This is a genomic window from Desulfohalovibrio reitneri (assembly GCF_000711295.1).
GTDB lineage: Bacteria > Desulfobacterota > Desulfovibrionia > Desulfovibrionales > Desulfovibrionaceae > Desulfohalovibrio > Desulfohalovibrio reitneri.
Map to the genome: position 1 here is coordinate 674,272 of NZ_JOMJ01000004.1, position 57,294 is coordinate 731,565.

Genomic DNA, 57,294 nt, shown 5'->3' on the forward strand with positions numbered 1-57,294 from the left:
CCCTTGGGGCCGGTGATGCTGGAGGGAACAACCCCTTCGGACGTCAGGCCCAGCTCGTCCCGTGCGAAAGCCAGCACCTTGTCCACCGCCTTTTGCCGAAGGGCTTCGTCCCGCACCACGCCCTTGCCCACTTCGCTCCGCTCCAGTTCGAACTGGGGCTTGATGAGGACAACCATGCGGCCCTCCGGCCGGAGCATGGGCAGCAGGGCGGGCAGGACCCGTGTCAGGGAGATGAAGGACAAGTCGGCGGCGATGAGGTCCACTGGCCCGGGCAGCAAATCCGGCGGGGCCAGCCGCAGGTTGATTCCCTCCATGCTCACCACGCGTTCGTCCGCCAGCAGCTTTTCGTGCAGCTGGTCACGCCCCACGTCCACGGCGTAGACCCTGGCCGCTCCGTGCTGCAGCAGGCAGTCGGTGAAGCCGCCGGTGGAAGCCCCGGCGTCCAGGCAGACCAGTCCCGTTACATCCAGGTGAAACGCCTCGATGGCTGTGAGAAGTTTCTCCGCCCCGCGCGAGACATAGGGGCAGGGGGCTTCAATTTCCAGAACCGCGTCGGGGGGGAGCTGCTGGCCGGGCTTATCCACCCGCTCCCGCCGTCCGTCGCCCAGCAGAAAAACGCGCCCGGCCATGATCAGCCGTTTGGCGCGTTCCCTGCTTTCGGCCAGCCCCTGTTCAAAGGCCAGCTGGTCCGCCCGCTTTCTGGCGGCCATGCTACCCCTTGGCCTTGAGCCCCAGTTTGGCCACCACGTTCTCGGCGGCCTGGCGGGCGTAGGCGGCGCGGTCCAAACGCTGCAACTCGGCGGCGTCGATGACGGGCTCGGGGCGGTTGACCAGTTCCGCCTTGGGCTGAATGCCATACTCGGGTGGGAAGGAGTCGTTGAAGTACATTTCCTGGAAGCCGATGAACTTGAGCATGTGGGCGGTGGCGTCCAGCACGGCCAGCTCGTCGGGGTCGATGAGACCCTGCTCGCGGGCGGCCAGCAGCCCGGCCAGACATTCGCCGCCCTGTGTGCAGGAGATGTGGCCGTGGCGGTTGGCCAGAAGCATGCCTTCGATGATGGCCTGCTCCTCCACCTGCACAACCTGGAAGGCCCCCGGTCCGGCGGCCTTTTCCAGCTTGTCCGCGAAGTGGGCCACGCGAGGAAAGGAGACGGGGTCGCCGATCATGGCCGCCTGGGCCACCGAGGCGGAGACGTTCACCGGCTGGTAGATCCGCTCGGGCGGCTCCTGGCGGTAATAGCGGTAGACCGGGTCGGCGTGGTGCGACTGCACCCCGAAAACGCGGGGCAGGCCGGTGAGGATGCCCAGTTCGTACATTTTCAGCAGGCCGGACATGATGGCCGTGATGTTGCCCGCGTTGCCGATGGGCACGAAGATGCATTTGCCGGAGAGGTCCCAGTCGAACCACTGGGCGGTCTCGAAGGCGTAGGATTCCTGGCCAAGGATGCGCCAGGCGTTCTTGGAGTTGAGCAGGGCCACGTCGTAGTTGTCCGCCAAGTGCTCCACAACCTTCATGCAGTCGTCGAACACCCCGGGGACTTCCAGCACCGTGGCCCCTGAGCCCAGCGGCTGGGCCAGCTGCTGCGGTGTGACCTTGCCTTCGGGCAGGATGACAACGGAGGTGATGCCCGAGCCCACGTAGGCGGCGTACAGCGCGGCCGCGGCCGAGGTGTCGCCGGTGGAGGCGCAGACCGCCAGCAGCTCGTCCATCTTCCGCGCCCGCATGAGGTGACCCAGAAAGGAGAAGGCGCAGGCCATGCCCCGGTCCTTGAAGGAGGCGGAGGGGTTCTGGCCGTCGTTCTTGAAGGCCAGCCGCTGGCCGCCCAGCTTGGCGGACAGGGCGGGAGAGGACTCGATGATGGGGGTCTGTCCCTCGCCCAGATAAACGATGTCCCGCTCCTCCATGACCGGGGCCATGAGTTCGTAGAAGCGGAAGATGCCGCGAAGGGCGGGGTTCTTGGTCATGGCCCGGGCGTCGAACAACTCCCGCCAGGCTTTGCCCGGCGTGTCGCGCAAAGCGTCGAACTCCGTGTCCTCCAGCAGAAAGACGCCGGAACATTCTGGGCAGGTGTAGTGCAGTTCGGTGGTGTCGAAACGGCCGCCGCAGCCCAGGCAGACGTATTCCATGCTGCCGCGTCGGGTGGGAAACTGGTCGGGGGGAGCCATGCGAATCCTCGGAAGTTTGGTTGGGGCGGTGAGTGTCCGGTGGCCGGGGTTGTAGCCCGGAGGACGGTCGAGGTCTAGCCGGGCCAGACCGCCGGGACAGACAGCCAGAACATGAACACCCCGATGCCGAACTTGGCCACGATGCCCAGCACGTTGCCGAAGAGCGCGCCCATGGCCGAACGGTGTGCCTCCTTCCAGGGGCGGTTCAGGGTGCGTTCGGCTGCCAGACCGCCCGCGTAGGCCCCCAGGAAGGCACCCGGAATGGCCCCCAGGCCGAAGCCGATGGGCGCGCCCAGCACCGCCCCGATAATGGAGCCGAAGATGGACCACCAGTTGCCCCGCCTGGAGCCGCCGTAACGTTTGACCCCGACGGCCTGGGTCAGGAACTGGATGACTTCGCCCACTGCTGCCAGTCCGCCCAGGAGCAGAAAGAAGCCCCACCCTTGCGACATTTCCGGATGGAACCACTTCCAGACCAGCATGAAGGCCAGCAGGAGCCAGTTGCCCGGCAAGGAGAACGGATGCAGGAGAAGCGTCAAGAAAAGCAGGAAGATGAACAGTCCGGCCCAGAGTTCGGCCATGCTCTTCTCCACAAGGCTTGTCACCCGTCCGGCGACCGGGCGGGCGGAGCGTTGGTTTCGCGGCGGCCCTGTGGGCGGTTAGCGCAGGTCGCGGACGCGCTGCGCCTTGCCTTCCCCGGCCGGCAGATGTCCCCGCTGGACCAGCTCCACGCGGGGGGTGATGAGAATCTCGTCCCGCAGGCGGGAGGCGATGCGTTTCTGCAGCCCGGTCAGGGCGCGCATGTCCTCCACGAAATAGTCGTCGGTGATCTCCACCTTGACGGTGAAGTCCTCCCGCGTTCCCTGCCGGGTCAGCTCGATGAGGTAGTTGCCGCCCACTTCGCTCATGCCCATGAGCACCTGCTCCACCTGCATGGGGTAAATGTTCACGCCCTTGATGATGAGCATGTCGTCGGAGCGGCCGGCGATGCGGTCCAGGCGGCGGTGGACCCGGCCGCAGGCGCATTCGCCAGGCAGAAAGCGGGTCAGGTCGCGGGTGCGGTAGCGGATGAGGGGCATGCCATCACGGGAGAGGGTGGTCATGACCAGCTCTCCGATTTCCCCCTCGGACACGGGTTCCAGGGTCTCCGGGTTGAGGATCTCGGCGATGTAAGCGTCTTCCCAGAGGTGCATGCCGCATTGCTCCTCGCATTCGAAGGCCACGCCGGGGCCGTTCATTTCCGAGAGGCCGTAGGAGTTGTACGCCTTGCAGGCGAAAAGATCTTCGATGCGGCGGCGGATTTCCTCGGTGTGGGGCTCCGCGCCGATAAGGGCGATGCGCAGGGGCAGGGAGGCGGGATCGATGCCTTCGGCCTGGAGGAATTCGGCGAAGTACAGGGCGTAGGAGGGGATGATGTGGGCGCAGGTGACATTGAAGTCGCGCAGCAGCTTGACCTGGCGGCGGGAGTTGCCCGCCCCGGCGGGAATGGTCAGGCAGCCCAGCTTTTCCGCGCCGTAGTGGATGCCCAGGCCGCCGGTGAAGAGGCCGTAGCCGCTCATGTTCTGGAAAATGTCAGAAGGCCGGACTCCGGCCATGTGCAGGCAGCGGGCCATGAGCGAGGCCCAGGTGTCCAGGTCCTTGTGGGTGTAGAGGACCGCCGTGGGCGAGCCCGTGGTGCCGGATGAAGCGTGCAGGCGGACCAGCTCGTCCACTTCCACGGTAAGCATGCCGTAGGGGTAGCACTCGCGCAGGTCCTGCTTGGTGGTCAGGGGCAGACGGGCGATGTCGTTGGGCGAGGAGATGTCGTCCGCCGAGATTCCGGCCTCGTCCAGAACCTTGCCGTAGAAGGGGGAGCGGGCGGCCCGGGCCACGGTTTCGCGCAGTCGCTGTGTCTGGAGGCTACGGATTTCGTCGCGGGAAAGGCCTTCCTCGGCGTGCAAGAACACGGTGGCGGACTCCTGCTTTTTGCTGTGGTCAGCCGCCGGTGGGCATGAATTCCGACGGCTCGGGAATGAGGGACAGGTCGCCGAAGCTGGTGCTCGGCCCGTGGAAATGCAGCTCCAGCTCGCCCACGGGGCCGTTGCGCTGCTTGCCGATGATGATTTCGGCGATGCCCTTTTTTGGCGACTCCTTATTGTACACCTCGTCGCGGTAGATGAACATGATCATGTCCGCGTCCTGCTCAATGGCGCCCGACTCGCGCAGGTCGGAAAGCATGGGCTTGCGGTTGGAGCGCTCCTCCACCTTGCGGTTGAGCTGCGAGAGGGCGATGACCGGGATGTCCAGTTCCTTGGCCAGGGCCTTGAGGTTGCGGGAAATGTCGGAAATCTCCTGCTCGCGGGAGTCGATGCGGCGGGAGGCGCGCATAAGTTGCAGGTAGTCCACGATGACCATCCCCAATCCCTTCTCCTTCTTCATGCGGCGGCAGCGAGCTCGCAGCTCCAGCACGGACAGGGCAGGGGTGTCGTCGATGTAAATGGGCGCGGGGGAGACGATTTCGGCCGCGTCGTACAGCCTGGACCAGTCGTCGTCGCCAAGGTGCCCCCGACGCATGTGGGAGAGGTCCACCCGGCCCTGGATGCAGAGCAGGCGGGAAACGAGCTGTTCCTTGCTCATTTCCAGGGAGAAGAGGAGCGTGGGGACCTCGTCCACGCTGCGGGCGGCGTTGAGGGCCAGATTCAGGGCGAAGGCCGTCTTGCCCATGGACGGGCGGGCGGCGATGATGACCAGGTCTGACTTCTGGAAGCCGGCGGTGTACTCGTTGAGCTTGGTGTAGCCGGTGTCCACGCCGGTGATGAGTTCGGTGCGTTCGGAGCGGGCGGTAAGGTCCTCGAAAACCGAAGTGACGATGTCCCGCGACGAGGCGATGATCTCGGAGGAGCGTTTCTCCGCGATGGAGAAGATGGTCTGTTCGCTCTCGTCGATTAGGGCGTCGATGTCCACCCGCTTCTCGAAGCTCTCCGAGACGATCTTCAGACCGGCCTCGATGAGCTGGCGCTGGGAGGAGGTGTCGCGGACTAGGGCGGCGTAGTGCACCGCGTGGGCCGCGCTGACAATGGAGGAGACCAGTTCGGCCAGGTACGGCTTTCCCCCGGCCTGGTCCAGCGACTCCATGCGCTCCAGTTCGGCCGAGGCCGTGACCAGGTCCATGGCCACGCCCTTGCGGTCAAGCTCCTTGAGCGCGCGGAAGATCAGTCGATGGGCGGGGGAGTAGAAGTCGTCCTCGTTGATGACCTCGAGGACCTGGGAAAAGATGGAGTTTTTATGGAAAACCCCCCCCAGAACCCCTTGCTCGGCTTCGAGGTTATGGGGGGGGACTTTGCGCAGCAGATCGGAGGAGGCCCCGGAGGCCTCCCCCGGCTGGGAACCAAGTCCCTGAAAGGAACCGCTATTCGGGCTGCTCGGTTTCGGGCTCAGAGGACACCTCGGCTTCCTCGCCCTCCACGGGCTCGGGAGTGGCGGGCTCGCGGGCTTCCACCGGGGCTTCTTCCAGGGAGGCGATCTCTTCCTCGAAGGAACCGCCCTCGCGCAGGACCTTGACCGTGACGGTGGGAGAGACCTCGGGGTGCAGCTTGACCGGAACCTCGTATTCGCCCAGGGCGCGGATGGGGGAGTCGAGCTGGATTTTGCGCTTGTCCAGATCGACCCCCTGCTCGGCCAAGGCGTCGCCGATCATGGCGGAGGTGACGGAGCCGTAGAGCTTGTCGTTCTCGCCGACACGCACCCGGATTTCCACCTCGGTCTCGTCGAGCTTTTCGGCTTGGCTCTTGGCCTCCTGACGGATCTGCTCCATCTTGGCCTCGAGCTTCTTGCGCTCCACCTCGAACGCCCTGGTGTTGGCGCGGGTGGCGCGCATGGCCAGTCCCTGGGGTATGAGGTAGTTGCGGGCGTAGCCGTCCTTGACGGTGACGTGGTCGCCCACGCGTCCCAGGGTGTCCACGTCGGCGCGGAGAATGATGTCCATGACGCTCCTCCTAGATGGTCCGCTTGCGCACGTGGGTGGCGTGCACAGTGGTGTAATACAGCAGGGCCATCTGCCGGGAGCGCTTGACTTCGCGGGTCAGCTTGCGCTGGTGCTTGGCGCAGGTGCCGGTGATGCGGCGGGCGATGAGCTTGCCACGATCGGTGATGAAATCGCGCAGCACGTCGGGGCGCTTGTAGTCGAGTTGGATTTCCTTGTCGGCGCAGAACCGGCAGAACTTCTTGCGGGGGGTGAAACGCTTCTTGAACGCCATGGCTAAGCCTCCTGGGGCACGAACGTATCGGCCAGCTTGACGGTCATGAACTTGAGGACGCCATCGGTGATGCGGATGTTGCGTTCCAACTCGGTCACGGTGTCGCCGGCGGCGGCGTATTCCAGCCGGATGTAGTAGCCTCGGGTCTGCTTGCGCACGGCGTAGGCCAGATCGCGCATGCCCCACTCGTCGGCCACCAGCAGGCTGCCGTCCTCGCGGGAAAGGATCCCGGTCAGGTTGTCCAGAATGCCCTTGCGGTCGTCCGAGTTCAGTTCCGGACTGAGCAAGAGAAGGGTTTCGTACTGACGCATGCTCTTCCTCCTTATGGTCTGTACGGCCCGGCGCCGGGGGCGGCGTCGAGCAAGGAATTGAGCCTTTTAGGAGCTTTGCGTTCCCTTGTCAAGCTAGCTCGATTTCCCGTCTTTCCGGTCGGTTGCCTTGTCCTTGGGCCGCGTACCGCAGCCCTTGTCGGAAGGCGCTCAACCGATTCCCATGCGCGGGAAGACGATCCGGTTGAGCACGATCCAGAGTACGACCACGGCCACGAGGCCGATTACGTCCCAGGTCATGTCAGACTCCGTAGTGCTCCCGCACCGCGGCGCAGACTTCCTCGACCCGCTCGTCCGCCAGCCCCGGGTAGAGGGGGAGGGAGAGCAGTTCGTCCACGACCGTCTCGGTGAAGGAGAGGTCCAGGGCGCCTTCGCACGGCGCCCGGTTGAGGGTGAACATGGGCTGGCGGTGGCCGGGCACGGGGTAGTGGACGCCCGTGCCGATCTCCCGCTCGGCCAGGTGGCGCTGCAGGGGCTCCCTCTTGGGAACTCGCACGGCGTAGAGATGGGCCACGTGCCCCTCGTCCACTTTGGGCAGGGTCAGCGGGGTGCCGGCAAGCCCTTCGGCGTAGAGTCCCGCCAGGCGGCGGCGTTCGGCGTTGTCCGCGGCTAGGCGCGGCAGGCGGGTGCGCAGCGCGGCGGCCTGGGTCTCGTCAATGCGGGAGTTGTAGCCCGGCCGGGTGGAGACGTAGCGGGGGTGCTCGCCGTACTGCCGCAACAGGCGCAGCGTCTCCAGCCTGTCGGCGGACTGCGAGCAGATCGCCCCGGCGTCGCCCAGGGCTCCCAGGTTCTTGGTGGGATAGAAGCTGAAACAGGCCGCGTCGCCCGTTTCCCCGGCTCGCAGACCGTCGCGGCTTGCCCCATGGGCCTGGGCGCAATCCTCGATGAGATAGAGCCCCTGCTCCCGGCAGAGGGCGTCCAGGCCGCGCATGTCGGCCATGGAGCCGTAGAGGTGAACGGCCAGCACCGCGCGGGTGCGGTCGCTCGTGGCCGCTTCCACCGTCTTCGGAGTGATTGTCAGGGTCTCGGGATCCACCTCGCAGAAGGCGGGGATGGCTCCCACGGCCAGCACGGCGTGGTAGCAGGGCGGGGCTGTCAGGGCGGGCAGGATGACCTCTTCCCCGGGCGAGACGCCCACGGCCTCCAGGGCCAGGGTCAGGGCGTCGGTGCCCGAGGCGCAGGCCACGGTTCCGGCCAGCCCGGACCAGTCGGCGAACTCGCGCTCAAAGGCCTCGGTCTCGCGGCCGCCCAAAAACCAGCCGGAGTCCAGCACGCGCGCCAGGGCGGCGTTGATTTCCGCCCGCTGGGGGGCGAGTTGCGCGGCCAGGTCGTTGAAGGGGACGGCCATCTACATGCCCAGGATGTTGTAGCCCGAGTCCACGAAGACCACCTCGCCGGTGACGCCGGAGGAGAGGTCGGAGGCCAGGTAGACCGCGGTCTTGCCCACGTCCTCGGTGGTCACGTTGCGCTTCATGGGGGCGCGTTCCTCAATGGTCTTGAGGATGGAGCGGAAGCCGGAGATGCCGCTGGCGGCCAGGGTCTTGATGGGGCCGGCGCTGATGGCGTTGATGCGCACGCCCTTCTCGCCCAGGTCCACCGCCAGGTAGCGCAGGCTGGACTCCAGGGCGGCCTTGGCCACGCCCATGACGTTGTAGTTGGCCACCACCTTGTCGGAGCCGTAGTAGGTCATGGTCAGCACCGAGGAGTCTGCCGCCAGCAGGGGCTCGAAGGTGCGGCACATGGCCACCAGGGAGTAGGCTGAGACGTCCATGGCCAGCTTGAAGCCGTCGCGGGAGGTGTCGATGAAGCGGCCTTGCAGGTCGTCGCGGTTGGCGAAGGCGATGGAGTGGACCAGGATGTCGAACTCGCCCCAATGTTCCTTCACCGAGGCCGCGGCCTGTTCCAGGCTGGCGTCGTCGGTGACGTCGCACTGCAGGGTGAACTCGCCGCCAAGCTCTTCGGAAATGGGGTCGATGCGCTTTTTGATGGCTTCCGAGGCGTAGCTGAAGCCCAGCCGCGCGCCGTTCTCCTTGAACTGCTTGGCGATGCCGTAGGCGATGGAGCGCTCGTTGGCCACGCCGAAGATGAGGGCCTTCTTTCCGTCCAGCAGCATGTCGTTCTCCTAGGTTGCGAGCTTGGAGCCGGTCAGCAGCTCATAGATTTGCATGTAGGTGCGGCTCATGCGGTCGATGAGCTCGGCGGGAAGGGGCGGTCCCGGAGGGGTCTTGTCGAAGCCGATCTCCTCCAGGTAGTCGCGCAGGATCTGCTTGTCGTAGCTCTTCTGCCCCCTGCCGGGCTGGTAGTCGGCCAGATCCCAGAAGCGGGAGGAGTCCGGGGTCAGGGCCTCGTCGATCCACAGCAGTTCGCCCCCGGCCACGCCGAATTCGAACTTGGTGTCGGCGATGATGATGCCGCAGTTGCGGGCGTAGTTGCGGGCCTTCTTGTAAATGTCCAGGGAGAGCTTTTCCACCTCGCCCAGGACATCGCCGCCCATGAGCTTTCCGGCCTCCTCCACGGTGATGTTCTCATCGTGTTCCCCCGCCTCCGCCTTGGTGGAGGGAGTGAAGAGGGGCTCGGGCAGCTCCTGGGATTCCACCAGCCCTTGCGGCAGGTCGTGGCCGGAGACCTTGCCGGTGCGCTGGTAGTCCTTCCAGCCGGAGCCGGTGATGTAGCCGCGAATGATGCACTCCACGGGCAGGGGCTTGGCCTTCTTGACGATGACCGATCGGCCGCGCAGGTCCTCGGCGTAGGGTTGCAGGTAGTCCGGGTATTCCTCCACGTCGCGCAGGCGCACGTGGTTGTGCACCAGGTCGCGGAAGCGGTCCATCCAGAACAGGGTGATCTGGTTGAGCACCGCGCCCTTGTAGGGGATGGGATCGGGCAGGATGACGTCGAAGGCGGAGACCCGGTCCGTGGTCACGATGAGCAGCTCGTCGTCGGGCAGCTCGTAGATGTCGCGGACCTTGCCCCGGGAGACCAGGGGGATGCCGGGAATGTCTGTGCGGCTGACGATGTTCATTGCTTTCCGTCCTTGCTGCGGATTTCCACCGCGCGGGCATGCGCCTCCAGCCCCTCCAGCCGGGCCAGCCGGGCGATGTCCTCGCCGAAGCGCTCCAGATACTCGCGCGGGGTGCGGATGAGGCTGGACTTCTTGAGAAAGGTTTCCACGGATAGGGCCTGGTCGAAGCGCGGGGTGCCCATGGTGGGCAGGATGTGGTTGGGTCCGGCGAAGTAGTCGCCAACCGGCTCCGGCGTATCGTGCCCCAGGAAGATGGCCCCGGCGTGGCGTATGAGGCCAAGCCAGGCGAAGGGGTCGCGCACCGCGATTTCCAGGTGCTCCGGGGCCATGGCGTTGACCACCCGGCAGCCTTGCTCCAGGTCGTCCACCAGCACCACCGCGCCCCAGTCATCCAGGGCTTGCCGGGCGATGTCCGCCCGGGGCAGGGCGTCCCGCTGCCGCAGGAGTTCGGGCATGAGCTGTTCGGCCAGTTCCGGGCTGTCCGTGACCGCCACCGAAGCGGCCAGCGGGTCGTGCTCGGCCTGGGAGAGCATGTCCGCGGCCAGGTGGGCCGGGTCGGCGGAGTCGTCTGCCAGGATGGCGATCTCAGAGGGACCGGCCAGCATGTCGATGCCGATGGTGCCGATGAGCAGCCGCTTGGCCGTGGTGACGAAGATGTTGCCCGGCCCGGTGACCACGTCCACGCGGGGGATGGTCTCGGTGCCGTAGGCCAGGGCGGCCACGGCCCAGGCGGAGCCCAGGGCGTAGACCTCCTCGATGCCCAGCAGGTGCGCGGTGGCCAGGATGTACGGGTTAACTCCGCCGTCCCGCAGGGGCGGGGTGGTCACGGCGATGCCTTCGACCCCCGCCACCTGGGCGGGCACGGCGTTCATGAGCAGGGAGGATACCAGCGGTGTGTCGCCGCCAGCGCCGCCGGGCACGTAGAGCCCGGCGCGGTCCACCGGCCGGACGATCTGCCCCATTATGGAGCCGTCGTCCTCCAGCGACCACCAGGAGTTCTGGGTCTGGCGCTGGTGAAAGGCGCGGATGTTCTCAGCCGCCCGGGCGATGATCTCCATGTCCCCGGCGGGAACCTGTTGGGCGGCCTCGGCCATGCGGACCGGGTCCACGCGGATATGGTCCGGGTCGAAGCCCGGGCAGTCGAAGCGGCGGCAGTAATCCACAAGAGCGGCGTCGCCCTTCTGGCGAACCTCGCTGAGGATATCGCGGACTTTGGTCTCGATGGACTGGTCGGCGGAGGCGGAGCGGCCCGCCAGCCAGGCGGTGAAGTCGGTGATGTCGTCCAGTGTGCGGACCGTGAATTGTCGGCAGGGCATGGTGAAACGTCCTGTTTTGAAAAAAAGCGGGCCGAAGCGAACAGCCCGACCCCGCGCGGCAGGATAGCCAAGGACCGGGGTCTTGTCGAGATGGAAGTGAAAAGGGCCGGAACCCGAAGGTTCCGGCCCTTGTGGCGTCGGTTGGTGGCGAATCAGGCTTCTAGAACTTGTACTTGAAGCCGGTGGTGAAGCGCCAGGCGGTCTCGGTGTCGTCGGCGTAGGTCGGGGCAGCGGCCTGCCAGGTGTCCTCGTCGACGTCCAGGCTGGCGATACCGAAGTTGGCGAACATGGCGAGGGACTCGTACACTTGGTAGGTGTTGTTGAAGTCCAGCTCCCACATGGAGTCCTCGTCGGTCATCACGGCGCCCAAGTACTGGCCGGAGCCCAGGTTATTGATGTTCGCGGCGTTGCGGCCCTTGACGGCGTCCTCATCGGAGGTGCCCTGGGCGTAGAAGACCACGAACTGGTGGGTCAGGTCGGGGATGAACTGGATCTGGTCCAGGTTCAGGCCGACGGCCCACTTGGACAGCCAGGACATGGTGGAGTCGGCGGAACGGCCCATGGGATCGCCCAGGGTGAAGGAGCCGGGCACGTTGAAGCCGTTCTCGTCGTTGACCCACTGCACGCCGAAGTAGCGCTCGTCGCCGTTGTCGGCGTCGTCATCCAGGCCGGAGGCGTAGAAGCCGAACAGGCTGGGCACCATGAAGTCCAGGCCGGTGTACTCAACGGCCAGGTCGGCGATGTAGCCGTTACGGTCGTTCTGGCTCTCGCCGTACTCGGAGGCGGAGTAGTGGAAGTCACCGTAGAAGTTGAAGTCCTCGACAACGTCCACCTTGATGCCGATGCCGGCCCACCAGGCGGAGTTCTGGACGTCGTCCTCGGCGGTGGAGTTGTAGGAGTTCCACAGGCCGTTCAGGCCGGAGTCGTTGCCCACGGTGGCGATGGCGCCGTAGGGGGACAGGCTCACGCCCTCGAAGGTGAGGGGCAGGGCCAGGTAGAACACGTCGGAGGTGTTGTTGTTGTTGTCGGCAACGCGGCCGCCGTTGGCGCCGTTGGAGCCGGGGCGGAACCAGCCACCGGTGGCGGCGACCATGTCGTTGAAGCGGTAGCTCAGCAGGGCGCCGGCCACGTCAGCGTCCAGGCCGGGGTTGCCGAAGTAGCCGGCATCGGGCAGGCCCAGGGGGTAGAAGCCGACCTGGGTCAGCAGCTCGGTGCCGGGCCAGTTCCACTCCACGTAGGCGCGGTCGAGCTCCACGGCGAAGTTGTCACCAACGGTCTTTTCGTCACCGAAGTCATCGCTGCCGGTGGTGAAGCGGGTGAACATGGACACGTTCTCGTTGGCGGTGAAGCGGAAGTCCATGCGGGCGCGCTGGCGGATGCCGACGTGCTCCTCGTCATTGAGGGTGTTGTCGTCGTCCGCAGAGCGGAAATCCTTGTGGTTCCAGTAGTTGAAGCTCATCTCGTAGTCACCGCTCGCGTACACCTGCACCTCGGCGGAGGCCATGGCCACCGAACCGAGGACGAGGGCGGAAGCGAGGGCGAGCAACAGAAGTTTTTTCATTTCCTTCTCTCCCTTTTCTTGCCTTGTTTTGCCATGTGGGGCCACCAAACAAACGCCGCGGGCTTGAGCCCACGGCCATTGCCTACCCGCATCGAAAGGCGTTGACAAGACCTTTGCGTCACTTTTTTTGACGCGGGTGCAATTTTTTTTACCGTGCAAATTTCTTGACCCGGTCCACGAACCCTGGACAGCCCGCGCGGCGGGATTACACTCCCCGTCCCATGGACCCGGCCGACATCCTTCCAGACCTGCCCCAGGACCCCGGCGTCTACCTCATGCACGACGCCTCGGGACGTATCATCTACGTGGGCAAGGCCAAGAACCTGCGCCGCCGCGTGTCGTCCTACTTCGGGCCGCCCGAGCGGCTGACCGCCAAGACCAGGGCCATGGTGTCGCGCATCAACAACATCCGCACCCTGGTCACCTCCACGGAGAAGGAGGCGCTGCTTCTGGAGGACAGCCTCATCAAGAAGCACCGTCCGCGCTATAATATCCTTCTGCGCGATGATAAGCAGTACGTCCTCTTCCGCCTGGACAAGCGGTCCGACTTTCCCCGGCTGTCCATTACCCGCAACGTCAAGAAGGACGGCTCTGTCCATTTCGGTCCCTTCACCTCCGCTGCCCACGCCAAGCGCACCTGGCGGACCATCGGCCGCGTCTTTCCCCTGCGCAAGTGTTCCGACAGGGCCATGCGCAACCGCACGCGCCCCTGCATCTACCATCATATGAACCAGTGCTTGGCTCCGTGCTGCCTGGGCGTCCCGCCAGAGGAGTACCGTCGCGTGGTGGCCGACGTGGAGATGCTGCTGAGCGGCCGCTCCAGCGAGCTGGCCGAGCGGCTGCAACGTGAGATGGAGTCCGCCTCCGATGCGCTGGATTTCGAGCGGGCGGCGCTCATGCGCGACAGGTTGCATTCGGTGGAGGCCACCCTGGAAAAGCAGTCTGTGGTGCTGCCGGACGGCGGCGACCTGGACGTCATGGCCCCGGTGGACCTGGGCGAGGGCGGCGCGGCCCTGGGGCTGCTGTTCGTGCGGCAGGGCAGGCTGCTTGGTGGCAAGGGTGTGCTGCTGCCGGGGGTCGCTTTCGAGGACGCGCGCGAATGCGCGGCCAGCTTCCTTACGCAGTACTACGGGCCTGGCCGTTTCATGCCGCCCTCGATCATCATGCCCTGGCCGCCGGACGACCCAGCGGTGGTGGAGGCGCTGGCCGAGCGGCGCGGCGGCCCGGTCACGGTTCGCCCGGCACGCACCAGCCAGGAGAAGAGCCTGCTGGCCATGGCCCGGCGCAACGCGGCGGAGGAGGCGGCCAAGCGGCCGAGCGTACAGCTCAGCCTGTCCCGCGCCCTGCGGCTGGAAACCGAGCCGGAGCGCATCGAGTGCGTGGACGTCTCCCACCTGGGCGGCACCGGCACCAGGGTGGGCATGGTGGTCTTGGAGGACGGCGAGCCGCGCAAGAACGCCTACCGGATCTACTCCATCGACGACGCCTCCGGCGACGACTACCGCGCCCTGGCCGCCTGGGCGGAGAGGCGGGTGGAATCCGGGGAGCCGTGGCCGGACCTGGTGGTCATCGACGGAGGCAAAGGGCAGCTCGAGGCCGTGGGGCGCGCGTTGCGGGAGAATGGGATGGAATGGGAGCTGGCCGCCATCGCCAAGGGGGAGAGCCGCCGCGCAGGCGAGTTGGAGGACCGGATTTTCCGCCCGGGACGCAAGAATCCCATGCCGCTGAAACCCGGTTCGCCGGAGTTGCTGCTTTTGCAGAGGTTGCGGGACGAGGCGCACCGCTTTGTGCTGGGGCGGCAGCGAAGGAGCCGCTCGGGCGAGGCGCTTTCCAGCGAATTGCTCAGCCTGGACGGGGTGGGGCCCAAGACGGCCCGCATCCTGTGGGAGCATTTCGACAGCCTGGAGGCCATGACGGCCGCCGCGCCGGAGGACCTGGCCGCCCTGCCGGGCATTGGAGCCAAGAAGGCGGAACGGCTGCACAAGGCCCTGCGGGGCCTGCGGGCCTGACAAGCCGCGCTTTACCTCTTGCCGTGGAGGCTGATAATGTGCCATTTCCCGCCGGACACACCTCAAGGAGATCGACCAGCATGAAACGCATTGTGCAGCTCGCCGCGCTGCTGCTCGTATTCGTTGCGGCCAGCCCGGCCCTGGCCCAGCAGGGAAAGACTTTCAGCGTGCTTCCCTTCGAGATCAACGGTCCCGAGAAGTACGCCTACCTGTCCAAGGGCATCCAGAACATGCTCTCCTCGCGCCTGTCCTGGCAGGACAGGCTGCGCTCCATTCCGCCCGAGGAAGTGGCGGAGAACCCCCAGGGCAAGGCCGAAGCGCTGCGCGACATCAAGTCCCTGGGCGTGGACTACCTTGTTTGGGGCAGCGCCAACATCATGGGCGAGAACGTCAGCCTGGACATGATGGTGCAGGACCGAGACGGCAGGCAGTGGCCCAAGAGCGACTCCGTTCCCCTGGCCGACCTCATTCCGCGCATGGAGGAGATGGCCCGGCAGGTGAACGCCGAGGTGTTCGCCAAGCCGTCGGCCCGGGTGGCGGAAAAGAAGAACGCCGAAGGGGAGACCCAGGGCGCGCGCGTGCTCAACCCCGAGCTTGTGCAGAACAAGACCCAGGGCGGCGCGGTGCAGGAGGGCGAGGAATTCACCCTTAACCCCGCCTTCCGCTACCAGAACGTGCCGCAGGGGCAGGGCAAGTGGCGCAGCCAGGGGCTGCCCTTCGCCTCCGTGAACATGCAGGTGCGTGATCTTGACGGCGACGGCCGCACCGAAGTGGTGGTTGTCAATGAGGAACAGCTTATCGTCTTTCGACGGGAGGCGGGCAAGCTGCGCCGGCTGGCCGCGGCCGACCTGCCCAAGCGTTTCACCCTGTTCCGCATGAGCCTGCTGGACACCGACCGCGACGGCCAAGTGGAGATATTCGCCTCCGGCTACACCGGAGGCATCTACATGGTGAACCAGTTCAGCGAGGGCAAGGCCCTGACCTTGATCTACACCTTCGACCAGGGCTCGCTGACCATGCAGAACGACGGCGTCGAACTCTTCATGGCCGCCCAGAAGCTGCCCCCTTCCTACACCTACGTCCTGGTCGGACAGCGCATGGGTGCCGACGCCCTGTTCAGCGAACCGGTGCACGAGGTGATGCGCCGCGACGGGGAATATGTCCTGGGTCCGCGCATAAATCTTCCCAAGAACGCGTCTCCGTTCAACTTCGCCTTCCTGCCCGCGGACGGGAATATCAACAAGATCCTTGGCGACGAGGACCACCTCAGCGTCTACAACAACCAGAATGAACAGTTGGCCAAAACCGGTGAGGAATACGCCAACTCCATCATCGCCTTCGACATGCCCAGGCGCGTGGGCGGATTGGGCGTGGCGCACGGAGGCAGCGGCATGGAGGAGATCACCATGGTCATCCCCACCCGGCTGGTGCTGCACAGCGTCAACCAGCAGGGCAGGCGCGAGTTGCTGGTGGCCCGCAACATCTCCACCGCGGCATCCTTCTTCCAGCGCTACCGCAACTTCCCCTACGGCGAACTGCACTCCCTGTACTGGGACGGTGTGGGGCTGTCCGTGGACTGGAAAACCAGGCGGCAGAACGGCGCCGTGGTGGACTATGACCTGGCCGACATCGACAACGACGGCGACGAGGAATTGTGCCTGGCCGTGAACACGCACACCGGAGCTGCGGGCATCGGCAGCCAGCGCACGGTGGTGCTGGCCTTCGACCTGAACACCGGGAATTTCGCCTCCGGTTCGGGAAACTGAACCGCGCGAATACGCGTTGTCCCGCATGAGAAAAGCCCCGCGCCGGATTCCGGCGCGGGGCTTTTCTCATTTGCGCGCGGGCGCGGGGTTTAGTCGCAGCCGCAGGGCTCTCCGGCGTTCTCCGGCGGGGTAAGTGTAACGCTTTCGCCGGGCTGCATGGGCACCAGTCCACAGCGGGGGGCCAGCCGCTCCAGTTGGCCCTGGAAGCGGTCGGTGTTCTGTTCCAGTATGGGGAAGGTGCCCCAGTGCATGGCCACGGTGCGGCGGCAGCCCAGCAGCCGTGCGGCGTAGGCCGCCTGTTCCGGATCCATGTTGAAGTGGCCGTCTATGGGCAGCAGGGCCAGATGGATGTCGTGGAACTTGCCGAACAGCTCCATGGACGAGAACAGGCCTGTGTCCCCGGCGTGGTAGAGGCAGAAGCCGTCCGGCAGGGTGAGGATGAAGCCCGCGGCCACGCCCGTGGCAGAGGAGTGCATGGCCTGCACCATCTTGGCCTTGAGCCCGGCCGCGTCCACGGTGCCGCCGATGTTCATGCCCAGGCACTGCTCCTGCGGCAGCCCCAGGTCCTTGAGCTTGCCGCAGACGTCGAACATGGCCACGGCCGTGGCCCCGGTGCGCTGGCAAATCTCCAGAGCCTGCCCCATGTGGTCGTCGTGGTCGTGGGTGATGAACACGGCGTCCACGCTCTCGATGCTTTCCGCGCCGGTTCCGGCCGAAGGGTTGCCCTCGAAGAAGGGGTCGATGAGGACGGTCTTGCCGTCAGCGGTGCGCAGTTGGAAATTCGAGTGTCCGTGCCAGGTGAGGGTGTGCGGCATGGTTCGCTCCTTCAGCTTCCCCAGGGTTTGATGAGGTCGTGCTCCACGCCTAGATGGTCCAGCACCCGCGCGGCCATAAAGTCAACCAGGTCGTCAACGGTCTCCGCGCGGCCGTAGAAGGCCGGGGCCGCGGGCATGATGGTCGCCCCGGCGCGGTCCGCTGCCAGCATGTTGGACAGGTGCGTGGCGTGCAGCGGGGTTTCCCGCACCATGAGCACCAGTGGCCGCCGCTCCTTGAGGGTGACGTCGGCTGCGCGGTGGACAAGGTTGCTGCCCAGGCCGGAGGCGATGGCCGCAAGACTGCTCATGGAGCAGGGAACCACCGCCATGCCGTGATGGGACCAGGAGCCGGAAGCGGGCGGCGCCGCGATGTCGTCCTGCCCGTACACGGCCCAGGCGGCCCGCTCCAGGCGGCCCATGCCGCCGTCGGTCTCCAGGGCCAGAACCCGCTGGGCGGCGTCGGAGAGAAGCAGGTGCAGCTGGACGCCGTCGCGGCCGCCCAGGAACTCGGCTAGGCGGATGGCGTAGGGCATGCCGCTGGCCCCGGTGACGGCCAGGAGAATGCGTCTGGTTTCGGGCATGGAGTCTCCTTTGGCCCGGAATGCTAGCCCATTTGGGACGTGGAGGAAAGCGGGCGGCGGAAAACCGTGGTCTCCCATACGCCGTTGGCGAAGCGGGTGTATTCCCAGCCCCGCAGCATGGCGAAGATGGGCGCGTATTTGGGCCACTCGGAGTTGTCCAGGACAAGCAACCCGCCGGGTTTGACCCGCTCGCGGGCGTTGGCGGCGCAGGCCACGCGGGCTCGGCCGTCCACCAGAATCATGTCGAAGGACTCCTCCGGGAACTCCAGCACGGAATCGGCGTAAGCGGCGAATTCCGGCTTGCGGAAGCACAGGTCCTGCTCGTCCCAGGCCGGGGGGCGGGAGTCCGGTTCCGCGTACGGAGTGTTGGGCTCGATGAAGCGCAAGTCCACGTTGTCGATGCCTTCGCGGGCCAGCCAGCGGGTCAGTTTGAGGTTCCACTTGGCCTTGTGCTCCAGGGTGGTCACTCGGTCTACGCGGCGGGCGAAGAAAAGAGTGGAGCGGCCGCCGCCCCACTCGAACACATTGGACCCGGGGGTGAGATGCTCCCGAAGCATGCGTACCGCGCCGGAGTTGAGCCAGGGGTACTCCGGGCGCAGGCGCATGCGCGCCTTGACCGGCATGTGCAGGAATTCGCGCAAAACGGTCTTGATCAGGCGCGTGGAGAGCGGCTCGGCGGAGTCGGGGCGGACGACGGGCAGATACATGGCCGCGGCACCATAGCCGGACCTTCCCCCGCTGGCAACGCTCCACTTGACAACCAATGCCCTGGACCCTACAACCACCTTCCTCGCAAGCGGGCAATTAGCTCAGTTGGATAGAGCGCCAGCCTCCGGAGCTGGAGGCCGCAGGTTCGAATCCTGCATTGCCCACCACGAGATTTTCGCCAAAGGGGCCGCAAGCAACGCTTGCGGCCCTTTTTTTGTGCCGCCGCCCTCTCCTGGCGTGGCGCTCCATCGGAATCCCATCCCGTTCAATGCCTTATGAAGGAACTGTCGCGTAGGCCGGCGAACTTGACAGAGAGCGATTCCTTACGTAAAAACTACACAAATAGAAAGTTAACTACGCAAATGAGTAGTAGCGAGTGAGCCAATCGACGTTAGCCAGAGCCCTGTTCGTCATGGACGAGGTGAGCAAGAGCCCCCAGGGGCTGCGCTTTTCCGAAGTGCAGACCGCGCTTGGCAATCCCAGTCCCACCACGGTGAACAAGATTCTCAAGGAATTGACCGCGGCGGACGCTCTGAACAAGTCCGCCGACGGCCGCTACGTAGTGGGCATGAAGGCCTACTTCTGGGGCAAGGCCGTGACCGCCCGCCAGGGACCCATGCGGACCGTACGCGAGCGCATGGCCGACCTGCACCAGCGGTTCGAGGCCTCGGTGAACCTCTTCACCTGCTCCGGGGATCACATGTTCTGCCTGGAGAGCATCATGTCCCCGCAGTCGCCCACCCTGTGGCCCGCGGGCAAGGGACTGCCGCTACGGCTGCCGGTCATCGGCTCCATATTTTTCTTTACCAGGGAACAGCTGGACGACGACGCGTTCCTGCGATCCGAGCTGGAACGCCATCGCCCCCGGCTGGACCTGGAGGACGTTCGCGCCATGATCAACGACGCCCGCGAGTCCGGCATGCAGCACGACGCCGGGCTTTTCTACCCCGGGGTGTATCGCATGGCCGTGCCGCTCATGGATCAGGGCAGCGTGTCCATGGTCATGGGGCTGGGCGTGCTTGAGGCGCATCAGGAACAAGACGGTGTGATGTCCCGCATCGCCTCCGCCATGCGCGAGGCCAAGGTGCACATCGAACAGGAAATGAATACGTAGAAACGACGGAAAGGAGTTATTGGATGGCTGAACAACGCCCCAACATACTTGTAATCCAGTGCGACCAGATGGCCGCTTCGGCGCTGTCCTGCTACGGCAACCGGGTCAGCAAGACGCCGCACATCGACTCGCTGTCCGAAGACGGCGTGGTATTCACAAGCGCCTACTGCAACAGCCCGCTGTGCGCACCCTCGCGATTCTCCATGATGGCCGGGCAGTACCCCTCCCGCATCGGCGCCTACGACAACGGCGCGGAGTTCCCGGCGGACATCCCCACTTTCGCCCACTACCTGCGCGCCAACGGCTACCGCACCACCCTGTGCGGCAAGATGCACTTCGTGGGCGGCGACCAGATGCACGGTTTCGAGGAGCGGCTGACCACCGACGTCTACCCCGCGGACCATGGCTGGACACCCGACTGGTCCCGGCCGGAGCACCGCTTCGACTGGTGGTACCACAACATGGACAGCGTGGTGGACGCCGGACACAACGAACGCGCCAACCAGATCGACTTTGACGACGAGGTGGGCTTCCAGGCCGAGCGGCACGTCTACGACATCGCCCGCGACAAGGATGACCGGCCCTTCTGCATGACCGTTTCCTTCACCAACCCGCACGATCCGTACATCTGCCCCAAGGAACACTGGGACAGGTACGACCACGACGAGATCGACATGCCTCGCGTCGGACACATTCCCTACGACCAGTGCGACCCGCACAGCCAGCGGCTTCGCCACGCCTACAAGATGGGCGAGGGAGAAATGGACCCCGAGGACATCCGCAACGCCCGCCACGCCTATTATGGCCAGATCAGCTACCTCGACGACAAGATCGGCCGCATCCTCAAGGCGCTGGACGACACCGGCATGCGCGAGAACACGGTCATCATCCTCACGGCCGACCACGGCGACATGCTGGGCGAGCACGGCCTGTGGTTCAAGATGTCCCTGCTGGAGGACTCCGCGCGGGTGCCCTTCGTCATGAACGGCCCCGGCCTGAAGAGCGGCCGGGTGGCCAAGCCGGTTTCCCTGGTGGACCTCATGCCCACCATGATGGACCTGGCCGGAGCCCCGCAGCTCCAGGACCCGTCCGACAACATGGACGGCACCAGCCTGCTGCCCCTGGCCAAGGGCGGGGACGACCCGGACCGCCCGGCGGTGATCACCGAATACCTGGGCGAAGGCGCGGTGTCCCCCATGATCATGATCCGCGACGACCGCTACAAGTACATCCACTGTCCGGTGGACCCGCCGCAGCTCTTTGATCTGCAAGAGGACCCGGAAGAGCTGGACAATCTGGCCTGCAAGGCGGAGTACGCCAGCATGGTGGAAGAGTATCGGGCCAGAGTGCGCGAACACGTGGACCTGGAGGAGCTCGACCGCAGCGTGCACGCCAGCCAGAAGCGCCGCCGCATCGTTTTCGAGGCGCACATGACCGGCAAGCACACCCCCTGGGACTACCATCCGCCCTGCAAGGCGGCCAACCAGTACATGCGCAACCATCTCGACCTCAACGACGTCGAGGCCTGCTCGCGCATTTGCGGGAGATAAGGCCGACTACCCGGCCGTCCCGCTTCGGCGGGGCGGCCGGACCAGCTGAGATCATGCGACCCTTTTCCCTGCTCATAAAACCGGCGGCTGCCGACTGCAACCTGCGCTGCGACTACTGCTTCTACCTGGACAAGGGGAAGCTGTACCCCGGCGCGCGGAAGCACCGCATGTCAAACGAAACGCTGCGGGCGCTTCTTTCCAGCTATCTGGAGACACCGCAACCGGTGCACTCCCTGGTTTGGCAGGGCGGCGAGCCAACCCTCATGGGCGAGGCCTTTTTCCGCAGCGTCACAGAGGAGCAGAAGCGGCTCGCCCCGCGTGGCGCCCGCATCGCCAACAGCCTGCAGACCAACGCCACCCTGGTGAAGGAAGGGCTGGCCGCCCACCTGGGCAAATACAAGTTTCTTGTCGGCTGCAGCATAGACGGCCCCGCCGACCTGCACGACGCCTTCCGCCGGACCACCTCCGGCCGTCCCACCCATGCCAGGGCGGTGCGGGGAGCTCGCACCCTGGTCAAACACGGCGTGCCGGTCAACGCGGTGGCCCTGGTTTCCGCAGCCAACGTGGACTCGCCCCGACGGGTGTACCGCCACCTGCTGGAGCTGGGGTTCGGGCATGTGCAGTTCGTGCCCTGCGTGGAGTTCGACGAGTCCGGAGAGCCCCTGCCCTTCACCATCACCGGGGAACAGTGGGGGGAGTTCCTGCGGGGCGTGTTCGAGGAGTGGCATGGCCGGGGGCACTGGAACGTCTCCGTGCGCAACTTCGAGTCCGTACTGGCCAAAATGGCCGGTGCTTCCGCCGGTGAGTGCCGCCTGTGCGAGCAGTGCGATCAGTACCTGGTGGTGGAATACAACGGCGACATCTACCCCTGCGATTTTTACGTGGACGAAGAACACCGCCTGGGCAACGTGCACGACATGTCCCTGGCCGAGGCCAGGGAGACCCAATTCTACCAGGCTTTCACCACCGCCAAGTCCCGCCTGCCCGAGGGCTGCTCCGACTGCGACCATCTTTCGCTGTGCATGGGGGACTGCCCCAAGTTCAGGACGGGTGCAAGCGGGGCAGCGAGTTGGCTTTGTCCGGGCTGGCGGATGTTTTTTCAGACTACGCGGGAACGGTTCGAGTCTCTGGCTCGAGCCATTGCCGCGCGGCAATCCGGTATGCCGCGCGGTTGACCCCGCTTCGCAAACCCAACCAAGGAGGATTCATGAAACGTGTAACCACATGCCTGACTCTCGTGCTGTCTTTGCTGCTGTTCTGCGCGACCGCCCAGGCGGCTGACCAAATCCGCTTCGGTGTGCCGCCGTGGCCCGGAGTCGAGGTCAAGACCGAAGTGGCCAGCCAGATTCTGAACACCCTTGGCTACGAGACCGAATCCCTGCAGATCGGTCCCCCGGTCATCTACAGCAGCTTCTCCTCCGGCGAGGTGGATGTGTTCCTGGGCGGCTGGGTGCCGCAGCAGAACTCCCTGCTTAATCCACAACTTGAAAGTGGCGCGGCGGAAATCGCCCAGACCAACCTGGACAATGCCCTCATCAGTCTGTGCGTGCCCAAGTACGCGGCCGAGGCGGGCGTGAAAAGCTTCGCCGACCTGGACAAGCACGGCGAGAAGTTCAACCGCCACATCTACAACATCGAGGTGGGGTCGCCCATGCACACCGCCATGGACGAGATCATCGCCAACGACGTGGCCGGGCTGGGCGACTGGCAGCAGACCGGCACCACCACCTCCGCCATGCTCATGGAAGCCAAGAGCCGCATGGACAACAAGGAGTGGGTCGCTTTCGCCTGCTGGCGGCCGCACTGGATGAACGTGAAGATCGACATGGCCTACCTTGAGCCCGTGCCCGGCACGGAAAAGTTCGCCAGCGAGTCCAAAGTGCACACTGTAGTGCGCGGCGGTCTGAAGGACACCCATCCACAGGTCTACCGCTTCCTCAAGAATCTGAAGGTGGACTCCCGGACTCAGAGCCTGTGGATCATGGATTACGGACAGAATGAAATCCCGGCCGACGAGGTGGCCGCCGAATGGATTTCCGCAAACAAGTCCACCGTGGCCAAGTGGCTGGATGGCGTGAAAGCGGCTGACGGCACCCCGGCCATGGAGAAGATCGAGCAGGCTTTCTAACTACCGCCATTCATCAGGGGAAGGTGAATGCCCGTCCTTCCGCCGCGCAGCCGTGCGGCGGAAGGGCGAAGGGGCCGCGGGCTTTGGCTTGCGGCCCCTTTTTTTGCTCGCGGCCCGGTCGGTTGTGCTTGCCGGAGGGCGAAAGGCGGGGTACTTGGTGGATAATCCAAAGGAGTGCGTCATGCCGGAAAAGGTGCTGTTCAAGAGCGAGGAACCGTCCAGCCGTGGAGACGCGGCGAAATTTCTCCGCCAACTGGCGGACAAGGTGGAGTCGGGGCATGTGGTGCTCAAGCAGGCGGGGGAGGAAACCTCCCTGGACCTGCCGGAGAACTTGACCCTGGAAGTGAAGGCGGAACAAGAGATGAAGCCCGGCCGTGCCGGCAAGATGAGCCTGGAAGTGGAAATGGAATGGACGCCGGGCGAGGAGCCCAAGGGCGGCGTGGAATTGGCCTGATACAGATCACTTCACGGTGATCTGCTCGCCTTTCTCCCCGGCGTAGAAAACGATGATTTCCGCCGGTTCGTCGCCGGTGTTTTCGCCGTGGTGCCAGGTATCCACCACCTCCACGATGGGCTGCCCTGCGGTGAGGCGGAGGGTGTCCCCGGCCTCGGTGGTCACGGTCAACTCCCCGCGCAGCAGCACTCCCGCGTTGATGACGGGGTGGGCGTGGCGGGGCAGTTTCGCGCCGGGCGCGATTTCGATGCGCAGGATGGTGATCTGGGGCTGGCCGTCTCCGTAGGCGGGCAGCTCCGCGCCGTTCCAGCTGTGGGTGGTCTTGGCCAGATGCCGGACGGTGATTCCGTTTCCGCTGTCCGCCAGGACGGTCGAGGCGAAGGCCAGGAGCAGCCCGGCGGCCAGACACGCTGCCAGCCGCCGGATATGTCCGGCCACGCGGCTATTCTTCCCAGCCAAAACTGCGCTCCACGGCCATCTTCCAGCGACGGTAGCCCTCGGCGCGTTGCTCCTCGGGCATGTTCGGGGTCCAGCGCTTGTCCTCTTCCCAGTTGTTGTAGAGCTCCTCGCGCTCCGACCAGAACCCGGTGGCGATGCCCGCGCAGTAGGCCGCGCCCAGGCAGGTGGTCTCGGAGACCTTGGGGCGGATGACCGGCACGTCCAGCACGTCAGCCTGGAACTGCATGAGCAGCTCGTTGGCCACCATGCCGCCGTCCACCTTGAGGACCTTGAGTTCCGTGGTGGCGTCCTTGTTCATGGCCTCCACGATGTCCTTGGTCTGGTAGGCGGTGGCCTCCAGCACGGCCCGGGCGATGTGGTTCTTTGTGGTGTAGCGGGTCAGGCCCACCATCACCCCGCGCGCGTCCGGCCGCCAGTAGGGGGCCAGCAGGCCGGAGAAGGCGGGCACTACATAGACCCCGCTGGTGTCCTCCACCTTGGCGGCCAATTCCTCCACCTGGGGCGCGGTCTCGATCATCTCCAGGTTGTCCCGCAGCCACTGCACCAGCGCACCGGCCAGGGCAATGGGCCCTTCCAGACAGTAGGAAGGCTTTCGGCCGCTGAACTGGTAGGCCAGGGTGGTGATGAGGCCGTGGGAGGACATGACCGGCTCGTGCCCAGTGTGCATGAGCAGGAAGCAGCCGGTGCCGTATGTGTTCTTGGCCTCGCCCGGGGTGAAGCAGGTCTGGCCCACCAGGGCGGCCTGCTGGTCGCCAACCGCGCCGCAGACCGGAATGCGCGCCCCCAGGGGGCCGGACTCCGAGGTGGGGCCCCAGGTCCCCTCGTCCGAGGAGGGCACGATGCGGGGCAGGCAGTGGCGCGGCAGGTCCAGCACTTCCAGGATGGAGTCGTCCCAGGAGAGGGTGCGCAGGTTCATGAGCATGGTGCGCGAGGCGTTGGTCACGTCGGTGACGTGCGCTCCCCCTTTGGGTCCTCCGGTGAGCCACCAGATGACCCAGGTTTCCATGGTGCCGAAGAGGGCCTCGCCCCGCTCGGCCGCCTCCCTGGCCTCGGGCACGGTGTCCAGAATCCACTTGAATTTGGGGCCGGAAAAGTAGGTGGAGACGGGCAGGCCGGTGATGTCGCGGAAGCGGTCCTGGCCGCCCTCGGCGATGAGTTCCTTGCAGATGCCGTGGGTGCGGGCGCACTGCCAGACCACGGCGTTGTTGTACGGTTTGCCTGTCTTGCGGTTCCAGACGACCGAAGTCTCCCGCTGGTTGGTGATGCCGATGCCCGCCAACTGCTTGCCGGAGATGCCCGACTTGGTCAGGGCCCCCTTGATGACCTCCTGGGTGTTGGCCCATATCTCCATGGGGTCGTGCTCCACCCAGCCCGGCTTGGGGAAAATCTGCCGGTGTTCCTTCTGGTCCATGCCGGCGATGCGCCCCTTCTTGTCGAAGAGGATGAATCGCGTGCTGGTGGTCCCTTGGTCGATGGCTCCGATGTATTCGGCCATGGGCTCGCCTCCCCCGGTCTTGCCGTCCTGAAAAATCAGCTGGAAAAGGAAGGACCGGCCCTCCGGGGAGGGCCGGTCCGGTACGGTCGCCTGTTACTGTTTCCAGGCCTTGATCATCTCGTCGTAGGGCATGGTCTTGGGTTCTTCCGGACCACGCTCCGGCTTGGGCGAGCCGGGCTGGTTCAGCCAGTACTCGCGGGACTTCTTGGGATTGAGCTCGGGGGAGTACTTGGCCATGCGCAGCTTGCCCATGATGTCGTCCATGGTCTCGGCCAGGTTGTCCATGGCCTGCTGCGGGGTAACTTCGCCGGTGACGGCGGAGGCCACGTTCTTCCACCACTGCTCGGCCAGCAGGGGGTAGTGGGGCACGTTGGGGCCGGAGTCGGTCCACATGTGCTCCACGGGGGACTTGTAGAAGGTGATGATGCCGCCGAAGTCGCCTTCGCGCTCAGCCAGGTAGTCGGAGTGCACGGTGGACTTGCGGATGGGGGTGCGGCCCACCATGAACTTCTTCAGGCAGACGGACTTGGAGGTGCAGAACTGCGCCCACAGCCAGGCGGCGGCGCGCTTGTCGCCGGTGACGGAGTCCTTGAGGATGGTCCAGGAACCGGCGTCCTGGTAGCCGACCTTCATGCCCTCTTCCCAGTAGCGGCCGTGCGGGGTGGGGGCCACGCGCCACAGCGGCTTGCCATTCTCGTCGGTGACGGGGCTTTCGGGATCGGTGAAGGCGGGGTCGGATAGCCAGGTGATGTACTGGAACACGCGCTGGGCCACGTTGCCGCGCGCGGGAGTGGGACCGGCCTCGGACCAGGTCATGGAGGCGGCGTACGGCGGGGCGTACTTTTTCATCCACTCGATGTACTTGGTGGTGGCGTAGACGGCCGCGGGGGAGTTGGCGGCGCCGCCGCGCTCGACCGTGGCGCCGCGGGGAATCTTGTTCTCCACGCGGATGCCCCATTCGTCCACGGGAAGGCCGTTGGGCAGGCCTTTGTCGCCCACGCCGGCGATGGACAGCCAGGCGTCGGTGAAGCGCCAGCCAAGGGAGGGCGACTTCTTGCCGTAGTCCATGTGGCCGTAGACGGTCTGGCCGTCGATGGTCTTGCCGGTAAAGAATTCGGCGATGTCCTCGTAGGCGGCCCAGTTGACGGGGACGCCCAGCTCATAGCCGTACTTTTCCTTGAACTCGGCCTTGAACTCGGGATCGGTGAACCAGTCGTAGCGGAACCAGTAGAGGTTGGCGAACTGCTGGTCGGGCAGCTGCAGCTGGTTGCCGTCGTAGTCCTGGCCGAACTCGGGGTTCAGGAAGTCTTCCAGGTCCAGATAGGGGCTGGTGACGCCCTTGCCCTCGCCCTTCATGTACTCGGTGAGGTTCAGGGCCGAGTCCATGCGCAGGTGGGTGCCGATCATGTCGGCGTCGTTGACGTAGATGTCGTAGAGGGGGCGGCGGGTCTGGATCTGCCGCTGGATGCGGTCGACCACCGCGCCCTCGCCGATGATGTCGTGGGTGACCTTGATGCCGGTGATTTCCTCGAAGGCCTTGGCCAGGACGTCAGCCTCCCACTTGTGGGTGGTGATGCCCTCGGCCACGGATTTAATCTCCATGCCCTTGTAGGGCTCGGCGGCCTTCTTGAACCACTCGAGTTCCTTGCGTTGCTCTTCCTTGCTGATGGCCGAGGGCTGGAATTCATCGATCCATTTGTCGATCGCGTCCTCGGCGAAAACGGTGCCCGGCAGGGCCAGCGCCGCCGCCACAAGAGCGGTCAGCAGCGCCAAGCGCAATGTTCCTCGCATCTCCATCTCCTTACTGAAAGGTTCGTGTATCCCACCTTCAGCCAATCCTTCGGATGCCGCTATCACCTCCTTGTGCGGATACAAATTCTGGAACGGCGACCGTCCCGCTATCCCCGTCGTCCCTGGACAAGAAACCAGACGACGGCGATGGCGGACGGTATGAGCAGCAGGCTGTTGCCCACGATCAAAAGCCAAAGCAAAAAGATCAGGATGGAGGTGATGATGCCGATGAAGAAACGGTCACCCCGCGTGGTTTTGATGGGGTAGAAGCCCTTGCGGGCGATGGAGGGGCTTCTGGCGTCCCACATTCCGAGCGCGGCGATGCAGAGGAGCAGCCCGCCGATGGCCAGGCCGCTCTGCCAGGTCCAGTACATCCATTCGGTCGCGTCGCGGAACCAGTCCATGATCTACACCCTTCCCAGGGCGAAGCCCTTGGCCATGTAGTTGCGCACGAAGTAGACCACCACCGCGCCGGGGATGATGGTCAGGAAACCGGCCGCGGCCAGCAGGCCCCATTTCACGCCTTCCGCGCCGATGCCCACCGTCAGGGTGACGACCACCGGCTTGGCGTTGGTCACGGTCAGCGCCTGGGCCAGGATCAGTTCCACCCAGGAGAAGGTGAAGCAGAAGAAGGCGGTCACGCCGATACCCGGCCCGATGAGGGGCAGGAATATCTTCCTGAAGAAGCGCGGGAAGGAGTAGCCGTCGATGAAGGCTGTCTCGTCGATCTCTCGGGGGATGCCGGACATGAACCCTTCAAGGATCCAGATGGCCAGCGGGATGTTGATCAGGCAGTGGGCCAGAGCCACGGCCCAGACCGTGTCGTAAATGTGCAGGATGTAATAGAGTTCGGTGAAGGGGATCATGAACACCGCGGCAGGGGCCATGCGGTTGGTCAGGAGCCAGAAGAATAGATGGTGGGAGCCCCGGAAGTTCCAGCGGGAGAAGGCGTAGGCCCCAGGGATGGCCGCCACCAGGGTCATGATCACGTTGAGGAAGACGTAGGTCAGGGAGTTGATGAAGCTGTTCCGCCAGACCTCGGAGGTGAAAATCTCCATGTAGTGCTTGAAGGTGATCTCCTTGGGGAAGAAGGTCAGTTCCTTCAAGATCTCATTGTCCGTCTTCAACGAGGTGATGACCATCCAGTAGATGGGGATGAACAGCAGGACGAAGTAGACGATGAGGGCGATGCTGCGCTTTCTCATCCTTCCTCTCCTTTGCCCAGGTGGGTGATTATCTGGAAGAACAGGTAGCAGAAAACAATGACGATGAAGAGGTAGATGATGGACACGGCTCCGGCGTAGCCCAAGTCATAGGACTGCGCCTTGCGGGCCACGTGCAGGGAGAGGAATGTCGTCGAACTCCCCGGACCGCCGCCCGTGAGCAAGAGCGGCTCCGCGTATATCTTGAACGAGTCCATGAAGCGCAGGAGCACCGCCAGGATGAGCACCGGCTTGAGCTTGGGCAGGGTGACGTAACGGAAAGTCTTCCAGGCCGAGGCCCCGTCGATTTCAGCGGCCTGGTAGTAGGCGTCCGGGATGGCCTGCAGTCCGGCGAAGGAGAGCAGGGCGGCCAGCGGAGTCCAGTGCCAGACGTCCAGCAGGAAGATGGTGGCAGGGGCGTCGAAGGCGTCCAGGGCCACGTTGAAGTTGTAGCCGAACATGGCCAGGAGCTCGGGCAGGGGGCCGATGTCCGACTGGGTGAAGAGCCGCCAGATGATGCCCACCACGTTGAAGGGGATGAGCAGCGGGATGCCCAGAAGCACTAGGCAAAGCGCCATTTGCCATCCTTTGCGGGGCAGGGCCAGGGCGATGGCGATGCCCAGGGGGATCTCCACCGCCAGGATGAGGGTGGAAAGCACCAGCTGCCGACCCAGCGCGCCGCGGAAGGCGGGGTCCGCCAGGACCTCGGCGTAGTTCTCCAGCCCAACGAACGTGGGCATGGAGCCAGCGAAAATGTAGTGGATGGAGTAGTTGATGACGGTCATAAGCGGGATGAACGCGCTTATGGAGACCAGGAACAGGGTGGGTATGAGGAAAAACCAGGCTCTGTTCTTCATGAGGCGTCTTCCCGCTTCTGGCTGTTGCTCTGGCGGTTTCTAGGCGATCCTGCGTTCATCGGAGAATACCTTGATGTGCTGCTCGGGGAAGCGCACGGAGACCGTGTCTCCCTCCCGCGAGGTGATGCGCTCCGGCACCCGCGCCTTGAGGCGCAGGTCGTCCCTTTCCATGGTGTAGATGCGGTAGGCCCCGGTGTCCTCGATGATAGTCACATTCCACCGGGTCCAGGCGGGATCGTCCGTCTCCGTGTCGCCTCTCACCTCCACGTATTCCGGCCGCAGACCGATCTGCAGCTTGCCGCCCGCGCCGCGCAGGGTGGACAGCAGTTCGTCGGACGCGGGCAGCTGGAAGGAGCCGAAATCGAGCTTGCCGTCCGCCGGGGTCACGTCCAGGACGTTCATGCCCGGCGAGCCGATGAAGTAGCCGATGAATGGGGAGGCGGGCTCGGAGTGCAACTCGTCCGGCGACCCTTTCTGCACCAGCCGTCCGGCCCGGACGATGGTCACGTCCTGGGCGAAGGTCAGCGCCTCGTGCTGGTCGTGGGTGACGTAGATCATGGTCTTGCCGGTGTCGCGTTGCACCTGCTTGAGCTTGCGGCGCAGATGCCACTTGAGCTTGGGGTCGATGACCGTCAGCGGCTCGTCCAGCAGGATGGCCGAGGTGTCGTCGCGGATGATGCCCCGGCCCAGGGATATCTTCTGCCGTTCGGCTGGGTTGAGCTTGGCCGCGTTGTGCTTGAGGTGCGGGGTGAGGTCCAACAGTTCGGCCACCTCCCGCACCTTGTCGCGCACCAGTCCTTCCGGCTGCTTCTGGTTGCGCAGGGGGAAGGCCAGGTTGTTGAAGACGTTCATGGAACCGTAGACCACGGGAAACTGGAAGACCTGGGCCACCTTGCGCTCTTTTGGCGGCATGGCGGTCATGTCCTGGCCGTCGATGAGCACCTGGCCCTCGGAGGGGGTGAGCAGGCCGGAGATGATGTTCAGCAGGGTGGTCTTGCCGCAGCCCGAGGGGCCCAGCAGGGCGTTGGCCGTGCCGTCCTCCCAGGTGATGGAGAGGTCCTTGACCGCCCATTCCCGCTCGTCCCGTGGAATCTCCGGGTCGGAGTAGGAGTGGGAGACGTTTTTCAGTTCAATGGTGGCCATGGCGCTAGCCCCTTGCCTCGGCGCGAGGGCCGTTGTTCTCGGGTTCGTCCGTCTTCAGCACCAGCTCGCGGGTGGAGGTGTCATAGAGGAAGAGGCGTTTGGGGTCGAGATAGACCTCGATGGACTCGTCGAGGTCGCTGTCCGCGAACTCCTCCACCAACATGACCAGCTGGCTGCTGTAGTGCTCCAGGTGCAGTTCCGTGTCAGAGCCGATGCGTTCGGCCAGCCGCACGGAAACGGACATGGGCACCATGTCCGGGCGCTCGCGGGTCTGCTTGAGGTTGTAGGCGCGCACACCGACGATGTACTCGGAACGGTGCAGCCGGTCGGCGTATTCCGTCACGTCAACGCTGACCTCCTGGGAGAGGTGCAGGATGTGGCGGTCGCCGTGCACGTGCAGCTTGCCCTGCATGAGATTCATGCTGGGGTAGGAGAAGTAGTTGCCCACATCGGCCAGCCTGGGCATGCGGTAGACATCCTCCATCTCGCCCACCTGGAGGATCTCTCCTTCCTGCAGGTAGGCCACGTGGGTGGCCATGGAGAGCACGTCCACCGGGTCCGGAGTGGCGTAAACCACCACGCCGCCCTTCTGGCGGAGGATATTCTTCAGTTCGCCGCGCAGCTCCTCGCGCAATTTGTAGTCGAGGTTGGCCAGGGGTTCGTCCAGGAAGGTGAACTTGGCTTCCTTGGTTAGCGCCCGGGCGATGGCCACCCGCTGTTTCTGGCCGCCGGAAATCTCTTCAGGGAAGTGGTCCAGGACTTGGGAAAGACCCAGCAACTGGGCGTTTTCCCGCACCTTGCGGTCGATCTCGCCTTTGGAGAGCTTCTTGCCGCCCAGCCGGAGCGGCGAAGCGATGTTCTCGTAGACGCTCATGGAGGGGTAGTTGATGAACTGCTGGTAGACCATGGCCACCGGCAGCTTCTGCACGGCCTCCTTGGTCACGTCCTTGCCGTCGAAAAAGACGCGCCCCCTGTCCGGCATGTCGATGCCGCACATGATGCGCAGCAGCGTGGTCTTGCCGGCGTCGGAGGGACCGAGAATGGTCATGAACGCCCCGTCCTCGACCTCCAGGGAGACTTCCTTCAAGGCCGCTTCGCCTTGGAACGTCTTTGTTACCGAATCAACGACTATTCCCATTCGCCTCCACCCTTGCTGTCTGCTGGTCCCGATGGGTAAAACGGGTCGGAAAGCGCCTCATCCCGACCGTGTCAAAGCCTCCACGGCGCGCAGCGCTGTGGCCAGGGCCAAACCGCTGCCGCACTTTTCCCTCACCCAGTCCTGTCCCGCCAGGATGGCCCCGGCGGCGTACAGTCCTTGCGTCGGCCGTCCCGATTCGTCCAGGGGCCGGAAATCGTCGTCCACGTCCAGCCCCGCCCGGTTCACCGGGTGCCCCCCGGCATCGAGAAAGTCTTGGCCGTGCCATTTTTCGCGGCCCCCGGGCTGGCGCACCGGCAGGCCGAACAGCGGCTCCACAAGCCTGTCACGTTTCGCCCGCAGTCCGCCGCCCAGGCAGCGGCCTCCGGCCAGCAGCACGTTGCGCGCCCGTACAGTCTCGCTTGCCCGGCCATACAGGCCCAGGTCAAGCTCGAAGTCGCTGTCGTTGCGCCGGACGGCCAGGACGTTGGCATCGGTGTGGATGCGCACGCCGCGCCCGCGCAGTTCCTCGGAAAAGCGCTCCCACATGCGCAAACCGGGGATTCCGGGGGGCATGGTGGGGATTTCGAATACCCGTACGCCGAGTCCCTCCTCCAGGCGGCGGTGGATTTCCCTGGTGCGGTAGAGCCCGAGCACTGCGGGCAGGCCCACGTACTCGGCGTGTTCGACGAGCGGGCGCAGCGCCTCCACCAGCCGGTCGCGGGTCTCGGGCGTCTCCAGGGTCTGGGAAAGCTGTTCGCAGTAGTGGTCCGGTGAATCCTCGAATCCGGGGAAGTCGATGACCTCCACGCGCAGGCCGGGCCACTTCTCGCCCTGGACCTCGGCGATCTGGCGCGGGCTGAACCCCTTCAGCCCCTTGAATCCCACGATCAGGCAAGGAGCCTTGGCCGCCAGCGCGTCGGCGTTGCCGCGCATGGTCGCGGGGACGCATGCGGTTCGCTTGACTGTGCCCAGGGGGGAGAGGATGGATTTGTTGGCCTCATGCAGCCCGGAGTAGGCCAGGCCCGATTCAGCGGAAAAATTCAAAAACTCCTCGAAGGAGCGGCCGGCGGCTTCCGCACCGGCCCGGGTCAGGGGGTGGCCGGGAAGGTCGGCGGAAAGAGCCTTCAGCGCCTGCATCGGGTCGTCCCAGGCACGGCTCTCGGCCACGGGGTGCACGGAGAGAAAGTCAAGGCAGCCGGAGGAGTAGGCCATGGCTCCGCTGGTGCCGGTCATGGCCGTGTCCAGGCCCCGGCCGGAAGCGAAGGCGGCCCCGGCCGCTCCGGCCATGCCCGCGCCGATGACGAACAGGTCGTGAATCCGCTCGGCCACCTAGTCCTCCAGGTCCAGGTTCAGCAGGCCGCAGTACAGGGCTTCCTGCAACTCGTTCTGCACCAGGGGCATGTCCCAGAGGATGGGACGTTGCCCGCGCCATCGCTCGGCCAGGAAGTCCCTGATGTTTTCCACGCCCTGCCTCTCTCGCAGAACGCCCCGGTCATAGAGGTGAGCCGTGGTGCGCAGGGCGCAGAAACTGCCCTGGCAGGACCCCTTACCCAGGCGGCTGCGGCGGGAGATGGCTTTCAGTCCCACGCGGGGATCTTCGGCCATGTCGTCCAGTATGGCGTCCACCGCCTTCTTGGGGATCATCTCGCACTCGCACAGCACCACGTCCTTGGGGTCGACCGAAGTGATCTCCTCGAGGGCCAGGCCTCCCGGTTCGGTCCATCGCCAGGTTTCGCAGCAGGGGTAGGGCTCCTCGCGGGTGCGGCAGGGTGCGTTCACGCCCAGCTTGGCGCAGACCGAGTCGGCCGTCTTTTCGGCCATGAGGCGGAAGGTGGTCAGCTTGCCGCCGGTGATGGTCAGGAAGTTGTCCAGGCCGTCCTCGGCGTGGTCCATGAGGGAGAATCCCCGGCTCACCTCCCGGTCGCCGCCGTCCTTGCCCCTGGGCTGCACCAGCGGGCGAACACCGGCGTAGGCGCGGATGTAGCGGGTCCGCTCCAGTTTGGGGACCATCCGCGATTCTTGTTCGATGATGTCGTCCACCTCCCGCACGGTGGGCAGGATGTTGTCGGGCGAATCCAGGCGGATGGAGGTGGTTCCGAGAATGGAGACGGTGCCGCCGGGCACCAGGATGTCGGAGTCGCTTGGCGGCCGGAGGCGGTTGATGACCCGGTGGGAGACGCGGTTGTGGCTGACCACCAGGGTGCCTTTGGAATAAAGCAAGGGCACGTCCAGACCGGCCAGCCCGGCCACTTGTCCGGCCCAGGCCCCGGTGGCGTTGACGAAGATTTCCGCCTCGGCCTCGAAGCGTTTCCCGGTGCGGGTGTCCTCCAGGGTGGCGGAGCGGATGCGGCCGCTGTCGCGGGTGAAGGCCACCACCTTGGTGCGCCGAAGAAATTTCGCCCCGTGCTCCCTGGCGTGGGAGACGTTTTCCAAAGCCAGGCGGAAGGGGTCGATGGAGGCGTCCTCCACCTCGTAGGCGGCGATGGTTTCGGTGGAGAGATGGGGCTCCCTCTCCCTGGCTTCATCAGGGGAAATCTCGCGGCAGGGAACGCCGCTGGCTTCGCAGTGGCCGGGAAAATCGGCGATGTAGGATTCGTCGTCGCCCTTGACGGCCACGAACAGTCCGCCCGTGTCCTCGATGATGTCCGGGGCAAGCTGTTTGAGAAGGGCCGCTTCCTGGCGGCATTCGCGGGCTGATTCGGGATCGTTGGAGACGTATCGGGCCCCGGAATGGAGCAGGCCGTGGTTGGCCCCGGAGGTTCCGGCGTTGAGGTCGCGGCTTTCCACCAGGCAGCAATCCACGCCGCGAAGGGCGAGGTCCCGGAGTAGGCCGGTTCCAGTGGCCCCCCCGCCGAAGATCAGAACGCGTGTTTGCATCCGGCCCGCCTCGCTTTCCCCACCGTCTGCCAAGGTTGGGTTTCGATCTTCACCGGACTGTAACAGAATGGAATCTGCTTGCAAGTGAATATTTTCGGTATCGCCAGGATGGCGTGGGTAAATTTTCGTTTGCGAAAATCGCCGCCCGGACGTACATGAAAATGACACGGTTTCGTGAAGCAACGAGCCGGAATGGGCAGAACGTTCTTCGGGCCCGAGGACGACACGGGCCTGGGGTCCGGAAGCCGGGCCAAGAAAGGAGGGAACCATTTCCACACGCGTCATCCCCTTCGGCGACCGCTGGCTGACCAGGGAGGAACTGGCGGGCCTGACTCCGCGGAGGCGGGACATTCTCTCCGCCGTGCACGAGCACGGCTATGTCTCCACGGAGAGCCTCGCCGAACGGTTCGACGTGACCGCCCAGACCATCCGCCGCGACATCAATCTGCTCTGCGAAAAGGGGCTGTTGGTGCGCTACCACGGCGGCGCCGGCATCAACACCAGCGTGGCCAACCTGACGTATTCCACCCGCAAGGACCTGCACCGGGAGGAAAAGCGGAGCATCGCGGCCATGGTCGCCGCCAGACTGCCCAACCACGCTTCGCTCTTCCTGGACATCGGCACCACCTCCGAGGAGATCGCCCGGGCTCTCCAGGGCCACCAGGGCCTGCGCGTCATAACTAACAATCTCAACGTGGCCGTCATCCTCTCGGAGAACGAGACGTTCGAGGTCACGGTCTGCGGCGGCCGGGTGCGTTCACGCGACAACGGTCTGGTGGGCGAGGGCGCGCTGGAGTTTCTGGAGCAGTTCAAGGTCGACTTCTGCGTCCTCACCCTCTCCGGCATCGACGCCGAGGGGCAGCTGCTCGACTACGACTACTCCGAGGTCAAGGCCATGCGCGTCATGATGCGCAACGCGCGGTCAACATACTTGGCGGCGGATCATAGCAAATTTACCCGCACCCCCCTCATCAGCATCGCCCACATCGGCGAGGTGGACATCTTTTTTACTGACCGCCGGCCTTCCGATTCCCTGTGCCGCATTTTGCGGGAGAAGGGGGTGGAGCTGGTGCTGCCGGGTGAGGGGAAGGCCGAAGATGACATGTGACGACCGGACTCCGGGAAAGAAGCCCGGCGAGTTCCAACACGAGCCTGCGAGGCGAGAATCATGAGTGAAAAGTGCCGACTTCCGCGCGAGGCCAGGGAAGTGTCCTTCATGCACATCGTGGAGGAAATCCTTCCCGAGGGGGGGCATCTGGACATGTGCCTGACCTGCGGTCTCTGCACCGCGGGCTGCCCGGCCACGGGCCTGGAGGGCATGGATCCCCGCAAGTTCCTGCGCATGGCCGCGCTGGGCATGGACAAGGAGGTCACCTCCACGCCGTGGATCTGGATGTGCACCCTGTGCCGCCGCTGCTCCCACGTCTGCCCCATGTCCATCGACATTCCCCAACTGGTCTTCCACGCCCGCGAGGCCTGGCCGCGCGAAGAGCGCCCGTCCGGCATCGTCAATTCCTGCGACGTGGCCCTGCGCACGCCCACGGCCAGCGCCATGGGAATCTCCGAGGAGGATTTCGAGTTCGTCGTGGGCGACGTGCTGGAGGAAATCCGCGAGACCCAGGAGTGCTGCCGCGAGATCGTTGCGCCGGTGAACAAGCAGGGGGCCACCTTCTATCTCAACCAGAACTCGCGCGAGCCGGTTACCGAACCGGACGAGATGGTGCCCCTGTGGAAGATCCTCAACTACGTGGGCGCGGACTGGACCTATGGCACGGCCGGGTGGGCCGCGGAGAACTACTGCATGTTCGCCGCGGACACGGGTGCCTGGAAGAAGATCGTGGAGACCAAGGTCAAGGCGGTGGAGGGCCTGCGAGCCGACGTCTGGCTCAACACCGAGTGAGGGCACGAATTCTACGCGGTCCGGGCCGGGCTGCGAAAATTCGGCATCAAGCCCAGCTTTTCCCTGGAGAGCATCATTCCCTGGTACGCCCGCTGGATTCGGGAGGGCAAGCTGCCGGTCAATCCCGACTGGAACAAGGATCTGGGCGTGAAGTTCACCGTCCAGGATCCCTGTCAGCTTGTGCGCAAGTCCCTGGGCGACCCCGTGGCCGAGGACCTGCGCTTCATCACCAAGGCGGTGGTGGGCGAGGAGAACTTCGTGGAAATGTATCCCAACAAGTCCAACAACTACTGCTGCGGCGGTGGCGGCGGGGCGTTGCAGGCGGGGTTCCACAACCACCGCCGGGCCTACGGCAAGCTCAAGTTCGACCAGATTCAGGCCACCGGGGCGGATTACGTCATCACCCCGTGCCACAACTGCCACTCCCAGATTCACGACTTGGCCGGGTACCACGGCGCGGGCTACCACACGGTCCACCTCTGGACCCTCATCTGCCTGTCGCTGGGGATTCTGGGCGAGAACGAGCGGGCCTACCTGGGTCCCGATCTGGCGGAAGTGGGGCTGTAGTCCCGCGCATCGGCGGTATACGACTTCATCCCCGCCCGGCTTAGTCGAACGGCCGGGCCGGGCGGGGGATATCCACCTCGTCCCCGTCCCTGGCCGCCTGCGCGCCGGGGAAAACAGCGCCAGCCTCGCGGGCGAAATCGTCCGTGTCGTTGTGGCGCGGTGAGAAGTGGGTCAGCAGCAGCGCGCCCGCTCCCGCCTCCGCGGCCAACTCGCCCGCCTGGACGGCGGTCATGTGGGCATACTGCTGGGCCAGGTCGGCGTGCTCGTGCAGGTACGTGGCTTCGCAGAGCAGCAGGCTCGAGTTTTCGGCCAGTTTCAGGGCCACTTCACATTTCCGCGTGTCCGTTACGTAGGCGAAGGACTGGCCCGGGCGGCGGACGCCCACATCCCCCAGCACCACCTCCCGACCGTGGACCTCGACTTTGCCTTCCTCTTTCAACCGTCTGGCCAGCGGTCCTGACACGCCGAATTCAGCGAGCCTCTCCGGCAGCAGGTTCACCTTGTCCGGCTCCTGGAGCCTGTAGCCGTAGCAGGTGACTCCGTGGTCCAGGGCGGCGGCCCGCAGCGTGGCGAAGCCGAGGTCCATATCGGCTTGGTCGCCGCGCACCGATCGCCGAACAAGCTCGACATCTGCGTGGTGGAGGGTGCAATCGAGCAGGTTGGCCAGAACATGCTCTTGTTCTCCCGGGTAGACGATTTCCACCCGCTTGCCCGGCATTTCCAGGGCGATGCGCTGTAACACGCCGGGAAGGCCCAGGCAGTGGTCGCCGTGGAAGTGTGAGAGCAGGATGTGGCTCACGCGGGAGGCGGAGACCCGGAAGAGGCCCATCTGCCGCTGGGTGCCCTCGCCTGGATCCAGCAGCAGCCCTGCCTCGTCCCAGGCCAGGAAGTGGCCAGAGTGATTGCGGTCGCGGGTGGGCACCCTGGACGATGTGCCCAGGACCCGGAGGCGGCGTTCGCTCATGCCGTCTTTGTATGGAAGGGCCCGCCCGGCGGCAAGCCCTGGTTATTTGGTGTGCTTTTCCGCAGAGACGGTGTTGCCCGAATCCTCTGCCTTGCCCGCCTCGAAGTCCGAGATGTTTTGCAGCGTGATGCGGCTGATGGACTCCATGGCCTCCTCGGTGAAGAAGGCTTGGTGCCCGGTGACAATGACGTTGGGCATGATGAGCAACCGGGTCAGGAGATCGTCGTCGATGACCTTGCCGGACAGGTCCTGGTAGAAGATATCCGACTCCTCCTCGTAGACGTCGATGGCCATGCCCCCCAGGCTTCCCGATTTGAGGGCCTCGATGGCGGCCTCGGTGTCCACCAGCTTGCCCCGACTGGTGTTGACCAGCATGGCTCCGCGCTTCATGCCCGAGAGGGCCTTCTCGTCGACGAGGTGATGCGTCTTGGGAGTGAGGGGAAGGTGCAGGGAGACGATATCCGAGCGGGACAAGAGGTCCTTGAGGGGCACGTACCCCACTCCCATATCCTTCACGTCGTCCCGCTCCGAACGGGAATGGGCCAGTACGGAACAACCGAAACCCCGCATGATGCGGCACATGACCGTGCCTATCTTGCCCGTGCCGATGACGCCCACGGTCTTGCCGTGCAGGTCGAAGCCAAGCAGCCCCTCCAGGGAGAAATTCTTTTCCCGCACCCGGTTGAAGGAGCGGTGGATTTTGCGGTCCAGGGCCAGGACCAGACCCACTGTGTGCTCGGCCACGGCGTGGGGGGAGTAGTCCGGCACCCGCATCACCGTCATGCCCAGTTCTCCGGCCTTGGTCAGGTCCACGTTGTTGAACCCGGCACACCGCAGGGCCACCAGCCGGGTGCCGCCGCCGTGAAGGGTCTGCAGGATGTCCGCGTCCAGGCGGTCGTTCACAAAGCAGCAAACCCCTTCGTATCCCTCGGCCAGACGGGCCGTTTCCGGCAGCAGCCGGGGTTCGAAATAATCGAGTTGGTGGTCGAACTCCTGGTTGGCCTGGTCAAAGAAATCGCGATCGTGGCTCTTGGTGCTGAAAAAGGCGATGCGCATTGTTTCCGTCCGTTTCGCTTGGCTGAAGTCCGACCGGGGCGGGCGGTTCCCGCAAGGTATTACTTGTATTCCGGACGGTCGGCGATCCCAAGGTGAGAAAGAGGCCAGTTTCCGGGGAGGTGGCGAGACGGGCCCGTGGGCCTGACGAACGTTTCCGGCGTTTGCCCACTCCAATTCGGACTTCTGCGGGAGGGTGTTGTTGAATGGGCAATCAAACAAGTCGGAATGCCCGCAAGCCTTGTTTGAGTGCACAATCACGCCCAAGTAAGTATGATATTTAATTCATTGATTGCAAATGAATGCCTTGTGAATCTTTTTCCACAGTTTTGCCCGCGCCACATGTTACACGAATAATAATTTAGTGTTACTCCGGCCGATTTGGCTTGTCACACGCACCACTGAAATGTATAGAGGGTCAGCTTTGAGCACGATGGGGATACATGCGGTTGAAAGATATGCAGAATCGGAAGGCGCACGGCGCCACTGCCAGACCGTGACGGGATGATCGGGTCGCGAGGCTATACGCCTTGCGGCCCTTTTTTTTGTTCTCTTCTCCGGGGGGATTGGAACCGGGCAAGGGAACGTGGCGGATAGGGAAGCAACCCGCAAAGGAGGAAACCATGGCGAAAGTGGGTGTGTACGTCTGTCATTGCGGCTCGAACATCGCCGGTGTGATCGATGTCGAGGCCGTACGGGCGTTCGCCGAGACGCTGCCTGACGTGGTCGTTTCACGAAAAGACCTCTTCATGTGCTCGGACTCGGGACAGGAACTCATCAAGCAGGACATCAAGGACGGCGTGGTGGACCGCGTCGTGGTCGCGGCCTGCACGCCGCGCACGCACGAGCCCATTTTCCGGGGCGTCTGTGAGTCCGCAGGCCTGAACAAGTATCTCTTTGAGATGGCCAACATCCGCGACCAGTCCAGCTGGGTCCATCCGCAGGACCCCTCCGGGGCCACGGAGAAGGCCAAGATGGTCGTGTCCTCGGCCGTGGGCAAGGCAGCCCGGCTCAAGCCCCTCGAGGACAAGTTCGTGGACGTCACCCAGAAGGCCATGGTGGTCGGCGGCGGCGTGGGCGGCATCTTCTCCGCCCTGGAGCTGGCCAACATGGGCTACAAGACCTACCTCGTGGAGAAGGACCCCAGCATCGGCGGCGTGATGGCCCAGCTGGACAAGACCTTCCCCACCAACGACTGCTCCGCCTGCATCCTGACCCCGGTCATGGTCGAGGCGGGAAGCCACCCCAACATCGAGCTCATGACCTACTCCGAGATCGATGACGTGGAGGGCTTCATCGGCAACTACAACGTCAAGGTCCGCCGCAAGCAGACCTACATCGACTGGAAGAAGTGCACCGGCTGCGGCGCCTGCGTGGACGTCTGCCCGGGCAAGGCCCCGGACAAGTTTGACGCCGGGCTCTCCAAGCGGTCCGCCGCCTACATCCACTTCCCCCAGGCCGTGCCCAAGAAGGCCGTGGTGGACATGGACTCCTGCCTCAACTGCGCCGGGCGCAAAATCGGCAGCGAGCCCAAAACCTCCAAAAAGACCGGCGAGCCCATGTACGCCCCGTGCGAGAAGGCCTGCCCCGCAGATGCCGTTGACCGCTCCATCAACTACAATCCCGAAGGGGAGATCGTTGAGGTGGACGTGGGCACCATCGTCGTGGCCACCGGCTACAAGGTCATGGAGAAAGACTGCTTCAAGGAGCTGGCTCCCCAGCACTCCAACGTCATGACCGCCCTGCAGTTGGAGCGGCTCATCTCCGCCACCGGCCCTACCGGAGGCAAGCTGCTCAAGCCCTCCAACAACGAAAAGCCCAAGACCATCAACTTCGTCTCCTGCGTTGGCTCCCGCGACGTCAATCACCACACCTACTGCTCGCGGGTGTGCTGCATGTACATGATAAAACAGGCCCGGCTCCTCAAGGAGAAGTACCCGGACCTCGACATCTACATGCACTTTATCGACGTGCGCACCGCTGGCAAGGACTACGACGAGTACTACACCGGCGCGCGGCGCATGGGCATCAACTTCCTCAAGGGCAAGGTCGGCTCCATCCAGACCCTCGACGACGACAAGATGCGCGTGGTGGCCTACGACATGGAGCACGGCGAGAACGTCGAGATCGAATCCGACATGGTCATCCTGGCCACGGCCATCGAGCAGACCGAGAGCGCCAAGGGCTTGGCCCAGAAGCTCGGCCTGCAGTTCGACGGTTCCGGCTTCTTCAAGGAAATGCACCCCAAGCTCGGACCGGTGGAGACCGCCACCCAGGGCATCTACCTGGCCGGCTGCTGCCAGGGCCCCAAGGACATCCCGGACACCGTTTCCCAGGCCAAGGGCGCTGCCGCCGCGGCCGCCGTTCCGCTGGCCCAGGGCAAGGTCAAGATCGAGCCGATCATCTCCGAGGTGCACGCCGAGAAGTGCTCCGGCTGCGGCATCTGCGTGCCGTTGTGCCCGTACTCGGCCATCTCCATGAAGACCTTCGCCGACAGGCCCCGCGCCGAGATCGACATCACCCAGTGCAAGGGGTGCGGCGTGTGCACGGCCACCTGTCCCAGCGCTGCCATCGTGCTGCACGGCTACGAGGAAGAACAGATCATGGCCCAGATCGCGGCCCTGACCAGCTAGGAGGAACGAGATGGCGATTCAGCTGTCCAAGGATAAAATCGACGAGGCCATCAACACCATCATCGAATACGGTGGCGACGGCATCCAGCGCTGCGTGCAGTGCGGTGCCTGCTCCTCGGTCTGCCCCGGCGTGCAGGCCGGTTTCCCCGTGCTCTGCCGCCTGCTGATCAAGAAGCTGCAGGACGGGCTGCTGGAGGACATCATCGAGGAGCAGTCCTCTTGGGGGTGCCAGAACTGCAACCGCTGCACCGAGGTCTGCCCGCAGGGCGTGCGGCCGCAGGAAGTGGTCATCGCCTTCCGCCGCTACCAGGCCAATGAACTGGCCTTCTCCACCTCCACCGTTTCCGCGCAGATGCAGCTGCACGACATCGGCCACGCCGTCTTCACCGAGGCAGGCGAGCTGCGTGAGGGCGTGGGACTTCCCGGCAAGGCGCCCACCTCGGCGTACAACGAGAAGGCCCAAGAGGAGATTCAGGCCATCCTGGACAACAGCCCCATGGCCGAGCTGGGGCTCTTCTAAAAGGAGCGGACAATGGAAAACTACGGACTCTTCCTGGGGTGCAACATCCCCTTCAAGGCTCCTGACATAGAGCAGTCCTTCCGCAAGGCCCTGCCCGCCCTGGGCATCGGCCTGGAAGACCTGGAGGGTGCCTCCTGCTGCCCCGCCTGGGGTACCGCGCCCTCCTTCGACAAGCCCACCTGGTGCGCCGTCTCGGGCCGCAACATCACCCTGGCCGAGGACAGGGGCATCGACTTGGTGACTGGCTGCAACTCCTGCTACGGCATCCTCTCGGAAGCCAAGCACTTCATGGACGCCCACCCCGAGCTGAAGAAGAAGGCCAACGAACTGCTGGCCCACGCCGGGCGGGAGTACAAAGGCACCTCGGAGATCTACCACGTCTCCCAGGTGCTGCATGAAATGGTGGGGCCCGAGAAGATCAAGCAGAACATCAAGTACGACCTGGAAGGCCTGAAGGTCGCGGTGCAGCCCGGCTGCCACCAGCTCTGGCCCTCCGATGCCTACAAGATCAAAGAGGACAACCCCTACGAGCCCACCCAGCTCCGCGAGCTGGCCGAGGCCCTGGGCGCCAGCGCGCCGCACTACTCGCGTCTGTCCTCCTGCTGCGGCATGGGCGGCATGCGCACCGCGGACGTGGAGAAGTCCCTGGGGCTGTTCGCCGAGAAGATGCGTTCCATCATCGAGGAGCTGGATCCGGACATCATCGTCACCACCTGTTCCTCCTGCTTCCTGCAGTTCGATATGTCCCAGCCCATCCTCCAGGAGCGCGGGCTGATCCCCAAGTCCGTGCCGGTGTTCTACTACACCCAGCTCCTGGCCCTGGCCATGGGCTTCGACCCCAAGGAAGTGGCGGCCATTTCCAAGACGCCGCGCGAGGACATCATCAAGGAGATCCAGAGCGAGAAGCGCCTGGTGAAGGAGGTCGCCTAGCCATGCCGTGGACTCCCAACATCGTCGGATTCGCTTGCCAGTGGTGCACCTACGCCGGGGCGGACCTGGCCGGGAACCTGCGCTGCAAGTATCCCCCGACCATCAAGCTCATCAAGGTTCCCTGCTCCGGCACCGTGGAGCCCGAGTTCATCCTGGAAGCCCTGCGCCGCGGCGCGGACGGCGTCCTGGTGGGCGGCTGCCACTTCGGCGACTGCCACTACAAGGAAGGCAACTACAAGACCTCGCGCCGCATGATGCTGCTCAAGAAGCTCATCGAGGACGAGGGCTTCGATTCCCGCCGTTTCCGGCTGGAGTGGATCTCCGGCGCAGAGGGCATGAAGTTCGCCGAGGTGGTCACGGAATTCACCGACCAGCTCACCGAACTCGGCCCCAACCCGGTCAAGGAAGCCGTCAAGGCCTAGTGCCCGGCGTGAAGACACCACAAGGAGATACCAATGGCTGACAAAGTGAAGGTTGGCATCCTGTTGGCCGGTGGCTGCGCGGGCTGCGAGATGGCCCTGGTGGACCTCTCCGAGCGCTTGGTGGACGCCCTCGACGCCCTCGAGATCGTCTTCTGGGCCCCCACCGCCGCCGACGTGAAATACAAGGACCTCGAAGCCATGCCCGACGACTTCATCGATGTCGGGTTCGTGGACGGCATGGTCCGCAACTCCGAGAACAAGCACACCGTCGAGGTGCTGCGCAAGAAGTCCAAGGTGCTGATCGGCTACGGCGCCTGCGCCGGGCTGGGCGGCATCGCCGCCATGGGCGACCTCCACACCCAGGAGGAACTGTTCAACACCGCCTACAAGGACTCCTGGTCCACGGACAACCCGGACGGCGTCATGCCCACCCCGGAGTACACCCTGGAAGGCAAGTACGACCTGACCATCCCGTCCTTCACCGACCGCGTCTACACCGTGGACGAGCTGGTGGACGTGGACTATTTCGTGGGCGGCTGCCCGCCGCACCACGAGCACGTCATGAAGGCCATCGAGCTGTTGCTCTCGGGTCAACTTCCCGCCAAGGGCTCCTGGCTTACCGGCGGCAAGGCCGTGTGCGACGTGTGCAAGCGCAACCCCGCCGAGACCGGCGAGACCCGACGCCCCGTGGGCAAGGTCTACCGCATGATCGACGGGCAGCCCGACCCGGACAAGTGCCTGCTGCAGCAGGGCTACATCTGCTTCGGGCCCATCACCCAGGGCGATTGCGGCTCGGCCTGCCTCAGCGCCAACGTGCCCTGCCGCGGCTGCGGCGGCCCGCTGCCCGGGGTGAAGGACTACGGCGCGCGCTGCCTGCAGACCATCGCATCGGCCCTGGCGGACGACGCCTCCACCGAGGAGCTGATGGCCAAGTACCCGCAATTGGCCAAGTTCGTTTACCGCTACTCCTACACCACCGGCAAAATCGACCGGAAGACGCCGGCCGCATAGGGCGGGAGGAATACAGTGCAAAAAGTCGAAATCAATCCCATTACCCGACTGGAAGGCCACGGGAAGATCGCCATCTTCCTGGATGACAACGGAAACGTGGATGACGCCTTCTTCCAGACGGTGGAGTTCCGCGGCTACGAGAAGTTCCTCCAGGGCCTGCCCATGGAGGAGGTGCCCCGTACCGTCTCCACCATCTGCGGCGTGTGCCGGGCAGTGCACTTCATGGCCTCCACCAAGGCCTCCGACGGTGTCTTCGGCGTGGAATGCCACCCAGTGGGCAAGAAACTGCGCGAGCTGTTCTTCAACGCCCACTATGTTGAAGACCACGCCATCATCCTCTACGCCCTGGGCTTCCCCGACTTCGTGGTGGGCCCCGAGGCCGACCCGGCCGTGCGCAACGTGGTTGGGCTCATCCAGGCCGTGGGCAAGGAGACCGCCAAGCTGGTCCTGTCCAAGCGCGAGAAGGCAGTGAAGATCTTCGAGCTGCTGGGCGGACGCCCCAACCACCCCGTAGCCGGCCTGCCCGGCGGCTGGTCCCGCTCCATCTCCGAGGAGGAGCGGAAGCAGATCGAGGAGTGGGGCAAGGAGCTGGTGGAGCTGGGCGAGCTGACCCTGAAGGTCTTCAACGACGTGGTCCTGGAAAACCCTTCCTACGTGGACCTGGTCACCGGACCGATCTACGATGTGGAAGTGGGCTACATGGGAAGCGTCAACGAAGACGGCACCATGGCGTACTACGACGGCACCCAGAAGGTCATCAACGCCAAGGGCGAAGAGGTCGGCACCTTCCAGGGCAAAGAGTACCTGGACTTCATCGCCGAGCGCGTGCAGCCCTGGAGCTACCTGAAATTCCCCTACCAGAAGAAGGTCGGGGACTGGGACGGCATCAAGGGCGGTCCTGACACCAATTTATACTCCGTCGGCCCCCTGGCGCGTTTTAACGTGGCCAACGGCTGCCGCGGCCAGAAGGCCCAGCAGCACTACGAGCAGTTCTTCAAGGTGCTGGGCGACAAGCCCGTGCACAAGGTCCTGGCCTACCACTGGGCCCGGGCCATCGAATTGCTGGACGCCGCCGAACAGCTGGTGGAGATCGCCTCCGATACCTCCATCGTTTCCAAGGACACCTGGAACAAGCCCGACGAGGTGGCCGGGGAAGGCGTGGGCATCATCGAGGCCCCGCGCGGTACCCTCATCCACCACTATGAGGCCGACGAGAAGGGCATCGTCACCGGTGCCAACCTCATCGTGGCCACCACCCACAACAACGCGCCCATCAACCTGGCCGTGAAGAACGCCGCCAAGCACTTCATCAAGAACGGCGACGTCTCCGAGGGCATGCTCAACTACGTGGAGATGGCCTTCCGTCCCTACGACCTGTGCCTGGCCTGCGCCACCCACGCCATCACCGGCGGCCAGACCCCGCTGGAAATCGAGATTCTCGACTCCAACGGCAAGCTGTACAAGAAGCTCAAGAACTTCTAGTTCCCGGGCTTTAGGCAAAGACGAACCACGGGCCGGGGGCATCGCCCCCGGCCCTTTTGCATCCGCTCACCGCGAGCGCGCACAAGGAGAGGAAGTGGCCAAACCACTGGTCATCGGTATCGGCAACCCCCTGCTCAAGGACGACCGGGCGGGGCTTCTGGTCATAGAGGAGCTTGAAAAGCGCGGCGCGGACGTGGACGTGCTGGACCTCTATACCGTGGGCTTCGACCTCATCGACAACTGCAAGGGCCGGGAAAAGGTCATCGTGGTGGACGCCTGCATGCTTGGCTTCGAGCCCGGCGAAGTGGTGGAGGCGGCCATGGACGAGGTCTTCACCAACGCCTCCCTGGTCAACTCCCACGCCATCACCATCGGCACCACTCTCAAGGTGGGCTACGAGGTCTTTCCCGAGGAGATGCCCTCCGACCTCAAGCTGCTGCTCATCGAGGTCAAGGAGGTGGACGAGTTCACCAAGGAGATGAGCCCCGAGGTGGAGGCAGCGGTGGAAAAGGTCGTTCAGGGCATCATGTCGGGACAATACTAGCCCGGCGCCCAAAACGGCTTTTTGTGAAGAAAACGCCCCAACCCGCGTGCGGGGGAGGGCGTTTTCCTTTAGGTGGCGGCTTGGCTGGGGCCGCCTACTGTGCGGGCACAAGCAGGGCCAGAGGAAACTCTTTGAGGGCCTCGCTCAGGTAGAGGCTGGAGGAAGGAGAGAACTCCCGGCTGGTGAAGATATCCCGAAGCGGAACTTCCAGATCGGCCGCCTCGGACATATCCGCCACGCGGGTGTCGCCCCAGAAAGCTCCCACGGGCAAGCGCGTTTCCCCGGCGGCCGATGCGAACAGCCTGGGCAAGAGGGCCACGGCCGTTCCGCCCTCGCCGGTGCGGGCGAAGCCGTAGGCGCAGCCCGCCTGTTGCCCCTCCAAGATCAGTGGCTCGAACCCGCCGCGCTCGAAGAGGTCCGGCATCTCCGCCCGCAGGCGCAACAGCCGGGAGAGTACGAACAGCTTGACGCGGCCGTCCTCCGGCGACTCCAAAAGCTCGGCAAGCAGGCCCTCGCGGTCCTCCTTCTCCGCCTTGTCCAGCTCCGTGAGCAGGCGTGACCGCAGGCCGTAGTCCACAGGACGGCGGTTGTCCGGGTCCACGAAGGAGAAATCCCACAGCTCGCAGCCCTGGTAGACGTCCGGCAGGCCGGGGCAGACGGCCTTGAGCATGGTCTGACTCAGGGAGAGAATGGCTCCGGCTCGGGAGACGCGCTCCCACAGCGGTTCGAATATCTCCCGGAAGGCCTTTCCCTTTTTGGCGTCCAGCAGTTCCCGGGCGAACTCCACCATGGCCCGCTCGTAGTCCTCGTCCGGTGTCAACCAGCCGGAATGCTCTTTTGCCTCGCGGATGGCCTTCACCAGATAGGCCTCCAGACGGTCGGCGAAGCCTTCCCGCTCCTCCTTGTCCCACGGCCAGTGGGACAGCAGGCATTGGTACACCAGATACTCGTCGTTGCCGTCGGGAGCGCGGCGTCCGCCCGCCTTGCCCTTGAGCGGCGCGGCCGCCTCCCGCATGGCCAGGGCGGCCTGCCTCCACTGCTCCGGCAACTGGGAGAGGGCGGCCAGCCGCATGCGGGCGTCCTCGCCGCGCTTGTTGTCGTGGCTGGCGGTGGCGTTCATGCCCCGCGGCCAGTGCTCGGCGCGGTCCCGCACAAAGACCGCGAAATCGTCCGGACGGCGGGCGAAGTTCTCCGGGCTGCCGCCCACCTCGTTGCTGGAAAGAAGACGGTTGTAGACGTAGAGCAGGGTGTCCTCGTGCCCCTTGGCCATGAGGGGGCCGGAATACTGCTGGAAACGCATGACGAAGTGAATCCACTCGCGCCGGGACTCCTCGTCCAGCCGGTCGTCGTAGCGCAGCAGCAGGAACCGCTCCAGGAAGTCGAATTCGTGCCGCAGGTCCGGCTTGGCCCGCCGGGCCGAGTTGATGGCCTGGCGGATGTAGGTCATGTCCGCCGGACGGAATACCTCGCCGGAGGCGTAGGTGCGGTAGACGGGGAAACGGCACAGCACCTCGGCGATGGCCTCGCGGGTGGCGTTCATGGTGATGTCGAAGCCGCGCAGATCGCGCGAGGCCACGGCGTTGACGTGACGAGCCAGGTTGTCCACGTCGCCGGTCATGTGTCGGCGGACGATGACCCGCTTCTTGTCCACGGCCAGATCGTCCAGGGACTGTTTCAGCCCGGTGAACTCGCGGTAGAAGGACTCGAATGGCTCCTCGCCGCCGGGGTCGGTCAACAGGCCACAGGCGGCGTTCATGAATTCGTACCCGGTTGACCCCTGGATGGGCCAGAAGCCGGGCAGGTGCTCGTCCTCCCCGCCCTCGCGGCAGAGAATTTTCTCCACGTAAAGCAGGGCGTTTGGAGCGCGCTCCCGCAGACGGCGCAGGTAGCCGGTGGGGTCGTACAGCCCGTCCACGTGGTCGATGCGCAACCCGTCGAATTCCCCCTCGGCCGTCTTTTCCAGCACCATCTCGTGCGTGTGATCAAAGACGTCCACGTCCTCCACCCGCAGGCAGATGAGATCGTTGATTGAAAAGAAGCGGCGGTAGTTCAGTTCCTCGGAAGCCACCTTCCAGAAAGAGAGGCGGAAATGTTGCTTGGCCAGCAGTTCCGCCAGCAGGTCGTAGGGGCGTTCCTCGTCGCGCGGCTTTTCGCCGTTGATGATGGCCAAGTTGTCGTTGACGTGACGGCCAACAGGCTTGGAAGGCTTGGCCATCTCGAAGAGCAGCCGTTTGATGAAGGAAATCTGCTCGTAATACTCCTCCTCGATTTCCGCCGCGCCAAGGGAGCGCACGGAGTAGATGAGCCCCAGCAGCTTGACGTATTCCGGGTGATCTTCGCCCAGCCTGCGCTTCAGCTCCCGCAGGTTCAGGGAGAGGATGTCTGCGTAGGAGTCCAGGGAGAGGGGGAGCCGAAGTTCGTAGTAGCGAACATAGAATCCATCCTCGTCCAGGCCGATGGTGATCTCGCCGTTCTCCAGGGTGTGGGCGAAGAGGTCACCCAGAAAGGGGGCCAGCATCCGTCCGCGCAGGCTTTCTATGGGGTGGTTCCAGTCGATGTCGAAGAAATTGAAGTAGCGGGAGCGGGAACCGTTCTCCAGCAGGTCCACCAGGGTGCGGTTGCCGCCGAAAACGGCCCGGTGGTTGGGCACGATGTCCTGAATCCAGCCCAGTTTGCGGCGCTTGCGGGCGCGGGTTAGTTCGGCAAGCGCCTCTTCGCCGCCAAGCTCGGGGTTGATGGCGTTGTGGTCGCAGACGTCGTAGCCGTGGTCCGACCCCGGACGGGCCTGGAAGATGGGCGAGGCGTAGATGTGGGACACGCCGAGGCGGCTCAGGTAGCCAAGTATCTTCCGGCATTCGTCGAAGCCGAAGGTTGGAGTGAACTGGATGCGGTAGGTGGCCGTGGGGATCATGGCAATCTCACTTTCAGCATTTCACCGAGCCGGGCGAAGACCTCCGCCCGCTCGGCCCGGCCGGTTCCGCCGGGGAAGGGCGCGTTGGACCGGGCCAGATCAAAGAAGACGTTTTCGGCGCGTCCGAGATTGAGATGCAGGGGCAGGTCCGCGAGGGCTTCCATGACGTTCCGCACGGCCGTGGCGGTCTCCATCCAGGCTTGCGGGTCCTGTTCTTCGCTCAGGCGCTCCATGGTGCGGTTGATCCACCCCGCGGCCACATACTGCAGGGTTTCGGTCTCCACCGCCAAGTCCAGGCGGTTGCGCTCTTCAATGAGCCCGCGCAAGCGATCCACGTCCATCTCGCTGTCCTCGAACAGGCGAAGCATATCGGCATTGACCACGTGTTTGGCCGCGTCCATGAGCTTGGAATCCACCGGCATGTCCAGCCAGTGCAGGAAGTTGAGGAGCGCGTAGTTGGCGTCGTGCACAGAGCGGTACGACTGTTCCGCCTCGTCCAGGGTGGGCTGAATGATGCGGCCCACGACTTTTCGCTGCTCATCGCGGAAGAGGTGGCGTACGGAGTAGGTCTGTTTGCCGAAGTGGCGGTCCAGCGTGCGGATGGCCTCGGCCATGTCGCCCATCTCGAAGGCTTGGCTTAACTCCTTGGCCATTGCCTTGAAGGCGGATTCGTCGAGTTCCGAGCTGACGCCGCAGGTAACGTTGTGGTCGCCGGTGGTGAGCACGGCGAAGCGGAAGAATTCGTTCTCCGTGGTGACGGTGGAGGAGATACGCGCCTCGCCCCAGGCGACGTTGGAGCGGCCGGCGGGCAGCCGGTGGAAGTGTACGGAGCGCGCCTGGTAGCATGCGAAATCCGCGTGCTCCGCCTCCTCGGCGAAGAGGGCGGACATGGCGTAATGGGCACAGACACGGTGCATGTCCACCTGGGCCGGTTTGGCCAGTTTGGAGTAGATTTCCGCGCCGTTGGAGAAGACATTGGACGGTGCTCGGGAGAGCCGTCCAACGTACTTCTTGCTCAAATCCTTGGCTCCCAGCTCCTGGGCAAGCTGGATGGCCCTCACTGCGTACTGGATGACCTGCACCGTTTCGATGCCGGATATCTCGTCGAAGAACCAGCCGCAGCTTGTGAAGATGAGCTGGGCGTACCGCTCAAGCTCCAACAGCTTGAGAACCCGCACCCGCTCCACGCCGTACACTTCCCTGGTGCAGTGGTGCGAGAGGAAGGAGTCGAGGTTTTCCGGCGAGCGATCCAGCAGGACGTGGATGTAATCGTCCCGGGCCTTCCACGGGTCGCGCAGCAGTTGCGGCCCCTGTTCCTCGTAAATGGACGCGGCTTCCCCGGCCAACCAGTTCATGGCGTTGCGCAGGGGCTTGCGCCATTTCTGGTGCCAGTCGCCGTGCATGCCGGAGTTGCAGCCGCAGTCGGACTTCCAGCGCTCCACCCCATGCACGCAACTCCAGGAGGAATTCTCGAAGATTTTAATTTCATACTGCGGAGGATGCTCTTCAAGGTACTGTCCGTAATTGATGAGCCCCACTTCCGGGTCCTCCTCGATGAGGCGGAGGGCATAGGAAAGCGCCATTTCCCCGTGGCGGTGGTGGTGGCCGTAGGTCTCGCCGTCGGTGGCGATGTGGACCAGCTGGGGCCACTCCCTGCCGTTTTCGGTGAAGGCTCCCATGAGCCGATTGCGGAAGGTCTCTCCCGAGGTAAGCAGCCCCTCGAAAGCCAACTCCCGCGAGATGGGGCCGTCGTAGACGAAGAGGGCGATTTCCCGGCCGGAGGGCAGTTTGCAGACATACGGAGTGGTAGGGTCAGCCTGGTCTCCGGAAACGTCGTGAAACTCAGAGTCTGAACCCAGCCTGCGTACCCCGGAGACCTGGTTGGGGGCCAGAATGGTGAACTTGACGCCGAACTCGGCCAGGATGTCCAGGCTTTCCAGGTCCACGGCCGTTTCCGGCAGCCACATGCCTTCCGGGTCGCGTCCGAAGCGGCGGCGGAAGTCCTCCATGCCCCAATGGACCTGGGTGCGGCGGTCGCGCTCTCCGGCCAGGGGCATGATCATGTGGTTGTACACCTGGGCCATGGCCGAGCCGTGGCCCCCGAAACGGTCACGGGAGCGCACGTCCGCTTCCACGATGGCCTCCAGCGTCTCGGGGGCCTTTCGCTCCATCCAGGCCAGCAGGGTGGGCCCGACGTTAAAGCTCATCTTTTCGAAATTGTTAACGATCTCCTTGATGCGGTGCTCGTCGTCAAGGATGCGGGAGACGGTGTTGGGACGGTAGCACTCCGCGGTGATGCGCTCGTTCCAGTCGTGGAATGGGCGGGCGGAATCCTGCAACTCCACCTCCTCCAGCCAGGGGTTCTCGCGCGGGGGCTGGTAGAAGTGGCCGTGAATGCAAATGTACCTGTTCATGTTTGTTCCTCGTGAATGCGGGCGCTGTAAGGTGGCAGCAAGCCGGGTTCGCCTCCGGTGCCACCGAAGTCGTCGTTGGATGAATCAAGCAGAACCCGGCAACCGGGCAGGAAGGCGTCCGGGTCCGCCGAGGCTGGCTTGTCCGAGAAATTGAAGAGGCAGAGCAGGCGTTCGCCCGGCCGTCCCCGGCGCATGGCCAGCAGGCCCTCCCGCTCGAAGCACCAGAAGCGGCAGTGCTCCTTGTCCGGACGTCGCAGCGCCTGATGGGTCCGCCGCAGCTCCAGCAGACGGGAGTACCAGGCGAACATGGCCGCGTGGCGACCCGTAAGCCGCTTCTCCGGGGCGATGCGGGAGGCGGCCAGTGTTTCCGGGGCCGCCGGATCGGGCGGCTCCTTGTCCTTGAAGAAGTCGGCGAACTCTTCGGCCCGTCCTTCCCGCACCGCGTCCAGAAGCCACTTGTCACCATGGTCGATGAAGTAGAGGAAAGGAGCGTCCTCGCCGAACTCCTCGCCCATGAAGAGCAGGGGCACGGCCGGGGCGGTGAGCAGGGCGGCCGCGGCCAGTTTGCAGGCCTCGAAGGAGACCAGCGAGGGCAGCCGTTCCCCCAGGGCGCGATTGCCCACCTGGTCGTGGTTCTGGATGCAGAAAACGAAGCTCTCACCTGGCAGGTGCCCGCACGGCTCGCCGTGCGCGCGCCGGCGGAACGGGGAGTACTCGCCCTGGTAGGCCCAGCCGTCCTCCATGGCGCGGGCCACCTGCTCCAAGGCGCCATAGTCAATGTAGTAGCCACCGCGTTCGCCCGTGAGCAGGGAGTGGACGGCGTGGTGGAAGTCGTCGGCCCACATGGCTTGCATGCCCATGCCGCCTGAATCGCGCGGCCGAACCAGGGATGCGCGGTTGAGGCAGTCCTCGGCCATGAGCACGGGCTCGCGGCCGGTGCGCTCTCCCACTTCGGCCGCGCGCCGGGAAAGTTCGGCCAGAATGTGCTCCGGCCGTTCGTCGAAGATCATAAACACCGCGTCCAGCCGCAAACCGTCCAGGTGGTAGCGGGTCAGCCAGTGCTCCAGGTTGTCCAGAAAGTAGGCCCGCACGCCGTCGGAGCCGGGGCCGTCGAAGTTGATCGCCTCGCCCCACGGGGTCTGGTAGCGGTCGGTGAAGTAGGGGCCGAACTCGCGCAGATAATTTCCCTCGGGCCCCAAGTGGTTGTAGACCACGTCCAGCACCACGGCCAAGCCGCGCGCGTGGGCCGCGTCCACGAACGCCTTGAAGCCCTCCGGCCCGCCATAATTGGCCTGGACAGCGAAGGGCTGCACTCCATCGTACCCCCAGTTGCGCTCCCCCGGAAAGGCGGCCACTGGCATGACCTCCACCGTGGTCACGCCCAGGGCGGTCAGGTAATCAAGCCGCTTAATGGCTGCCTGAAAGGTTCCCTCCTCGGTAAAAGTGCCCACGTGCAACTCGTAGATGACCCACTCTTCCCTGGGCGGTGGGACGAACCCGGCGTCCGTCCAGGGGAAGGCGTCATGGGCAACCAGGGTGGAGGGGCCATGCACCCCTTCCTCCTGCAGATGGGAGGCGGGATCGGGCCGCTTGTCCCCGCCGTCCAGCACGTAGGCGTATCGCGCGCCGGCTTGCGGGCCGGGCACCTCCGCCCGCCAGAAACCGTCCGGTCCGCGGTTCATGGCCACCGTTCCTGGGCCGCCTTCCACGTGCAGTTCCACCCGCTCCGGGTTTGGAGCGTACAGGGAAAAGGTCCAGGTTCCGTCGTCCGTCTTGCTTATGCCGTGTCGCATTGCCGCCATGGGGGGTTGATGATGAAGGGGGTTTCGGATTTTCACGATGATATATGCCAGAAACCGAACACTTCGTCACGGGGAGTCCCGCTTTTCGCATCGTCCCCGCTTTCTCACCCCTTTGCCCCCTGTTTGAGAGTGGCTGGAAGGCGGTAAGTGAATGGAAAGCCGAAAGGAGTGGAGGCATGGCTCTGTATCGCAACCGGGACGACGCGGGCCGCAAGCTCGCCGAAAGCTTGGCGGACCTGCGCGGCGAAGGAAACCTTATTGTGTTGGGGCTGCCTCGAGGCGGTGTGCCGGTGGCCTTTCCCGTGGCGGAGAAGTTGAATGCGCCGCTGGACGTCTTCGTGGTCCGCAAATTGGGTGCGCCGGGGCAGGAGGAAGTGGCCATGGGGGCCATCGCCTCGGGGGACGTCATGGTCCTCAACCAGGGCATGATCAGCATGATCAACGTCACTGACGCCCAGATTCAGCAAGTCGCCGAGCGCGAGGGGAAGGAGCTTCGCCGACGCGAGGAGGTCTACCGTCAGGGCCGGCCGCCCCTTGAACTGCGTGACAAGACCGTCATATTGGTGGATGACGGGGCGGCCACCGGGGCCACCATGCGGGTGGCGCTCAAGGCCATTCGCGAACTGGAGCCCGCCAAGCTGGTGGCGGCTCTGCCCGTGGCCAGCAAGGAGGCCTGCGAGGCCTTTGCCGAACAGGCCGACAGAGTGGAATGTCTGGCTACGCCGGAGCCGTTCAGCGCGGTGGGCTATTGGTACGACGACTTCGGGCAGACGAAGGACCAGGAGGTGCGAAGCCTGCTGGCCATGACGAGGTAGATGCTCACGGCGGGGGAAAACTGCTGGCGGGTGGGCAGGGCGTCCAAGGCCGCCCTGTTGCCCGAAGGGGAGGCCTATTTCCTGGCCGCGGCCCAGTCCATGGCCGGGGCGCGCGACCGCATCCGCCTTGCGGGCTGGGACTTCGACAGCCGGGTGCGGCTGTGGCGCGGCGACACCCCGCCCGTTCTCCCGGAAGCACCCAGCCAGCTTGGCCCCTATCTGGCCCACCTCGTCCGGCGCACCCCCACCCTGGTGGTGGAGATACTGCTCTGGCGATATTCCCTGCTCTACGCTCCCTCCCGCGAACCCCTGCTTTTTCACCGGCCGGACTGGCTGCGCCACCCGCGCATCCGCTTCCGCATGGACGACGACTACCCCATGGGCGGGTCGCACCACCAGAAGTTCCTGGTCTGCGACGGCCGGGTGGCCTTCTGCGGCGGATTGGACATGGCCCCCGGCCGCTGGGACACCGAACGACACGAAGCCGACGACCCCAGGCGGGTGGACGCGCGCACCGGCAGGTATCCCCCATACCACGACGCCATGCTTGTTTTCGAGGGAACGCCGGCCATTTGGCTGGACGAGTTGTTTCGCCACCGCTGGTGGCGCGGCACCGGAGACCGCTTGGCCCCGGCCAAGCGAAGCGGGGATGCCTGGCCCGTCTCGGTCGAGCCGTGGTTCACCAAGATACGTATGGGGTTGGCCCGTACCGACCCGGACTTCAAGGGACGTCCCGAGGTGCGCGAGGTGGAGCGGCTGGACGTTGACCTGATCAAGGCCGCGCGTCGCCGCCTGTACATCGAGAACCAGTACTTCACCGCCGAGCCCATACTGCACGCCCTGGGGGAGCGTTTGCTGGAGGAGGACGGCCCGGAGATCATGATCGTCCTTCCGGAGCGGTGCCAGGACCTCTTGCAGCGTTCCACCATGGACGCCATGCGGCGGGAGGCCGTGGCATTTCTGCGCCACCGCGACAAGTACGGACGCCTCTCCCTGGTCTACCCGGACAAGGCCGACCTCGGGAAGAAGTGGGTCAACGTGCATGCCAAGCTTATGGTGGTGGACGATCGCTGGCTGCGGGTCGGCTCCTCCAACCTCAATTATCGTTCCATGGGGCTGGACACGGAATGCGACGCGGTTTTGGACGCCGAGAACAGGTTCGAAGCGCGGGAGATGGTGGAGTATGCCCGCCGCCGGCTGTTGGGCATCCACCTGGGCGTATCCCCGGAGGCCTTCCGAAAGGCGGAGGAGGAGGCCGGGAGCATGGCCGGTGCGGCGGACAGGCTGGGCGGCTCGCGGCGGCGGCTGCGCTCTTTCGATACCCCCGAGGAAGCCGGAGGGGAGACCCGGTCCTGGCTGCTGGACCCTTCCAAACCGTTACTGGTGGACCGCGTCATGGACGCCTGGGTGCTTGGCGGGGGAGAAGGCACTCCCTACCGCCACCTCATCCGTCTGGGATTGGCCGCCGGAGTGGTGGGCTGGCTGGCCCTGCACGGCGCGCCCCAGCAACCGGGTTTTCCCCAGGCCGTGCTGCTGCTGACCCTGGCTGGCTTGGCCTTCACCCCGTTGCAGATGGTCAGCGGGGCGGCCTCGGTTTTTTTCCCGCTGGGCCACGCGTTGGGCTTGTCCTGGATAGGCTGCCTGCTGGCCGGGCTCATAGGTTTTGGTTTTGGCCGCCTGCTGGGAGCCGATCGTCTTTCTGGCCTTATGGGAAGAAAGTTGGAAAAACTGCACCGGCATGTGGATCGCGATCCGGTTTCCAGCGCCGCAGTGGCCCGCCTGGTCTCCCTGGACACCTACACCTCAGTCAGTCTGGCCTTCGGGGCCGGTCCCTCCAGCCTGCCCGCCTACATGGCGGGAACCGCCGTGGGCGTGGTGCCGGGCATCGTGTTCGCCAATTGCCTCGGCGCGCTGCTTGCCGGGTTGCATGCCGGATTCGACTGGGCGCTGCTGCTGCTCATTTTGCTTTGGGCCGTTGGAGCGGGAGAGTACGCGGTGTGGCTGCGCCGCAGGCTGGCGGGGTACGACCGAGGGGAGCCCCCGCCGTGAGCCGGTTGCGGGTTCTCAGCTACAACGTGCACGCCTGGGTGGACAGGGACGGGCGGTTCGACCCGGAACGGGTGCTGGCTGTGGTCGAATCCGCGCGGGCGGACGTGGTCTGTTTGCAGGAGGTGGTTCTGGACCCGGAAAACGACGAGCCGCACCACGCCCCCACGTTGGGGGAAGTCTCGGAACGCTTGAACATGCTGGCCGTGCCCGGTCCCACCCTGGAACGGAAGGGCGCGCCGTACGGCAACCTGCTGCTCAGCCGGTTCCACGTGCTGGGAAGAAGACTGGTGGACATCAGCCATCCAGGCCGTGAACCGCGCGGCATCATCGACGTGGATTTGGAAACGCCGGGAGGCGTCCTGCGTGTCATGACCACCCATCTGGGTCTCTCCCCGGTGGAGCGCACCGCCCAGGTGCGCTGGCTCATGGAGCAGGTCAAGGCGGAGTCGTGGCCCTTGGTGCTGTGCGGCGACTTCAACGAGTGGATTCCCGGCCGCCCGGGGCGCATGAAACGCCACTTCGGTTCCACCCCCGCCCCCAAGACCTTCCCCGCCAGGCTGCCCA

General features: G+C 64.8%; 50 protein-coding genes and 1 tRNA gene (2 of these 51 cut by a window edge). 20 read left to right on the plus strand and 31 right to left on the minus strand.

Annotated elements, in window-relative coordinates; translation table 11 throughout:
• From N911_RS0115735 to N911_RS0115800, 13 genes are all read right to left on the minus strand, one after another.
• Positions 1 to 710 carry the 5' portion of a TlyA family RNA methyltransferase gene (locus tag N911_RS0115735; protein WP_029898822.1) on the minus strand. 37 nt of this gene lie to the left of the window's left edge, so only the first 710 of its 747 coding nucleotides appear in the window; the start codon lies at positions 708 to 710; the stop codon falls past the left edge of the window.
• Between the two features lies 1 nt (position 711).
• The gene (thrC, locus tag N911_RS0115740; RefSeq protein WP_029898823.1) at positions 712 to 2,166 is read right to left on the minus strand and encodes a threonine synthase; all 1,455 of its coding nucleotides are present in this window, start codon (positions 2,164 to 2,166) and stop codon (positions 712 to 714) included.
• Between the two features lie 74 nt (positions 2,167 to 2,240).
• On the minus strand, positions 2,241 to 2,747 hold the full coding sequence (locus N911_RS0115745) for a DUF456 domain-containing protein (protein WP_029898825.1): 507 nt from the start codon (positions 2,745 to 2,747) through the stop codon (positions 2,241 to 2,243).
• Between the two features lie 78 nt (positions 2,748 to 2,825).
• The gene (locus tag N911_RS0115750; RefSeq protein ID WP_029898826.1) at positions 2,826 to 4,112 is read right to left on the minus strand and encodes a phenylacetate--CoA ligase family protein; all 1,287 of its coding nucleotides are present in this window, start codon (positions 4,110 to 4,112) and stop codon (positions 2,826 to 2,828) included.
• Between the two features lie 28 nt (positions 4,113 to 4,140).
• Entirely contained in the window at positions 4,141 to 5,583 is a 1,443-nt protein-coding gene (gene dnaB, locus N911_RS0115755) for a replicative DNA helicase (RefSeq protein ID WP_081859290.1), read from the minus strand.
• Entirely contained in the window at positions 5,555 to 6,130 is a 576-nt protein-coding gene (rplI, locus tag N911_RS0115760) for a 50S ribosomal protein L9 (RefSeq protein ID WP_029898829.1), read from the minus strand. The genes dnaB and rplI overlap by 29 nt, the downstream gene beginning before the upstream one ends.
• Positions 6,131 to 6,140: 10 nt before the next feature.
• Positions 6,141 to 6,401, minus strand: coding sequence for a 30S ribosomal protein S18 (gene rpsR / locus N911_RS0115765; protein ID WP_029898830.1), 261 nt, complete (start codon positions 6,399 to 6,401; stop codon positions 6,141 to 6,143).
• A 2-nt stretch (positions 6,402 to 6,403) separates the two neighbouring features.
• Entirely contained in the window at positions 6,404 to 6,712 is a 309-nt protein-coding gene (gene rpsF / locus N911_RS0115770; RefSeq protein ID WP_029898833.1) for a 30S ribosomal protein S6, read from the minus strand.
• A gap of 259 nt (positions 6,713 to 6,971) precedes the next feature.
• On the minus strand, positions 6,972 to 8,078 hold the full coding sequence (locus N911_RS0115780) for a DegT/DnrJ/EryC1/StrS family aminotransferase (RefSeq protein ID WP_029898835.1): 1,107 nt from the start codon (positions 8,076 to 8,078) through the stop codon (positions 6,972 to 6,974).
• Positions 8,079 to 8,843: an enoyl-ACP reductase FabI gene (locus N911_RS0115785; protein WP_029898837.1), complete on the minus strand. Its 765-nt coding sequence runs from the start codon at positions 8,841 to 8,843 to the stop codon at positions 8,079 to 8,081.
• A 9-nt stretch (positions 8,844 to 8,852) separates the two neighbouring features.
• Positions 8,853 to 9,749 (minus strand): phosphoribosylaminoimidazolesuccinocarboxamide synthase, encoded by an 897-nt coding sequence (locus N911_RS0115790; RefSeq protein WP_029898839.1) that lies wholly within the window; start codon positions 9,747 to 9,749, stop codon positions 8,853 to 8,855.
• On the minus strand, positions 9,746 to 11,065 hold the full coding sequence (hisD, locus tag N911_RS0115795) for a histidinol dehydrogenase (protein WP_029898841.1): 1,320 nt from the start codon (positions 11,063 to 11,065) through the stop codon (positions 9,746 to 9,748). The genes N911_RS0115790 and hisD overlap by 4 nt, the downstream gene beginning before the upstream one ends.
• A 160-nt stretch (positions 11,066 to 11,225) precedes the next feature.
• Positions 11,226 to 12,626, minus strand: a complete 1,401-nt coding sequence (locus N911_RS0115800; RefSeq protein WP_029898843.1) for an outer membrane homotrimeric porin — start codon at positions 12,624 to 12,626, stop codon at positions 11,226 to 11,228.
• Positions 12,627 to 12,847: 221 nt separating this feature from the next.
• Here N911_RS0115800 and uvrC point away from each other — a divergent pair, with 221 nt between their 5' ends.
• Both uvrC and N911_RS0115810 read left to right on the plus strand, forming a co-directional pair.
• Positions 12,848 to 14,635: an excinuclease ABC subunit UvrC gene (gene uvrC, locus N911_RS0115805; RefSeq protein ID WP_029898845.1), complete on the plus strand. Its 1,788-nt coding sequence runs from the start codon at positions 12,848 to 12,850 to the stop codon at positions 14,633 to 14,635.
• Between the two features lie 80 nt (positions 14,636 to 14,715).
• A complete protein-coding gene (locus N911_RS0115810; protein WP_029898847.1) occupies positions 14,716 to 16,401 on the plus strand; it encodes an FG-GAP repeat domain-containing protein in 1,686 nt (561 codons plus the stop codon).
• Positions 16,402 to 16,490: 89 nt separating this feature from the next.
• Here the strand turns inward: N911_RS0115810 and N911_RS0115815 are convergent, their stop codons facing one another.
• Genes N911_RS0115815 through N911_RS0115825 form a run of 3 tightly spaced genes read right to left on the minus strand, consistent with a single transcriptional unit; the run spans position 16,491 to position 18,504 of the window.
• Positions 16,491 to 17,216: a metal-dependent hydrolase gene (locus N911_RS0115815; RefSeq protein WP_029898849.1), complete on the minus strand. Its 726-nt coding sequence runs from the start codon at positions 17,214 to 17,216 to the stop codon at positions 16,491 to 16,493.
• A gap of 11 nt (positions 17,217 to 17,227) precedes the next feature.
• Positions 17,228 to 17,797: a UbiX family flavin prenyltransferase gene (locus N911_RS0115820; protein ID WP_029898851.1), complete on the minus strand. Its 570-nt coding sequence runs from the start codon at positions 17,795 to 17,797 to the stop codon at positions 17,228 to 17,230.
• A 23-nt stretch (positions 17,798 to 17,820) separates the two neighbouring features.
• The gene (locus N911_RS0115825) at positions 17,821 to 18,504 is read right to left on the minus strand and encodes an O-methyltransferase (protein ID WP_035105627.1); all 684 of its coding nucleotides are present in this window, start codon (positions 18,502 to 18,504) and stop codon (positions 17,821 to 17,823) included.
• 91 nt (positions 18,505 to 18,595) lie between these two features.
• Here N911_RS0115825 and N911_RS0115830 point away from each other — a divergent pair.
• The 6 genes from N911_RS0115830 to N911_RS0115855 all read left to right on the plus strand — a co-directional run bounded on the left by N911_RS0115830 (position 18,596) and on the right by N911_RS0115855 (position 23,751).
• Positions 18,596 to 18,672: transfer RNA gene (locus N911_RS0115830), tRNA-Arg, on the plus strand.
• Positions 18,673 to 18,881: 209 nt separating this feature from the next.
• On the plus strand, positions 18,882 to 19,619 hold the full coding sequence (locus N911_RS0115835; RefSeq protein ID WP_029898855.1) for an IclR family transcriptional regulator: 738 nt from the start codon (positions 18,882 to 18,884) through the stop codon (positions 19,617 to 19,619).
• 23 nt (positions 19,620 to 19,642) lie between these two features.
• On the plus strand, positions 19,643 to 21,169 hold the full coding sequence (betC, locus tag N911_RS0115840) for a choline-sulfatase (RefSeq protein ID WP_029898857.1): 1,527 nt from the start codon (positions 19,643 to 19,645) through the stop codon (positions 21,167 to 21,169).
• A gap of 53 nt (positions 21,170 to 21,222) precedes the next feature.
• Positions 21,223 to 22,344, plus strand: coding sequence for an anaerobic sulfatase maturase (locus N911_RS17155; RefSeq protein WP_035105631.1), 1,122 nt, complete (start codon positions 21,223 to 21,225; stop codon positions 22,342 to 22,344).
• A gap of 32 nt (positions 22,345 to 22,376) precedes the next feature.
• On the plus strand, positions 22,377 to 23,297 hold the full coding sequence (locus tag N911_RS0115850; RefSeq protein WP_029898861.1) for an ABC transporter substrate-binding protein: 921 nt from the start codon (positions 22,377 to 22,379) through the stop codon (positions 23,295 to 23,297).
• Between the two features lie 181 nt (positions 23,298 to 23,478).
• On the plus strand, positions 23,479 to 23,751 hold the full coding sequence (locus N911_RS0115855) for an amphi-Trp domain-containing protein (RefSeq protein WP_029898863.1): 273 nt from the start codon (positions 23,479 to 23,481) through the stop codon (positions 23,749 to 23,751).
• A gap of 6 nt (positions 23,752 to 23,757) precedes the next feature.
• Here N911_RS0115855 and N911_RS0115860 read toward each other — a convergent pair whose 3' ends face one another.
• The 10 genes from N911_RS0115860 to glpA form a co-directional block, all read right to left on the minus strand.
• Complete coding sequence (locus N911_RS0115860; protein WP_202593884.1) at positions 23,758 to 24,189, minus strand: cupin domain-containing protein; 432 nt, start codon at positions 24,187 to 24,189, stop codon at positions 23,758 to 23,760.
• Between the two features lie 4 nt (positions 24,190 to 24,193).
• On the minus strand, positions 24,194 to 25,705 hold the full coding sequence (glpK, locus tag N911_RS0115865; RefSeq protein ID WP_029898866.1) for a glycerol kinase GlpK: 1,512 nt from the start codon (positions 25,703 to 25,705) through the stop codon (positions 24,194 to 24,196).
• 93 nt (positions 25,706 to 25,798) lie between these two features.
• The gene (locus N911_RS0115870) at positions 25,799 to 27,496 is read right to left on the minus strand and encodes an ABC transporter substrate-binding protein (protein ID WP_029898868.1); all 1,698 of its coding nucleotides are present in this window, start codon (positions 27,494 to 27,496) and stop codon (positions 25,799 to 25,801) included.
• 107 nt (positions 27,497 to 27,603) lie between these two features.
• The gene (locus N911_RS0115875; RefSeq protein ID WP_029898870.1) at positions 27,604 to 27,900 is read right to left on the minus strand and encodes a DUF2160 domain-containing protein; all 297 of its coding nucleotides are present in this window, start codon (positions 27,898 to 27,900) and stop codon (positions 27,604 to 27,606) included.
• 3 nt (positions 27,901 to 27,903) lie between these two features.
• A complete protein-coding gene (locus tag N911_RS0115880) occupies positions 27,904 to 28,701 on the minus strand; it encodes a carbohydrate ABC transporter permease (RefSeq protein ID WP_029898873.1) in 798 nt (265 codons plus the stop codon).
• The gene (locus N911_RS0115885; RefSeq protein WP_029898874.1) at positions 28,698 to 29,555 is read right to left on the minus strand and encodes a carbohydrate ABC transporter permease; all 858 of its coding nucleotides are present in this window, start codon (positions 29,553 to 29,555) and stop codon (positions 28,698 to 28,700) included. Before N911_RS0115885 ends, N911_RS0115880 begins: the two co-directional genes overlap by 4 nt.
• 39 nt (positions 29,556 to 29,594) lie before the next feature.
• Positions 29,595 to 30,698 (minus strand): ABC transporter ATP-binding protein, encoded by a 1,104-nt coding sequence (locus tag N911_RS0115890; RefSeq protein ID WP_029898876.1) that lies wholly within the window; start codon positions 30,696 to 30,698, stop codon positions 29,595 to 29,597.
• Between the two features lie 4 nt (positions 30,699 to 30,702).
• On the minus strand, positions 30,703 to 31,785 hold the full coding sequence (locus tag N911_RS0115895; RefSeq protein ID WP_051694510.1) for an ABC transporter ATP-binding protein: 1,083 nt from the start codon (positions 31,783 to 31,785) through the stop codon (positions 30,703 to 30,705).
• Between the two features lie 108 nt (positions 31,786 to 31,893).
• Positions 31,894 to 33,165: a glycerol-3-phosphate dehydrogenase subunit GlpB gene (gene glpB, locus N911_RS0115900; protein WP_029898880.1), complete on the minus strand. Its 1,272-nt coding sequence runs from the start codon at positions 33,163 to 33,165 to the stop codon at positions 31,894 to 31,896.
• Positions 33,166 to 34,713 carry an anaerobic glycerol-3-phosphate dehydrogenase subunit GlpA gene (glpA, locus tag N911_RS0115905; protein WP_029898882.1) on the minus strand — a complete coding sequence of 516 codons (1,548 nt, stop codon included), beginning with the start codon at positions 34,711 to 34,713 and terminating at the stop codon, positions 33,166 to 33,168.
• A gap of 328 nt (positions 34,714 to 35,041) precedes the next feature.
• On the opposite strand from glpA, the gene N911_RS0115910 reads away from it, so the two are divergent.
• Together N911_RS0115910 and N911_RS18155 are read left to right on the plus strand one after the other, a co-directional pair.
• Positions 35,042 to 35,821: a DeoR/GlpR family DNA-binding transcription regulator gene (locus tag N911_RS0115910; RefSeq protein ID WP_138774445.1), complete on the plus strand. Its 780-nt coding sequence runs from the start codon at positions 35,042 to 35,044 to the stop codon at positions 35,819 to 35,821.
• A gap of 60 nt (positions 35,822 to 35,881) precedes the next feature.
• Positions 35,882 to 37,180 carry a (Fe-S)-binding protein gene (locus tag N911_RS18155; RefSeq protein WP_081859292.1) on the plus strand — a complete coding sequence of 433 codons (1,299 nt, stop codon included), beginning with the start codon at positions 35,882 to 35,884 and terminating at the stop codon, positions 37,178 to 37,180.
• A 40-nt stretch (positions 37,181 to 37,220) separates the two neighbouring features.
• Here the strand turns inward: N911_RS18155 and N911_RS0115925 are convergent, their stop codons facing one another.
• A complete protein-coding gene (locus tag N911_RS0115925) occupies positions 37,221 to 38,144 on the minus strand; it encodes an MBL fold metallo-hydrolase (protein WP_029898888.1) in 924 nt (307 codons plus the stop codon).
• A gap of 42 nt (positions 38,145 to 38,186) precedes the next feature.
• Positions 38,187 to 39,200, minus strand: a complete 1,014-nt coding sequence (locus tag N911_RS0115930) for a 2-hydroxyacid dehydrogenase (RefSeq protein ID WP_029898890.1) — start codon at positions 39,198 to 39,200, stop codon at positions 38,187 to 38,189.
• Positions 39,201 to 39,820: 620 nt separating this feature from the next.
• Between N911_RS0115930 and N911_RS0115935 the strand changes: the two genes are divergently transcribed.
• The 7 genes from N911_RS0115935 (at position 39,821) to N911_RS0115965 (ending at position 46,739) form a co-directional block, all read left to right on the plus strand.
• A complete protein-coding gene (locus N911_RS0115935) occupies positions 39,821 to 41,830 on the plus strand; it encodes a CoB--CoM heterodisulfide reductase iron-sulfur subunit A family protein (RefSeq protein ID WP_029898892.1) in 2,010 nt (669 codons plus the stop codon).
• Between the two features lie 10 nt (positions 41,831 to 41,840).
• Complete coding sequence (locus N911_RS0115940; RefSeq protein ID WP_029898893.1) at positions 41,841 to 42,350, plus strand: 4Fe-4S dicluster domain-containing protein; 510 nt, start codon at positions 41,841 to 41,843, stop codon at positions 42,348 to 42,350.
• Positions 42,351 to 42,362: 12 nt separating this feature from the next.
• Entirely contained in the window at positions 42,363 to 43,280 is a 918-nt protein-coding gene (locus tag N911_RS0115945) for a CoB--CoM heterodisulfide reductase iron-sulfur subunit B family protein (protein ID WP_029898895.1), read from the plus strand.
• Between the two features lie 2 nt (positions 43,281 to 43,282).
• A complete protein-coding gene (locus N911_RS0115950; protein ID WP_029898897.1) occupies positions 43,283 to 43,702 on the plus strand; it encodes a hydrogenase iron-sulfur subunit in 420 nt (139 codons plus the stop codon).
• A gap of 33 nt (positions 43,703 to 43,735) precedes the next feature.
• Positions 43,736 to 44,713 (plus strand): NADH-quinone oxidoreductase subunit B family protein, encoded by a 978-nt coding sequence (locus N911_RS0115955; RefSeq protein WP_029898899.1) that lies wholly within the window; start codon positions 43,736 to 43,738, stop codon positions 44,711 to 44,713.
• A gap of 15 nt (positions 44,714 to 44,728) precedes the next feature.
• Complete coding sequence (locus N911_RS0115960) at positions 44,729 to 46,195, plus strand: Ni/Fe hydrogenase subunit alpha (protein ID WP_029898901.1); 1,467 nt, start codon at positions 44,729 to 44,731, stop codon at positions 46,193 to 46,195.
• Between the two features lie 94 nt (positions 46,196 to 46,289).
• Complete coding sequence (locus N911_RS0115965) at positions 46,290 to 46,739, plus strand: hydrogenase maturation protease (protein ID WP_051694512.1); 450 nt, start codon at positions 46,290 to 46,292, stop codon at positions 46,737 to 46,739.
• 94 nt (positions 46,740 to 46,833) lie between these two features.
• Here N911_RS0115965 and treY read toward each other — a convergent pair whose 3' ends face one another.
• The 3 genes from treY to treZ are packed head-to-tail and all read right to left on the minus strand — an operon-like array spanning position 46,834 to position 53,857.
• Positions 46,834 to 49,650: a malto-oligosyltrehalose synthase gene (gene treY, locus N911_RS0115970; RefSeq protein WP_029898905.1), complete on the minus strand. Its 2,817-nt coding sequence runs from the start codon at positions 49,648 to 49,650 to the stop codon at positions 46,834 to 46,836.
• A complete protein-coding gene (locus N911_RS0115975) occupies positions 49,647 to 52,064 on the minus strand; it encodes a DUF3536 domain-containing protein (RefSeq protein ID WP_029898907.1) in 2,418 nt (805 codons plus the stop codon). Before N911_RS0115975 ends, treY begins: the two co-directional genes overlap by 4 nt.
• Positions 52,061 to 53,857 (minus strand): malto-oligosyltrehalose trehalohydrolase, encoded by a 1,797-nt coding sequence (treZ, locus tag N911_RS0115980; RefSeq protein ID WP_029898909.1) that lies wholly within the window; start codon positions 53,855 to 53,857, stop codon positions 52,061 to 52,063. Before treZ ends, N911_RS0115975 begins: the two co-directional genes overlap by 4 nt.
• A gap of 185 nt (positions 53,858 to 54,042) precedes the next feature.
• Between treZ and N911_RS0115985 the strand changes: the two genes are divergently transcribed.
• The 3 genes in view from N911_RS0115985 to N911_RS0115995 are tightly spaced (each overlapping or abutting the next) and all read left to right on the plus strand, a layout consistent with a single transcriptional unit that may run on beyond the window.
• On the plus strand, positions 54,043 to 54,681 hold the full coding sequence (locus tag N911_RS0115985; protein ID WP_029898911.1) for a phosphoribosyltransferase: 639 nt from the start codon (positions 54,043 to 54,045) through the stop codon (positions 54,679 to 54,681).
• Positions 54,682 to 56,730, plus strand: coding sequence for a phospholipase D-like domain-containing protein (locus N911_RS0115990; protein ID WP_029898913.1), 2,049 nt, complete (start codon positions 54,682 to 54,684; stop codon positions 56,728 to 56,730).
• A protein-coding gene (locus tag N911_RS0115995) for an endonuclease/exonuclease/phosphatase family protein (protein ID WP_051694516.1) crosses the window boundary here: on the plus strand, positions 56,727 to 57,294 show its 5' portion. The gene runs 167 nt beyond the window's last position; the window shows 568 of its 735 coding nt (coding positions 1-568); the start codon lies at positions 56,727 to 56,729; its stop codon lies beyond the right edge, outside the window. The genes N911_RS0115990 and N911_RS0115995 overlap by 4 nt, the downstream gene beginning before the upstream one ends.

Coding starts and splice junctions, on each gene's coding strand:
- thrC (WP_029898823.1), bottom strand. CDS start 2,166: ATGGCTCCCCCCGACCAGTTTCCCACCCGACGCGGCAGCATGGAATAC.
- N911_RS0115745 (WP_029898825.1), bottom strand. CDS start 2,747: ATGGCCGAACTCTGGGCCGGACTGTTCATCTTCCTGCTTTTCTTGACG.
- rplI (WP_029898829.1), bottom strand. CDS start 6,130: ATGGACATCATTCTCCGCGCCGACGTGGACACCCTGGGACGCGTGGGC.
- rpsR (WP_029898830.1), bottom strand. CDS start 6,401: ATGGCGTTCAAGAAGCGTTTCACCCCCCGCAAGAAGTTCTGCCGGTTC.
- rpsF (WP_029898833.1), bottom strand. CDS start 6,712: ATGCGTCAGTACGAAACCCTTCTCTTGCTCAGTCCGGAACTGAACTCG.
- N911_RS0115780 (WP_029898835.1), bottom strand. CDS start 8,078: ATGGCCGTCCCCTTCAACGACCTGGCCGCGCAACTCGCCCCCCAGCGG.
- N911_RS0115785 (WP_029898837.1), bottom strand. CDS start 8,843: ATGCTGCTGGACGGAAAGAAGGCCCTCATCTTCGGCGTGGCCAACGAG.
- N911_RS0115790 (WP_029898839.1), bottom strand. CDS start 9,749: ATGAACATCGTCAGCCGCACAGACATTCCCGGCATCCCCCTGGTCTCC.
- hisD (WP_029898841.1), bottom strand. CDS start 11,065: ATGCCCTGCCGACAATTCACGGTCCGCACACTGGACGACATCACCGAC.
- N911_RS0115800 (WP_029898843.1), bottom strand. CDS start 12,626: ATGAAAAAACTTCTGTTGCTCGCCCTCGCTTCCGCCCTCGTCCTCGGT.
- uvrC (WP_029898845.1), top strand. CDS start 12,848: ATGGACCCGGCCGACATCCTTCCAGACCTGCCCCAGGACCCCGGCGTC.
- N911_RS0115810 (WP_029898847.1), top strand. CDS start 14,716: ATGAAACGCATTGTGCAGCTCGCCGCGCTGCTGCTCGTATTCGTTGCG.
- N911_RS0115815 (WP_029898849.1), bottom strand. CDS start 17,216: ATGCCGCACACCCTCACCTGGCACGGACACTCGAATTTCCAACTGCGC.
- N911_RS0115820 (WP_029898851.1), bottom strand. CDS start 17,797: ATGCCCGAAACCAGACGCATTCTCCTGGCCGTCACCGGGGCCAGCGGC.
- N911_RS0115825 (WP_035105627.1), bottom strand. CDS start 18,504: ATGTATCTGCCCGTCGTCCGCCCCGACTCCGCCGAGCCGCTCTCCACG.
- betC (WP_029898857.1), top strand. CDS start 19,643: ATGGCTGAACAACGCCCCAACATACTTGTAATCCAGTGCGACCAGATG.
- N911_RS17155 (WP_035105631.1), top strand. CDS start 21,223: ATGCGACCCTTTTCCCTGCTCATAAAACCGGCGGCTGCCGACTGCAAC.
- N911_RS0115850 (WP_029898861.1), top strand. CDS start 22,377: ATGAAACGTGTAACCACATGCCTGACTCTCGTGCTGTCTTTGCTGCTG.
- N911_RS0115855 (WP_029898863.1), top strand. CDS start 23,479: ATGCCGGAAAAGGTGCTGTTCAAGAGCGAGGAACCGTCCAGCCGTGGA.
- glpK (WP_029898866.1), bottom strand. CDS start 25,705: ATGGCCGAATACATCGGAGCCATCGACCAAGGGACCACCAGCACGCGA.
- N911_RS0115870 (WP_029898868.1), bottom strand. CDS start 27,496: ATGCGAGGAACATTGCGCTTGGCGCTGCTGACCGCTCTTGTGGCGGCG.
- N911_RS0115875 (WP_029898870.1), bottom strand. CDS start 27,900: ATGGACTGGTTCCGCGACGCGACCGAATGGATGTACTGGACCTGGCAG.
- N911_RS0115880 (WP_029898873.1), bottom strand. CDS start 28,701: ATGAGAAAGCGCAGCATCGCCCTCATCGTCTACTTCGTCCTGCTGTTC.
- N911_RS0115885 (WP_029898874.1), bottom strand. CDS start 29,555: ATGAAGAACAGAGCCTGGTTTTTCCTCATACCCACCCTGTTCCTGGTC.
- N911_RS0115890 (WP_029898876.1), bottom strand. CDS start 30,698: ATGGCCACCATTGAACTGAAAAACGTCTCCCACTCCTACTCCGACCCG.
- glpA (WP_029898882.1), bottom strand. CDS start 34,713: ATGCAAACACGCGTTCTGATCTTCGGCGGGGGGGCCACTGGAACCGGC.
- N911_RS0115925 (WP_029898888.1), bottom strand. CDS start 38,144: ATGAGCGAACGCCGCCTCCGGGTCCTGGGCACATCGTCCAGGGTGCCC.
- N911_RS0115930 (WP_029898890.1), bottom strand. CDS start 39,200: ATGCGCATCGCCTTTTTCAGCACCAAGAGCCACGATCGCGATTTCTTT.
- N911_RS0115935 (WP_029898892.1), top strand. CDS start 39,821: ATGGCGAAAGTGGGTGTGTACGTCTGTCATTGCGGCTCGAACATCGCC.
- N911_RS0115940 (WP_029898893.1), top strand. CDS start 41,841: ATGGCGATTCAGCTGTCCAAGGATAAAATCGACGAGGCCATCAACACC.
- N911_RS0115945 (WP_029898895.1), top strand. CDS start 42,363: ATGGAAAACTACGGACTCTTCCTGGGGTGCAACATCCCCTTCAAGGCT.
- N911_RS0115950 (WP_029898897.1), top strand. CDS start 43,283: ATGCCGTGGACTCCCAACATCGTCGGATTCGCTTGCCAGTGGTGCACC.
- N911_RS0115955 (WP_029898899.1), top strand. CDS start 43,736: ATGGCTGACAAAGTGAAGGTTGGCATCCTGTTGGCCGGTGGCTGCGCG.
- treY (WP_029898905.1), bottom strand. CDS start 49,650: ATGATCCCCACGGCCACCTACCGCATCCAGTTCACTCCAACCTTCGGC.
- N911_RS0115975 (WP_029898907.1), bottom strand. CDS start 52,064: ATGAACAGGTACATTTGCATTCACGGCCACTTCTACCAGCCCCCGCGC.
- treZ (WP_029898909.1), bottom strand. CDS start 53,857: ATGCGACACGGCATAAGCAAGACGGACGACGGAACCTGGACCTTTTCC.
- N911_RS0115985 (WP_029898911.1), top strand. CDS start 54,043: ATGGCTCTGTATCGCAACCGGGACGACGCGGGCCGCAAGCTCGCCGAA.
- N911_RS0115990 (WP_029898913.1), top strand. CDS start 54,682: ATGCTCACGGCGGGGGAAAACTGCTGGCGGGTGGGCAGGGCGTCCAAG.